Annotated in this window: 53 protein-coding genes and 1 pseudogene (1 of these 54 only partly in view); 33 read left to right on the forward strand and 21 right to left on the reverse strand. The window is 72.0% G+C overall.

Going from position 1 to position 55,926, the window contains the following annotated elements; genetic code table 11:
• From ACWCQ1_RS02425 to ACWCQ1_RS02445, 5 genes are all read left to right on the forward strand, one after another.
• Positions 1-414 (forward strand): alpha-glucosidase C-terminal domain-containing protein (locus tag ACWCQ1_RS02425; RefSeq protein ID WP_133048750.1); only part of this gene is annotated, 414 nt, incomplete at its 5' end.
• A 25-nt stretch (positions 415-439) separates the two neighbouring features.
• Positions 440-2,164, forward strand: coding sequence for a maltose alpha-D-glucosyltransferase (gene treS, locus ACWCQ1_RS02430; protein WP_133048749.1), 1,725 nt, complete (start codon positions 440-442; stop codon positions 2,162-2,164).
• Between the two features lie 35 nt (positions 2,165-2,199).
• Complete coding sequence (locus ACWCQ1_RS02435; RefSeq protein ID WP_358602245.1) at positions 2,200-3,561, forward strand: maltokinase N-terminal cap-like domain-containing protein; 1,362 nt, start codon at positions 2,200-2,202, stop codon at positions 3,559-3,561.
• 4 nt (positions 3,562-3,565) lie between these two features.
• Complete coding sequence (glgB, locus tag ACWCQ1_RS02440) at positions 3,566-5,770, forward strand: 1,4-alpha-glucan branching enzyme (protein ID WP_358602242.1); 2,205 nt, start codon at positions 3,566-3,568, stop codon at positions 5,768-5,770.
• A gap of 62 nt (positions 5,771-5,832) precedes the next feature.
• Positions 5,833-6,921, forward strand: a complete 1,089-nt coding sequence (locus tag ACWCQ1_RS02445) for a glutamate--cysteine ligase 2 (RefSeq protein ID WP_451025677.1) — start codon at positions 5,833-5,835, stop codon at positions 6,919-6,921.
• 11 nt (positions 6,922-6,932) lie between these two features.
• On the opposite strand, the gene ACWCQ1_RS02450 is transcribed toward ACWCQ1_RS02445, so the two are convergent.
• A complete protein-coding gene (locus ACWCQ1_RS02450) occupies positions 6,933-7,166 on the reverse strand; it encodes a DUF6480 family protein (protein WP_451025678.1) in 234 nt (77 codons plus the stop codon).
• Between the two features lie 152 nt (positions 7,167-7,318).
• Here ACWCQ1_RS02450 and ACWCQ1_RS02455 point away from each other — a divergent pair, with 152 nt between their 5' ends.
• Both ACWCQ1_RS02455 and ACWCQ1_RS02460 read left to right on the forward strand, forming a co-directional pair.
• A complete protein-coding gene (locus tag ACWCQ1_RS02455; protein WP_358602233.1) occupies positions 7,319-9,226 on the forward strand; it encodes an AMP-dependent synthetase/ligase in 1,908 nt (635 codons plus the stop codon).
• A gap of 77 nt (positions 9,227-9,303) precedes the next feature.
• Complete coding sequence (locus tag ACWCQ1_RS02460; protein ID WP_133048743.1) at positions 9,304-9,738, forward strand: ATP-binding protein; 435 nt, start codon at positions 9,304-9,306, stop codon at positions 9,736-9,738.
• Between the two features lie 22 nt (positions 9,739-9,760).
• Here ACWCQ1_RS02460 and ACWCQ1_RS02465 read toward each other — a convergent pair whose 3' ends face one another.
• Positions 9,761-10,189 carry an ATP-binding protein gene (locus tag ACWCQ1_RS02465; RefSeq protein WP_451025679.1) on the reverse strand — a complete coding sequence of 143 codons (429 nt, stop codon included), beginning with the start codon at positions 10,187-10,189 and terminating at the stop codon, positions 9,761-9,763.
• Between the two features lie 169 nt (positions 10,190-10,358).
• Positions 10,359-10,691, reverse strand: a complete 333-nt coding sequence (locus ACWCQ1_RS02470; RefSeq protein WP_165955123.1) for an STAS domain-containing protein — start codon at positions 10,689-10,691, stop codon at positions 10,359-10,361.
• Between the two features lie 225 nt (positions 10,692-10,916).
• Here ACWCQ1_RS02470 and ACWCQ1_RS02475 point away from each other — a divergent pair, with 225 nt between their 5' ends.
• Entirely contained in the window at positions 10,917-11,291 is a 375-nt protein-coding gene (locus ACWCQ1_RS02475) for an anti-sigma factor antagonist (RefSeq protein ID WP_133048740.1), read from the forward strand.
• Between the two features lie 79 nt (positions 11,292-11,370).
• On the opposite strand, the gene ACWCQ1_RS02480 is transcribed toward ACWCQ1_RS02475, so the two are convergent.
• On the reverse strand, positions 11,371-11,802 hold the full coding sequence (locus ACWCQ1_RS02480; RefSeq protein WP_356763780.1) for a MarR family transcriptional regulator: 432 nt from the start codon (positions 11,800-11,802) through the stop codon (positions 11,371-11,373).
• Between the two features lie 184 nt (positions 11,803-11,986).
• Here ACWCQ1_RS02480 and ACWCQ1_RS02485 point away from each other — a divergent pair.
• The 8 genes and pseudogenes from ACWCQ1_RS02485 (at position 11,987) to ACWCQ1_RS02520 (ending at position 22,030) form a co-directional block, all read left to right on the forward strand.
• Positions 11,987-13,156, forward strand: a pseudogene (locus ACWCQ1_RS02485) (PP2C family protein-serine/threonine phosphatase).
• A 454-nt stretch (positions 13,157-13,610) separates the two neighbouring features.
• Positions 13,611-14,516, forward strand: coding sequence for an STAS domain-containing protein (locus ACWCQ1_RS02490; protein ID WP_165955122.1), 906 nt, complete (start codon positions 13,611-13,613; stop codon positions 14,514-14,516).
• Positions 14,506-14,916, forward strand: coding sequence for an STAS domain-containing protein (locus ACWCQ1_RS02495; protein ID WP_133048736.1), 411 nt, complete (start codon positions 14,506-14,508; stop codon positions 14,914-14,916). Before ACWCQ1_RS02490 ends, ACWCQ1_RS02495 begins: the two co-directional genes overlap by 11 nt.
• Positions 14,916-15,356, forward strand: a complete 441-nt coding sequence (locus ACWCQ1_RS02500) for an anti-sigma regulatory factor (protein ID WP_133048735.1) — start codon at positions 14,916-14,918, stop codon at positions 15,354-15,356. The genes ACWCQ1_RS02495 and ACWCQ1_RS02500 overlap by 1 nt, the downstream gene beginning before the upstream one ends.
• A complete protein-coding gene (locus tag ACWCQ1_RS02505; RefSeq protein WP_358602219.1) occupies positions 15,356-16,414 on the forward strand; it encodes an ATP-binding SpoIIE family protein phosphatase in 1,059 nt (352 codons plus the stop codon). The genes ACWCQ1_RS02500 and ACWCQ1_RS02505 overlap by 1 nt, the downstream gene beginning before the upstream one ends.
• The gene (locus ACWCQ1_RS02510; protein ID WP_451025680.1) at positions 16,411-18,141 is read left to right on the forward strand and encodes a PP2C family protein-serine/threonine phosphatase; all 1,731 of its coding nucleotides are present in this window, start codon (positions 16,411-16,413) and stop codon (positions 18,139-18,141) included. The genes ACWCQ1_RS02505 and ACWCQ1_RS02510 overlap by 4 nt, the downstream gene beginning before the upstream one ends.
• 188 nt (positions 18,142-18,329) lie before the next feature.
• Entirely contained in the window at positions 18,330-19,706 is a 1,377-nt protein-coding gene (locus tag ACWCQ1_RS02515) for an NAD(P)/FAD-dependent oxidoreductase (RefSeq protein ID WP_358602213.1), read from the forward strand.
• An 80-nt stretch (positions 19,707-19,786) separates the two neighbouring features.
• Positions 19,787-22,030 (forward strand): FUSC family protein, encoded by a 2,244-nt coding sequence (locus ACWCQ1_RS02520; RefSeq protein ID WP_451025681.1) that lies wholly within the window; start codon positions 19,787-19,789, stop codon positions 22,028-22,030.
• Between the two features lie 102 nt (positions 22,031-22,132).
• Here ACWCQ1_RS02520 and ACWCQ1_RS02525 read toward each other — a convergent pair whose 3' ends face one another.
• The 5 genes from ACWCQ1_RS02525 to ACWCQ1_RS02545 form a co-directional block, all read right to left on the reverse strand.
• A complete protein-coding gene (locus tag ACWCQ1_RS02525; protein ID WP_133048730.1) occupies positions 22,133-22,564 on the reverse strand; it encodes a hypothetical protein in 432 nt (143 codons plus the stop codon).
• A 28-nt stretch (positions 22,565-22,592) separates the two neighbouring features.
• Positions 22,593-23,435: a DUF1206 domain-containing protein gene (locus ACWCQ1_RS02530; RefSeq protein WP_358602207.1), complete on the reverse strand. Its 843-nt coding sequence runs from the start codon at positions 23,433-23,435 to the stop codon at positions 22,593-22,595.
• Positions 23,436-23,598: 163 nt separating this feature from the next.
• Positions 23,599-23,847, reverse strand: a complete 249-nt coding sequence (locus ACWCQ1_RS02535) for a DUF5133 domain-containing protein (RefSeq protein WP_133048728.1) — start codon at positions 23,845-23,847, stop codon at positions 23,599-23,601.
• Positions 23,848-23,888: 41 nt separating this feature from the next.
• Positions 23,889-24,749, reverse strand: a complete 861-nt coding sequence (locus tag ACWCQ1_RS02540; RefSeq protein WP_358602204.1) for a SigB/SigF/SigG family RNA polymerase sigma factor — start codon at positions 24,747-24,749, stop codon at positions 23,889-23,891.
• 197 nt (positions 24,750-24,946) lie between these two features.
• Positions 24,947-25,390: an ATP-binding protein gene (locus ACWCQ1_RS02545; protein WP_133048726.1), complete on the reverse strand. Its 444-nt coding sequence runs from the start codon at positions 25,388-25,390 to the stop codon at positions 24,947-24,949.
• A 262-nt stretch (positions 25,391-25,652) separates the two neighbouring features.
• On the opposite strand from ACWCQ1_RS02545, the gene ACWCQ1_RS02550 reads away from it, so the two are divergent.
• From ACWCQ1_RS02550 to ACWCQ1_RS02560, 3 genes are all read left to right on the forward strand, one after another.
• Positions 25,653-25,874 (forward strand): hypothetical protein, encoded by a 222-nt coding sequence (locus ACWCQ1_RS02550; RefSeq protein WP_133048725.1) that lies wholly within the window; start codon positions 25,653-25,655, stop codon positions 25,872-25,874.
• Between the two features lie 46 nt (positions 25,875-25,920).
• Positions 25,921-27,396, forward strand: a complete 1,476-nt coding sequence (locus tag ACWCQ1_RS02555) for an aminotransferase class I/II-fold pyridoxal phosphate-dependent enzyme (RefSeq protein ID WP_451025682.1) — start codon at positions 25,921-25,923, stop codon at positions 27,394-27,396.
• Between the two features lie 266 nt (positions 27,397-27,662).
• The gene (locus ACWCQ1_RS02560) at positions 27,663-28,118 is read left to right on the forward strand and encodes a cyclic nucleotide-binding domain-containing protein (RefSeq protein WP_133048723.1); all 456 of its coding nucleotides are present in this window, start codon (positions 27,663-27,665) and stop codon (positions 28,116-28,118) included.
• A 287-nt stretch (positions 28,119-28,405) separates the two neighbouring features.
• On the opposite strand, the gene ACWCQ1_RS02565 is transcribed toward ACWCQ1_RS02560, so the two are convergent.
• The gene (locus ACWCQ1_RS02565) at positions 28,406-29,737 is read right to left on the reverse strand and encodes an MFS transporter (RefSeq protein ID WP_451025683.1); all 1,332 of its coding nucleotides are present in this window, start codon (positions 29,735-29,737) and stop codon (positions 28,406-28,408) included.
• Between the two features lie 71 nt (positions 29,738-29,808).
• Positions 29,809-30,426: a LysE/ArgO family amino acid transporter gene (locus ACWCQ1_RS02570; protein WP_133048721.1), complete on the reverse strand. Its 618-nt coding sequence runs from the start codon at positions 30,424-30,426 to the stop codon at positions 29,809-29,811.
• Positions 30,427-30,492: 66 nt separating this feature from the next.
• On the opposite strand from ACWCQ1_RS02570, the gene ACWCQ1_RS02575 reads away from it, so the two are divergent.
• Positions 30,493-31,401 carry a LysR family transcriptional regulator ArgP gene (locus tag ACWCQ1_RS02575; RefSeq protein ID WP_133048720.1) on the forward strand — a complete coding sequence of 303 codons (909 nt, stop codon included), beginning with the start codon at positions 30,493-30,495 and terminating at the stop codon, positions 31,399-31,401.
• On the opposite strand, the gene ACWCQ1_RS02580 is transcribed toward ACWCQ1_RS02575, so the two are convergent.
• Positions 31,367-32,098 carry a TetR/AcrR family transcriptional regulator gene (locus ACWCQ1_RS02580; RefSeq protein ID WP_358602193.1) on the reverse strand — a complete coding sequence of 244 codons (732 nt, stop codon included), beginning with the start codon at positions 32,096-32,098 and terminating at the stop codon, positions 31,367-31,369. The two genes, ACWCQ1_RS02575 and ACWCQ1_RS02580, sit on opposite strands and share 35 nt — an antisense overlap.
• Positions 32,099-32,199: 101 nt before the next feature.
• On the opposite strand from ACWCQ1_RS02580, the gene ACWCQ1_RS02585 reads away from it, so the two are divergent.
• Complete coding sequence (locus ACWCQ1_RS02585; protein WP_451025684.1) at positions 32,200-33,414, forward strand: saccharopine dehydrogenase family protein; 1,215 nt, start codon at positions 32,200-32,202, stop codon at positions 33,412-33,414.
• Positions 33,415-33,524: 110 nt separating this feature from the next.
• Positions 33,525-33,782, forward strand: a complete 258-nt coding sequence (locus ACWCQ1_RS02590) for a WhiB family transcriptional regulator (protein ID WP_133048717.1) — start codon at positions 33,525-33,527, stop codon at positions 33,780-33,782.
• Between the two features lie 34 nt (positions 33,783-33,816).
• Here ACWCQ1_RS02590 and ACWCQ1_RS02595 read toward each other — a convergent pair whose 3' ends face one another.
• Positions 33,817-34,632: an AraC family transcriptional regulator gene (locus ACWCQ1_RS02595; protein ID WP_451025685.1), complete on the reverse strand. Its 816-nt coding sequence runs from the start codon at positions 34,630-34,632 to the stop codon at positions 33,817-33,819.
• A gap of 54 nt (positions 34,633-34,686) precedes the next feature.
• Between ACWCQ1_RS02595 and ACWCQ1_RS02600 the strand changes: the two genes are divergently transcribed.
• Positions 34,687-35,682, forward strand: coding sequence for a zinc-binding dehydrogenase (locus ACWCQ1_RS02600; protein ID WP_133048715.1), 996 nt, complete (start codon positions 34,687-34,689; stop codon positions 35,680-35,682).
• A 140-nt stretch (positions 35,683-35,822) separates the two neighbouring features.
• Here the strand turns inward: ACWCQ1_RS02600 and ACWCQ1_RS02605 are convergent, their stop codons facing one another.
• From ACWCQ1_RS02605 to ACWCQ1_RS02620, 4 genes are read right to left on the reverse strand one after another with little or no spacing between them, the layout of a single operon-like run.
• A complete protein-coding gene (locus ACWCQ1_RS02605; protein ID WP_358602184.1) occupies positions 35,823-37,649 on the reverse strand; it encodes a sensor histidine kinase in 1,827 nt (608 codons plus the stop codon).
• The gene (locus ACWCQ1_RS02610) at positions 37,646-38,344 is read right to left on the reverse strand and encodes a response regulator transcription factor (RefSeq protein ID WP_358602181.1); all 699 of its coding nucleotides are present in this window, start codon (positions 38,342-38,344) and stop codon (positions 37,646-37,648) included. Before ACWCQ1_RS02610 ends, ACWCQ1_RS02605 begins: the two co-directional genes overlap by 4 nt.
• 18 nt (positions 38,345-38,362) lie before the next feature.
• Entirely contained in the window at positions 38,363-39,121 is a 759-nt protein-coding gene (locus ACWCQ1_RS02615) for a L,D-transpeptidase family protein (protein WP_133048712.1), read from the reverse strand.
• Positions 39,122-39,168: 47 nt separating this feature from the next.
• A complete protein-coding gene (locus ACWCQ1_RS02620) occupies positions 39,169-40,572 on the reverse strand; it encodes a M1 family metallopeptidase (protein ID WP_358602178.1) in 1,404 nt (467 codons plus the stop codon).
• Between the two features lie 148 nt (positions 40,573-40,720).
• Here ACWCQ1_RS02620 and ACWCQ1_RS02625 point away from each other — a divergent pair, with 148 nt between their 5' ends.
• Positions 40,721-41,071 carry a DUF488 domain-containing protein gene (locus tag ACWCQ1_RS02625; protein WP_133048710.1) on the forward strand — a complete coding sequence of 117 codons (351 nt, stop codon included), beginning with the start codon at positions 40,721-40,723 and terminating at the stop codon, positions 41,069-41,071.
• A 1-nt stretch (position 41,072) separates the two neighbouring features.
• Here the strand turns inward: ACWCQ1_RS02625 and ACWCQ1_RS02630 are convergent, their stop codons facing one another.
• Together ACWCQ1_RS02630 and ACWCQ1_RS02635 are read right to left on the reverse strand one after the other, a co-directional pair.
• Positions 41,073-42,743 (reverse strand): FAD-binding dehydrogenase, encoded by a 1,671-nt coding sequence (locus ACWCQ1_RS02630; RefSeq protein ID WP_358602175.1) that lies wholly within the window; start codon positions 42,741-42,743, stop codon positions 41,073-41,075.
• Positions 42,744-42,760: 17 nt separating this feature from the next.
• On the reverse strand, positions 42,761-43,393 hold the full coding sequence (locus ACWCQ1_RS02635) for a TetR/AcrR family transcriptional regulator (RefSeq protein WP_451025686.1): 633 nt from the start codon (positions 43,391-43,393) through the stop codon (positions 42,761-42,763).
• A gap of 162 nt (positions 43,394-43,555) precedes the next feature.
• Between ACWCQ1_RS02635 and ACWCQ1_RS02640 the strand changes: the two genes are divergently transcribed.
• The 3 genes from ACWCQ1_RS02640 (at position 43,556) to ACWCQ1_RS02650 (ending at position 46,375) form a co-directional block, all read left to right on the forward strand.
• On the forward strand, positions 43,556-44,182 hold the full coding sequence (locus tag ACWCQ1_RS02640) for an alpha-ketoglutarate-dependent dioxygenase AlkB (RefSeq protein WP_358602169.1): 627 nt from the start codon (positions 43,556-43,558) through the stop codon (positions 44,180-44,182).
• Positions 44,183-44,351: 169 nt separating this feature from the next.
• Positions 44,352-45,098 (forward strand): MBL fold metallo-hydrolase, encoded by a 747-nt coding sequence (locus ACWCQ1_RS02645; RefSeq protein WP_358602166.1) that lies wholly within the window; start codon positions 44,352-44,354, stop codon positions 45,096-45,098.
• Between the two features lie 41 nt (positions 45,099-45,139).
• Positions 45,140-46,375: a DUF4032 domain-containing protein gene (locus ACWCQ1_RS02650; protein WP_451025687.1), complete on the forward strand. Its 1,236-nt coding sequence runs from the start codon at positions 45,140-45,142 to the stop codon at positions 46,373-46,375.
• Between the two features lies 1 nt (position 46,376).
• On the opposite strand, the gene ACWCQ1_RS02655 is transcribed toward ACWCQ1_RS02650, so the two are convergent.
• A complete protein-coding gene (locus ACWCQ1_RS02655; protein WP_451025688.1) occupies positions 46,377-47,249 on the reverse strand; it encodes a universal stress protein in 873 nt (290 codons plus the stop codon).
• Positions 47,250-47,310: 61 nt separating this feature from the next.
• Between ACWCQ1_RS02655 and ACWCQ1_RS02660 the strand changes: the two genes are divergently transcribed.
• Positions 47,311-47,667, forward strand: a complete 357-nt coding sequence (locus ACWCQ1_RS02660) for a VOC family protein (protein WP_358602160.1) — start codon at positions 47,311-47,313, stop codon at positions 47,665-47,667.
• A gap of 25 nt (positions 47,668-47,692) precedes the next feature.
• Here the strand turns inward: ACWCQ1_RS02660 and ACWCQ1_RS02665 are convergent, their stop codons facing one another.
• Positions 47,693-48,625, reverse strand: coding sequence for an SDR family oxidoreductase (locus tag ACWCQ1_RS02665; RefSeq protein WP_358602157.1), 933 nt, complete (start codon positions 48,623-48,625; stop codon positions 47,693-47,695).
• Positions 48,626-48,770: 145 nt separating this feature from the next.
• Here ACWCQ1_RS02665 and ACWCQ1_RS02670 point away from each other — a divergent pair, with 145 nt between their 5' ends.
• The 5 genes from ACWCQ1_RS02670 to ACWCQ1_RS02690 all read left to right on the forward strand — a co-directional run.
• A complete protein-coding gene (locus tag ACWCQ1_RS02670) occupies positions 48,771-49,364 on the forward strand; it encodes a TetR/AcrR family transcriptional regulator (protein ID WP_358602154.1) in 594 nt (197 codons plus the stop codon).
• A 136-nt stretch (positions 49,365-49,500) separates the two neighbouring features.
• A complete protein-coding gene (locus tag ACWCQ1_RS02675) occupies positions 49,501-51,177 on the forward strand; it encodes an FAD-dependent oxidoreductase (protein WP_133048700.1) in 1,677 nt (558 codons plus the stop codon).
• The gene (locus ACWCQ1_RS02680; RefSeq protein WP_451025689.1) at positions 51,174-52,631 is read left to right on the forward strand and encodes an ATP-binding protein; all 1,458 of its coding nucleotides are present in this window, start codon (positions 51,174-51,176) and stop codon (positions 52,629-52,631) included. The genes ACWCQ1_RS02675 and ACWCQ1_RS02680 overlap by 4 nt, the downstream gene beginning before the upstream one ends.
• Positions 52,628-52,981: a UBP-type zinc finger domain-containing protein gene (locus tag ACWCQ1_RS02685; RefSeq protein ID WP_358602148.1), complete on the forward strand. Its 354-nt coding sequence runs from the start codon at positions 52,628-52,630 to the stop codon at positions 52,979-52,981. Before ACWCQ1_RS02680 ends, ACWCQ1_RS02685 begins: the two co-directional genes overlap by 4 nt.
• Positions 52,982-53,071: 90 nt before the next feature.
• On the forward strand, positions 53,072-55,926 hold the 5' portion of the coding sequence (locus ACWCQ1_RS02690; protein ID WP_451025690.1) for a helix-turn-helix transcriptional regulator. The gene runs 100 nt beyond the window's last position; only the first 2,855 of its 2,955 coding nucleotides appear in the window; the start codon lies at positions 53,072-53,074; its stop codon lies off the right edge, out of view.

The following is a 55,926-nucleotide window of genomic DNA, read 5'->3' on the forward strand; positions in this document are numbered from 1 at the left end:
CTCGACTCCGAGAAGTACCAGCTGCGCCCCCGCGACTGGGAGACGGCCGAACGCGAGGGCCGCACCATCACCCCCCTCATCACCCGGCTCAACGCCGTCAGGAGGCGCCACCCGGCCCTTCGCCGACTGCGCAACCTCCGCTTCCACCACACCGACAACGACATGGTCCTCGCGTACAGCAAGACCACGGACCGGGACAGCGTCCTCGTCGTCGTCAACCTCGATCCGCACCACACCCAGGAGGCCACGGTCTCGTTGGACATGCCGCAACTCGGCCTGGAGTGGCACGCACTCATGTCCGCGCACGACGAACTGACGGGTGAGACCTATCGCTGGGGCAGGAACAACTATGTGCGCCTGGAACCGGGGCGGTCCCCGGCACACGTGCTCCACATCCAGCGGTCGTCCACGTAGCCATCGATCGGAGGGTCACAGCGTCATGACTGTCAACCAGCCCGTCCCGGACACCTTCGAGGACACTCCCGCCAAGGACCGGGACCCGGAGTGGTTCAAGCGCGCGGTGTTCTACGAGGTCCTCGTCCGTTCCTTCCAGGACAGCAACGGCGACGGCGTCGGCGACCTCAAGGGCCTGACCGCCAAGCTGGACTACCTGCAGTGGCTGGGTGTCGACTGCCTGTGGCTGCCGCCCTTCTTCAAGTCCCCGCTGCGGGACGGCGGTTACGACGTCTCGGACTACACCGCCGTACTGCCGGAGTTCGGCGACCTCGCCGACTTCGTGGAGTTCGTCGACGCCGCCCACCAGCGCGGTATGCGGGTGATCATCGACTTCGTCATGAACCACACCAGCGACCAGCACCCGTGGTTCCAGGAGTCCCGCAAGGACCCCGACGGCCCCTACGGCGACTACTACATGTGGGCCGACGACGACAAGCAGTACCCGGACGCCCGGATCATCTTCGTCGACACCGAGGCCTCCAACTGGACCTTCGACCCGGTGCGGGGTCAGTACTTCTTCCACCGCTTCTTCTCCCACCAGCCGGACCTCAACTACGAGAACCCGGCCGTCCAGGAGGAGATCCTTGCCGCCCTCCGCTTCTGGCTGGACCTCGGCATCGACGGCTTCCGCCTCGACGCCGTCCCCTATCTCTACGCGGCCGAGGGCACCAACTGCGAGAACCTCCCGGCCACGCATGAGTTCCTCAAGCGCGTCCGCCGTGAGATCGACCTCCACTACCCGGACACCGTGCTCCTGGCCGAGGCCAACCAGTGGCCCGAGGACGTCGTCGACTACTTCGGCGACTACGACTCCGGCGGCGACGAGTGCCACATGGCCTTCCACTTCCCGGTCATGCCCCGCATCTTCATGGCCGTGCGACGCGAATCCCGCTATCCCGTCTCCGAGATCCTCGCCAAGACCCCCGCCATCCCCTCCAACTGCCAGTGGGGCATCTTCCTGCGCAACCACGACGAGCTGACCCTGGAGATGGTCACCGACGAGGAACGCGACTACATGTGGGCCGAGTACGCCAAGGACCCGCGGATGCGCGCCAACATCGGCATCCGCAGGCGCCTGGCCCCCCTCCTCGACAACGACCGCCACTCCATCGAGTTGTTCACCGCCCTGCTGCTCGCCCTGCCGGGCTCGCCGATCCTCTACTACGGCGACGAGATCGGCATGGGCGACAACATCTGGCTCGGCGACCGCGACGCCGTCCGCACCCCCATGCAGTGGACACCGGACCGCAACGCCGGCTTCTCCACCTGCGACCCCGGACGGCTCACCCTGCCCACGATCATGGACCCGGTCTACGGCTACCAGGTCACCAACGTCGAGGCCTCGATGGCCTCCCCGTCCTCGCTGCTGCACTGGACCCGCCGCATGATCGAGATCCGTAAGCAGAACCCGGCCTTCGGCCTCGGGTCCTACACGGAGCTGCAGTCCTCCAACCCGGCGGTGCTGGCCTTCCTGCGCGAGTACGAGGACGACCTGGTGCTCTGTGTGAACAACTTCGCGCGGTTCGCGCAGCCCACCGAGCTCGACCTGCGCGAGTTCGCCGGACGCCACCCGGTCGAGCTGTTCGGCGGGGTCCGCTTCCCCGCCATCGGCGAGCTGCCGTACCTGCTGACCCTCGGGGGCCACGGCTTCTACTGGTTCCGGCTCACCCGAGTCGCATCCCGCATCGGCCGACGCCCATCGGCGTGAGCTTCGAGCGTGTGCCGAGGAAAGGACGCGTCACCATGCAGAAGACCGCAACTCCCCGACCAGTCCGTACCGTCGACGCGGGCCCCATGGCCTCGCTCGCCGGACTGCTGCGCGAATGGCTGCCCCGGCAGCGCTGGTTCGCGGGCAAGGACCGGCCCGTCACGGACCTGGCCCTGGTGTCCATGACGGAGCTGTTCCCGGGCTGCCTGCATCTGCTGGTGCACGCCGGTCACGGCGGACTGCCCACGCCCGGTGGCACTGCCCCGGCCGGTGACTGCTACCAACTGCTGCTCGGCGTGCGCCGTCATCTCTCGCCCCGCCTCGGCCGGGCGCTGATCGGACGCGCCGAGGAGGGACCGCTGGCCGGTCTGACGGTCTTCGACGCACTCCAGGATCCCCGCTCGGCCCAGCTGCTCCTGGAGCGGCTGCGCCGGCCCGGGACCGCCGGCCCGCTGCGCTTCGAGACCGCCCCGTCCCTGACCGTCCCGAGCGGGCTCGTGCCGCGGCTGATGGACGCCGAGCAGTCCAACACCTCCCTGGTGTACGGGGACGCGTTCATCCTGAAGCTCTTCCGGCGTGTGCAGCCCGGGATCAACCCGGACCTGGAAGTGCCGGAGGCGCTGGCCGAACAGGACTGCCGGCGCGTGCCGGCGCCGGTGGCCTGGTTCCGTACGACGCATCCGCAGGAGGCCACCCTCGGGGTGCTGCAGCCGTTCCTGCGGGACGCGCACGACGGCTGGGCGCTGGCGTTGCGCGCGCTCGCCACGGGCGACGACTTCACCGCGCAGGCCCGCCAGTTGGGGCAGGCCACGGCCGAGGTGCATCTCGCGCTGGCCGCGGCCTTCCCGACCGGTGCGCACGACGAGAGCGTGCGCACGGCCTCCGCGATGACCGAGCGTCTGGACGCGGCCGCCCACGCCGTGCCCGCCCTGCGCCCGTACGTGCCCGGACTGCGTGCCGCCTTCGGCACGCTGGTCGCCTGCGACCCCGGACCCCCCGCCCAGCGCATCCACGGCGATCTCCACCTGGGCCAGGTCCTGCGAGCCGGCCGGGACTGGTTCGTCATCGACTTCGAGGGGGAGCCGTCCCGTCCCCTCGCCGAACGGCGTGCCGCGCAGTCCCCGGTGCGGGACATCGCGGGCATGCTGCGGTCCTTCGACTACGCGGCCCGGCAGCGCCGCCCCTGGCGTCCCGAATGGGCGCGCCGCTGCCGGGAGGCGTTCTGCGCCGGCTACGCCGACCGGGCCGGCTGGGACCCGCGCAAGAAGCACGGCCTGTTGCGCGCCTACGAGACCGACCGGGCCGTGTACGAAGTGCTCTACGAGGCCAGACACCGTCCGGACTGGCTTCCCGTTCCCATGGCGGCGATCGAGCGTCTCGCCGTAAGAGGAGGCTGAAGCCGTGGCCCTGCGCGACACCTCACTCCCCGAGCCCTCCGGCCCGGCGCGCCCCCAGGCCGCGCCGCCCCTGGACCCCGGCGACCGTGAACGCCTGCTGTCCGGCCGGCACCACGACCCGCACGCGTTGCTGGGCGCCCATCCGGTGCCCGGCGGCATCGCGGTGCGGGCGCTGCGCCCCTACGCCCGCTCGGTCACCGTCGTGACGGGCGCCAGGCGCGAGGAGCTGGTCTCCGAGGGCGACGGCCTCTTCTCCGGCGTGCTGCCGCTCGACGAGATCCCCGCCTACACGCTGGCGGTGCGCTACGACGACGAGGAGCACGAGACGGCCGACCCGTACCGTTTCCTGCCCGCGCTCGGCGAGCTGGATCTGCATCTCATCCGCGAGGGCCGGCACGAGCAGCTGTGGAAGGCGCTGGGTGCCGAGCCGATGACCCACGAGGGCGTGACCGGCACCCGGTTCACCGTGTGGGCGCCCAATGCCCAAGGGGTGCGGGTCGCCGGGGAGTTCACCTGCTGGGACGGGACGGCGCTGCCGATGCGCTCGCTGGGCGCCTCGGGCGTGTGGGAGCTGTTCGTGCCCGGCATCGGCGAGGGCGCCCGCTACAAGTTCGAGATCACCTCGCGGTACGGCAGCCGGTTCCTCAAGGCCGACCCGATGGCCCGCCGCACGGAGGCGCCGCCCGACACGGCGTCCGTGGTGACGGCCGCGCACCACGAGTGGGGCGACGCGGAGTGGATGGCCCGGCGCGGCCGGACACCGGTGCACCAGGCACCGTTCTCCGTCTACGAGGTCCATCTGCCGTCCTGGCGCGCGGGACTGACATACCGTGAGCTGGCGGAGCAGCTGCCCGGGTACGTCAAGGACCTCGGCTTCACCCACGTCGAGCTGATGCCGGTCGCCGAGCACCCCTACGGGCCGTCCTGGGGCTACCAGGTCACCGGCTTCTACGCGCCCACGGCCCGTCTCGGCAGCCCCGACGACTTCCGGTACCTGATCGACGCCCTGCACCGGGCCGGCATCGGGGTGATCATGGACTGGGTGCCGGCGCACTTCCCCAAGGACGACTGGGCGTTGGCCCGCTTCGACGGCGACCCGCTGTACGAACCCGGGGACGAGCGGCGTGCCGAGCATCCGGACTGGGGCACCTACGAGTTCGACCTCGGGCGCACCGAAGTGCGCAACTTCCTGGTCGCCAACGCCGTCTACTGGTGTGAGGAGTTCCACATCGACGGGCTGCGCGTCGACGCCGTCGCCTCCATGCTGTACCTGGACTACTCACGGGACTCCGGACAGTGGTCGCCCAATGTGTTCGGCGGCCGGGAGGACCTGGGCGCGGTGGCGTTCCTGCAGGAGATGAACGCGACCGTGTACCGACGGGCGCCCGGTGTGGTGACCATCGCCGAGGAGTCCACCGCCTGGGACGGCGTGACCCGCCCCACCGACAGCGGCGGGCTCGGGTTCGGGCTGAAGTGGAACATGGGCTGGATGCACGACTCGCTCGGCTACATCGTGCACGAGCCGGTGCACCGCAAGTACCACCACAACGAGATGACGTTCTCCATGGTGTACGCCTACAGCGAGAACTACGTGCTGCCGATCTCCCACGACGAGGTCGTCCACGGCAAGCAGGCGCTGGTGTCGAAGATGCCCGGCGACTGGTGGCAGCGGCGGGCCACGCACCGCGCGTACCTGGGCTTCATGTGGTCCCACCCGGGCAAGCAACTGCTGTTCATGGGGCAGGAGTTCGCGCAGGGCGCCGAGTGGTCCGAGACACACGGACCGGACTGGTGGCTGCTGGATCCCGGCTACAGCGCCGAGCCCGATCACCGTGGGGTGCGGGACCTGGTCCGCGACCTCAACACCGTCTACCTGGACACCCCGGCGCTGTGGCAGCGCGACAGCGATCCGGGCGGCTTCCGCTGGGTGCTGGGCGACGCGGCCGAGGACAACGTCTTCGCCTTCCTGCGCTTCGCCGCCGACGGCAGCCCGCTGCTGGCCGTCTCCAACTTCTCCCCCGTGGTGCGCCACGACTACCGTCTCCACGTCGGCGACGAGGTCCCGGTCTGGCGCGAGCGGCTCAACACCGACGCCGCCCGCTACGGCGGCGGCGACGTCGTCAACGCGGAGGACCTCAAGCCCGAGGACGGGAACATCACCATCACCCTGCCGCCGCTCGCCACGGTCTGGTTCACCCCGTTGCAATGACGATCAGCGGGGTACTCGATGGCGTCGTAACGGTGGCGATGTCATAGAGAGGCGGCCTGAAGGTGCGGACCGTCGGTGTGGAGGAGGAGCTCCTCCTGGTGGACCCGGAGACCGGTGAGCCGAAGGCGTCGTCCGCCGCGGTGCTCGCCCGTGCGGAGCACGACGGCGCCGCCGAGGGGGTGTTCGAGAAGGAGCTGTACGGCCAGATGCTGGAGTTCGCCACGCATCCGCAGGCCGACATGGCGGATCTGAGCGCGGAGATCGTGCGGTGCCGCAAGGAGGCCGGCCGGCACGCCGGGGAGATCGGGTGCACGGTCGCCGCGCTCGCCACCTCCCCGCTGCCGGTCAGCCCGACGGTCGGGATGGGCAGCCGCTACCAGTGGATGGCCAAGCAGTACGGCCTCGCCGCGCAGGAGCCGCTCGTGTGCGGCTGCCACGTCCATGTGGCCGTCGACTCCGACGAGGAGGGCGTCGCGGTCATCGACCGCATCCGTCCCTGGCTGTCGGTACTTGCGGCGCTGAGCTCCAACTCCCCTTTCTGGCAGGGGCAGGACACGCGGTACGCCAGCTATCGCAGCCGGGTGTGGCAGCGCTGGCCGTCGGCCGGGCCGACCGAGGTGTTCGGGTCGGCCGAGCGCTATCACCGGCGGGTGGCGGACATGGTCGCGAGCGGGGTGATCCTCGACGAGGGGATGGTCTACTTCGACGTCAGGCTCTCCCAGCAGTACCCGACGGTGGAGCTCCGGGTCGCCGACGTCTGTCTGCACGCCGACACGGCCGTTCTGATCGCCCTGCTCGCCCGGGGGCTCGTCGAGACCGCGGCGCGGGAGTGGCGGGCCGGACGCGAGCCGGTCGACCACAGCGTCAGCCTGCTGCGGCTGGCCGCCTGGCGGGCCGCCCGCTCCGGGCTCGAGGAGGAGCTGCTGCACCCGGCGACCATGCGCCGGATGCCCGCAGAGTCCGTGGTGGCCGGGCTGCTGGAGCATGTCGGAGAGGCCCTGGAGGAGACCGGCGACCTGGAGCGCGCCCGCACGAGCTGCGCGAGGCTGCTGGAGGGTGACACCGGCGCGGGCGTCCAGCGCCGGGTGCTCGCGGAGACCGACAGCCTGCGCGAGGTCGTCACCGCCTGCGCCCGTCAGACCCAGGCCTGACACGGACGTACTCAGAAGATCATGGCGAGGGCGAACGCGAGGAAGCCCACGGCGATCAGCACGACCACGACGAGGATCAGCGCCAAAGGCGCCTTCGCCCAGCCCTTGGGCGGATTGTGCCCCTCCAGCGGCCCCGCCTCCGGCATGCTGCTCTCCGCGGGCGGGGTCTCGCCGGGCGGCACTCCGCCGCCGGGCTCGAGACCGGTGGTGCGTTCGGGTTCCGGATCGGGATTGACGTAACTCATGCCCCCGAGTCCCCCCGACACGGCGAGATCATCACGGCTCCACAACTTCGCACGTTCCGGTCACCATCCGCACCCACCTGAGCTAGATTCGAGCACCGTCGACAACAGAGATCGTCGGCAGGGTCACCCTCCGTACACCCCAGGAGCAGCGCATGCGCAACGTCGCCCTCGCTCCCCCCTCCGTCGCGCCCCTGACCGGCGGGCTGGCCGACAGCATCTTCGACACGGCGGCAGCCGACCCCACGCGCGCGGTGCTGGCCCGCCGCACGGACCCCGCCTCCCGCGCCTGGGAGGAGGTGACCGCCGTGGAACTGCGCGACGAGGTGGTCGACCTGGCCAAGGGCCTGGTGGCGTCCGGGATCTCCCCCGGCCACCGCGTGGCGATCATGGCGCGCACCCGCTACGAGTGGACGGTCCTCAGCTACGCCCTGTGGGCGCTGGGCGCGGAGGTCGTCCCGATCTACCCGACGTCCTCCCGCGACCAGGTGGAGTGGATGCTGCGGGACGCCGGCTGCGTGGCGGTGGTGGTGGAGGACGAGCAGGCCGTGATGACGGTCGGCTCGGTGTGCGGGGCGCTGCCGCGGCTGCGGCATGTGTGGCAGCTGGACGCGGGGGCGCTGGCCGATCTGGTGAAGCGGGGCGCGCTCATCCCGCTGGCGACCGTCGACTCGCTGCGCCGTATCGTCCTGCCCGACTCCACCGCGGCCGTCACCTACACCTCCGGCACGACAGGTCATCCCCTGGGCTGCGCGCTGAGCCACCGCAATCTGGCCAGCGCCTGCGACACCCTGCTCGCCGGCTGGGGCCACACGGTGGTGCCGCCCGGCGAGCGGCAGGGCTCGGTGCTGGCCTTCCTGCCCTTCTCCCATGTCTACGGCCTGCTGGTGCAGACGCTGTGCCTGCGCGGCGGCCTGGTGATGGGGCATGAGCCCGATCTGAGCGAGGAGGCGCTGTCGGCGGGCCTGCGGTCCTTCCGTCCCACCTACCTCTGCGCCGTGCCCTCCCTGTTCGAGAGGATCTACAAGAACTTCCTGCACGCCTCCCAGGAGGCGGGCCGCGGCGCCCTGTTCGAGCGGGCCGCGGACACGGCACGGGACTTCGCGGCCGCGCTGGAACGGCAGCGGCTGGGCGGCGGTTCCGGCCCCGGCTTCGACCTGCGGCTGCAACACGCCCTGTTCGAGCGGACGGTGTACCGCAAGCTGCGCGCCGCGCTGGGCGGCAGAGTCATCCGCGCGACCTCGGGCGGCTCGCCCCTCAGCCGTGAACTGTCGCTGTTCTACGAGGGCATCGGCATCTACGTCAACGACGGGTACGGCCTGACGGAGGCCGCCGGCGGAATCACCGCGCAACCTCTGGGCCGCGAGATGTCGGGCACCGTCGGAAAGGCGTTGCCGGGCACGGACATCGCCGTCGCCGAGGACGGGGAGATCCTGGTGCGCGGGCCGTCGGTGTTCCAGGGCTACATCAACGACGAGGCCGCGACCCGGGCCGCGCTGCGCGGCGGCTGGCTGGCCACCGGGGACATCGGGCACCTGGACTCCGACGGGTACCTGACGATCACCGGCCGCAAGAAGGACATCATCGTCACCAGCAGCGGCAAGAGCGTCGCCCCGGCCGCCCTGGAACAGCGGCTGCGGATGCACCCGCTGATCCACCAGGCGGTCGTCGTCGGCGACAACCGTCCCTGTGTGGGCGCGCTGATCACGCTGGACCCGCTGTTCCTGGCGTACTGGCGCCGCTCCCTGGCACTGCAGAGCACCACGCCCAGCCGGGAGGCCCGGGAGGAGAACGCGCTGCGGGAGGAGATCGGGCGTGCGGTGGCCGCGGCCAACAGCTCCGTCTCGCGTCCGGAGTCGATCCGGGTCTTCCGGGTGCTGCCCGAGCCGTTCGACGTGACGAACGGAATGCTGACCCCGTCCATGAAGCTGCGGCGGGACGCGATCGTCAAGCACTACGCTTTCGAGATCGACGCGATGTACCAGGCACGCGCGCGTCCGGCCCGGCAGAACATGCCCGACGAGCTGTCCAGCTGGGACGAGGCGGACAATGTGTTCCGATGAGCTCTGCTCGGGAACCTGGGACGGGTAGGACATCCGAGCAAGGACGACAGCCCCGCGGCATCGGGCGGGAAGGCGAGATGGCAACCGAGCGGCGTTGGGAAAGAGGACTTCCTTCGGGTCACCTCCCGGAGCGGACCACGCGTTTCCCCGGCGATGTCCACAATGTGACGGACGCGCGCCTGGACGCGGAGCGGTTCCTGGAGGACCTCAGCGAGGTGACGCCACCGGCGGCCCCCGAGCACTGGGACGACATCCTGCTGGTGGTAACGGAACTCGCCGCGAACGCGATCCAGTACGCGCCGGGCCCTTTCGAACTCCGGCTGCGGCAGACCTACGACGGGGTGCACGTGGTCATGCACGACACGAGCACCACCCCACCCGCCCCCCGTCCGTTCCGTCCCGACGGCGGTGGCGGCGGGGTTGGCTGGCATCTGATCCACACCCTGTGCGACCAGGTCAGTGTCACCACGACCGACAGCGGCAAGGACATCCACGTCTTCCTGCCCTGGTGAGCGGGGCCGGGAAGCGGTTCCCTCAGGCCGGCTGCCCGGCTTCCGGAGCGCTGCGCTCCACGGCCCGCAGCGGAACGAGCACACTGATGGTCTTTCCGCCCCCGGGACGGCGTACGACGGTGACCTCGCGGGCCAGGCGCACGACCAGCGGCCAGCCGTAGCCGCTGCCCCGGTGTCCCACCGGCAGCGCGCCGGACCCGTACATGACCTCGGGCACCACGTCGCTGTTGTCGTGGACGGCGAGCCGGAGTCCGTCCGGCGTGGGGGCGAGCTCCAGTCCCGCCAGTCCCCCGCCGTGCCGGATCGCGTTGGTGACGAGCTCCGACACGACCAGCAGCAGATCGATGACGTCCTCTTCGCAGGCCGTGCGGTCCGCCGTGTCCCACTGCTCGCGCACCACCGAACGCGCGTAGTCACGCGCCGTCGCCGCCGTCGTGACCGGTGGCCTCACCGCTGCGTCAGCCTCGTGGACCCGGTCACCTCGCACAGCCCTTCAACTCTTCTGTGGCCACACTCACGCTGTCTCTTCCTTCCGGACGGGGGCCGGAATCACGGCCGTGTGTTTCCCAGCAGTTACCCGGCTGCTCCGTCCGCATTCTGCACAGCGGGAGCGAGGCCCGTCACGTCAGGGGCGGCGCCAGATACGTCTGCCAGCCTCCCTCGGGCCACAGTTCGGCGGCGTGGACGAGGAGCCTGCGCGGCTGCGGACCCAGGCCGGAAACCCTCAGCAGCCCGCCGTTGCGGGCGACGGACCGGTCCGCGACATGAACGATGTACAGCAGGGACGAGTCGGCGAAGGCGACGCCGGTGAGGTCGAGGGTGAGCCGCCGTACCGATACGGGAAGACCTGCCACAGCGCTTTCGACGGCGGGACGGCTGCGGTTGTCGAGGTCGGTGTCCACGGTGAGCGTGGCGGTTCGGCCGCCGGGGCTCAGTGAGATGTGTGCGCCCATGCTTCGTGTCCCCCTTCCATGGGGGTTGGTGGCCGGGTGACGGCCTGCGGGCTCCCCCCACCGTGTCACGAACCGCCGGGCACGTCGAACCACTCTTGGAAAGTCCGGACGCATGCGGGGCTGGATCAGGGGTAACTGCGGTTGCGGCTGTCCGCTCGCGTGCGTGGGAACCGATCACGCGGGTAACCGGCCTTGCCGTAGCACTCGTTGTTGTCGGAGGTAGACGTGTCCATTGCCCACAATCCCCTGTCCGTCGAGGTCAGCCTGCCCGGTGAGGACGTGGCGCTGGTCACGGTGAAGGGCTACCTGGACGTCGACACGGCGACGGAGTTCCAGCACCATCTGGCCAACCAGCTGCACCACGGCCGCAGGCACTTCCTGCTGGATCTCACGGATGTGCCGTTCATGGACTCCTCCGGCATGAACATCATTCTGCGCGTCTACCAGGAGGCCAGGGAGCTGCCCGGGAGTGTGCACATCATCTCTCCCACGCCCGCCGTGCGCCGGATTCTCGACCTGACCGGAGTGAGCATCACGGTGCCCGTCTCGGAGAGCGTCGAGGAGGCGCTGGCCCGCGTCGACCAGGCACGCGAGCAGTGACGGTTGCCGTTTGACAATTGTGCGGTCCGGACAACAGAGTGAGCGCGCCAGCGCGGAAGGGATCAGGAATGGGCCGGTGTCAGGCGGTACGCGCCGCGGAGGATTCGTCCTCGTGGATCGCCGCCGCCGCGGCCGCGCAGAAGGCCTCCAGGCTGTCGAGCAGTGAGGTCCGCCGGTCGGCCGGCATCCGGTCGAGCACGGACTGCAGGGTCGTCTCCCGGCGCAGTCGCAGGTCCGTCAGAAAGGCCCTGCCGTGTCGGCTCAGATGAAGCTGCAGCTCCCGCCGGTTGGTGAGCGGGGTCCTGCGCTCCACGAACCCCACGGCCTGCAGCCGGTCGCACAGCCGGCTCGTCGAGGGGGGCGTGGAGCCCAGCGCGTCCGCGAGCGTGCGCAGGTTGATGCCCTCGTTGTGCTCCAGGATGAACAGGACACGCAACTGCGAGGCGGAGACCGGTGCCGTCGAGGCCCTGCCCCACAGCACCTCCAGCAGTTCGGCCGCCCGGGCGGTCACACGCGCGGTCTCCTGGGGTCGCGGGCGCGGATGCGGGGTCGTCACCCTGACACTGTCGCAGCCTTCCCGACCCCTGTCAGCTCACCTCCGGCGCACGCGGCGCTCGGCGCGAGCAGCGGACGGCGGCGTCCGCGGGCCTCGTCCCCGACGGCGCTCCCCCGCACGAAATGGTGTGACGAAGAGCATGAACAGACTCATGGCCGCCGAGCGCGCCCTGCGCTCGGCGGCTCCGCACCGGTTGGCGACGACCGTCCGCGAGGTGCTCTGCGGCCTGTACGAAGCGGAGCACGCCGAGTTCCGCGTGGCCGACTACGGGCTGACGGTGTTGCGGCCCGTGTCCCCGCTGACCGGGCCCCCGGAGGCGGTGCCCCTGCACGGCAGTGCGGCCGGGCGCGCCTTCGGCGCGCAGCAGCCGATCGAGGAGGACGACGCCGGACGGGTCCGCGTCCATCTGCCGGTCACCGTGCGCGGCGACCGGCTGGGAGTGCTGTCCGTCACCCTGCCGTCCGCGGTGCGGGTGCGTACCGATCCCGGCGAACTGGCGGAGCTGGCCCGGTTCTTGGGGCACGAGGTGGTCGTCGCCGAGCGCCATACGGACGTGTACGCGCAGGCGCGGCGCACGGATCGGCTCACGCTCGCCGCGGAGATGCAGTGGCAGTTGCTGCCTGCCCGCTCCAGCTCCCGTGCCGAATACGCCCTCGGCGCCCAACTGGAGCCCGCCTACGCGGTCTTCGGCGACAACTTCGACTGGTCGGAGTCGCCCGACCGGCTGCTGCTGTACATCACCAACGGCATGGGCGAGGGCATCGACGCCTCCCTGCTCACCAGCCTCGGCATCAACGCGCTGCGCAACGCCCGGTGAGCGGGCATCCCGATCTGCGACCAGGCCGCCCTGGCCGACCAGGCGATCTACGCCCAGTACCGGGGAGCGGTCCATCTGTCCGTGCTGCTGCTGGACCTGGAACTGGCCACCGGGCGGCTGCAGGTGGTCGACGCGGGATCGCCGAGGATGCTGCGGCTGCGCGAGGGGACGGTGTCGTTGGTCGACCTGGAGGCGCAGCTGCCGCTGGGCATGTTCGAGGAGACCGACTACACCGCCCAGGAGTTGCTGCTGCGGCCCGGCGACCGGCTGCTGTTCGTCAGCGACGGCGTCCACACCGTGGCCGGGCCGAACGGCGAGAGCTACGGGGAGCGGGCGCTGGCGCGGGCCATCACGGCGACGCGGCTGCTGCCGGCCGCCGATGTGCCGGCCGCGGTCCTGCGGGAACTGGGCGCCCACCGCGGCAGATCCGAACCGGACGACGACGCGCTGGTGGCGTGTGTCGACTGGTTCGGCAAACAGCCCGCCGACTAGGGCCTGTTGCGAAAGTCCCGCCGTCCGCCCGGAGGGCGGGCCCTGCGGCGTCATGGGGGTCCCCCCGCGCGAGGTGGTTCGAGCGTGGGGGAGCGTGCTCTCGGCGTGCCGGGTGCAGGCCCTCGTACCGGACGTACCTGGGTTTGTGCCCGGTGCGGCGAGTGGGGGTGCCCCCTCTGGGGGAGCGTGCCGGGCGTCGCGGGGCAGGCGGGACTTTCGCAACAGGCCCTAGGGCTGGGGCCATCGGATATCGAACGATGCGGCCCCGGTCGCACGCGTGTCGCGCCGGTGCGGACCGGCGGACCACCCGACGGGATCACCCGGCGGGGGCGAGGGCCGGGGCGACCTCGCACCATGACTACAGTTGTCGCCCGGCAAGAGTCGCGCTTTCCGTACCCGGCCGGCGGCGGGTACGGCCGACGCGACGCGGACGACGCGGATGAGGAGTGAGCAGGTGCCGGAGCACGAAACGGCAGAACAGCACGGATCGCCGATACGGGAGGTCGGCGGGTTCCTGCGCCGCCGCCGCGAGCAGATCGCCCAGCGCTGGGCCGACGAGGCCCTCTTCCGGGCCGTCTTCACCATCTCCCGGGACGAGGCCGTGGAGGCGGCCCGCACCGTGATCGACGCGCTGGCCCAGGTGGCCGACGCGGAGCGGGCGCACGACACCGACGCCGCTGGGTTCATCGTGGTGCGCGAGCAGCTGGCCCGGATGGGCGCCTCCCGCTCCCGCGCCGGTTTCTCCACGGCACAGGTGTCGAACGAGGTGGACGCCCTGCGCCCGCCGGCGGTGAACCTGCTGATCGCCGATCTCCCGGACGCGTCGCCCGACCACGTCCTCGAGTGCGCGACCGCCCTCACGGTGCTCATGGGCACCCTGCGGCTGGTCGTCCTCGACACGGCGCTGAACGAGAACCAGGCGCTCATCGAGCGGCAGCAGCTGCAGTTGCTGGAGGTGGCCACCCCGGTCATCAAGCTGTGGGACGGCATCGTCGCCGTACCCCTGATCGGAACCCTCGACAGTGCGCGCAGCCAGGTCGTGATGGAGACGCTGCTGCAGGCCATCGTCGAACAGCACGCCCGTTTCGCGATCCTCGACATCACCGGTGTGCCCACGGTCGACTCGCTGGTGGCGCAGCACCTGATGAAGACCGTCGCAGCCGCCCGCCTGATGGGCGCCGAGTGCGTCGTCTCCGGCATCCGCCCGGCCATCGCGCAGACCATCGTCCACCTCGGCCTGGACCTGGGCACGGTCCTCACCCGGGCCAGCCTCGCCGACGCACTTGCGTACGCCCTGCACGAACTGGGCTCCGGCATCATCGCCCCGACGAACGGCGGGGCGGTACGCGGTGACCGATGACTTCTACCGTGTCCCCCCGCCCCATGTGCCGGTGCTCCGCCTCGGCGACGTCCTGCTGGTCACCCTGCAGGGGGACCTGCACGACAGCACCGCGCAGCAGCTGCAGGAAGAGATCGGCGAGACCATCGCGAGCAGCGGGGTGACCGGGGTCGTCATCGACATCTCCGGGGTCGAGATCGTCGACTCCTTCCTGGCCCGGACGCTGGCGGAGATCGCGGCGAACTCCTCGCTGCTGGCCGCCCGGACCGTGGTCGCCGGCATGCGGCCCGCGGTCGCGATCACACTGGTGGAGCTCGGGTTGACGCTGCCCGGACTGCGGACCGCGCTCAACACCGAGGCGGCCATGGACCTGCTCGCCTCCGACACGCACCGGCCCGGCGGGCCACGGGAGCATCGGTGATGCCGATGTCCGCAGGCGTGGACGCCTGCCTGCCGATCCGCTCCGACATGGACCTGGCGTGGGTACGGCAGCACGTACGACAGTCCGCCGCCCGACTCGGCTTCGGGCTGGTGGAACAGACGAAACTGGTGACCGCCGCGAGCGAACTGGCCCGCAACACCCTGGTGCACGGCGGCGGCGGCCGCATGGAGTCGGCCCGGGTGACCCGCGGCCGGGCTGTCGGGCTGCGGCTGACCTTCGCCGACGAGGGCGCCGGCATCGCCGACCTGGAGCAGGCGCTGCGCGACGGCTACACCTCCGGCGACGGCCTGGGCCTGGGGCTGGGCGGCGCCCGCCGGCTGGTCCACGAGTTCTCCCTGGAGAGCACCCCCGGCGTGGGCACCACGGTCACGGTGACCTCCTGGGCGTCGACGCCGCCGCCCCCGCGCGAGGAACCGTGATGCCGCGCGTGTGGGACGTCCCAGTGCACGACTCGACCCGGGTGCGCGACGCCCGGGTCGCCGCCGAGCGTGCCGCCGCCCTCGCCGGGCTGGACGCCAAGCGCACGGCGGCCCTGTCGCTGGTGGCGACCGAGCTGGCGACGAACCTGGTCAAGCACGCCGGGGGAGGACAGCTGCTGGTGGAGCTCGTGCCGCCCGCCCTGCCCGCCGACGCCGCCGTCCCCGCGCGGCTCGTGCAGATCGCGGCGATCGACCACGGCCCCGGTATCGCCGACGTCACCGCCGCCCTGAGCGACGGTTTCTCCACCGCGCGCTCCCTGGGCGCGGGCCTGGGCACGTGCCGGAGGGTCGCGCACGACTTCGCCCTGCACAGCGTCCCCGGGCGGGGCACGGTGGCGCTCGCCCGCATCGGCGCCGCCCCGGGGACCACCCCGGCCGAGGACCCCGCCGCGGTGCGGGCCGGCGGCATCAACGTGCCCTTCGCCAGGGCCGAGTACTCCGGTGACGCCTGGACCTGGGTGCGCGCCGGGGCCCGGGCCACCCTGATGCTGGCCGACGGACTGGGACACGGGCCGGAGGCGGCGCGGGCCTCGTCCGCGGCCGTCGAGGAGCTGCACCGCTCGGCGCACCTCTCCCCCGCCGACTGTCTCGGGCGTCTCGACAGCGCGCTGCGCGGCACCCGCGGGGCGGCCGTCGCCGTCGCCCAGGTCGACACCACGGCGGGCCTGCTCCGCTTCGCCGGCGTCGGCAACATCGGGGCCAGGCTGCGTACCGGGGACACCTGGCGCTCCCTGCTGTCCCGGCCCGGCATCATCGGTGTGCACCGGCCCAGGACGCTGCACGAGGAACGGATGCCGTGGGCGGCCGACGGGACACTGATCCTGCACAGCGACGGTCTGCCGAGCCGCTGGACGCCACCGGCCGAAGCGGCCATGCTGACGGCGGATCCGGCCGTCGTCGCGGCGGGGGTGATCCGCGACGCGGGCAGCGCCGCCCGCCCGGCCCGCGACGACACCGCCGTGGCCGTACTGGCCCCGACCCTGCCGGAGCGCCCATGAAGCGAACATGGCAGATCAGCACCGTCGGCGACGCCGCGCGCGCCCGTATCGCCGCCGCGCGTCTCGCCGCCGCGCACGGGGTGACGGCGCTGGACCGGACCCGGCTGGCCACCGCCCTCAGCACCCATCTGCGCCAGTGCCTGACCAAGGGCGGCTCCTGGCGGCTCACCCTCGAGGTCACCCCGGCCCCGGCCCCGGCAGCGCAGAGCGTCCTGCACGCCGTCGTCACCCCCCTGGAAACCGCGGAGTCCACCGCGCACACCCCGTGGCGCACCTCCCTCCTCTGCCCCGAGGCACCGGCCGCGGCGGACGCCTCCATGCCGGCCGACACCCCCTCGGTACTGGCCGAGTCCCTGCTCGGCGCCGACGAGGACGCCGCCCTGGTGCTGGACAAGCTCGCCGAGCAGGAGGAGCTGGTCGCCTTCCTCCGGGACGAGCTGCACCAGACCAACCAGGGCGTGCTCGCCCTGCACGCGGAGCTCGACGCGGCGGGGCGTGCCCAGCGCGAGGCCTTCGCCGCCGAGCGCAGCGCCCGCCAGGAGGCGGAGAGCGCCCGCCGCCGGCTGACGTTCCTCGCCGACGCCAGTGCCGTCCTGACCTCCTCGCTCAACCACGACGAGATCGTGCGCCTGCTGCCCGAACTGCTCGTGCCGGAGTACGCCCGCAGCGTCGACGTCTGGCTGTTCGACGGCGACGACGACCGGCGCCCGCCCGCACCGCACCCGGCCGCCGCCGTGCTCGCCGCCCGCACCGGCCGTCCCCAGTACGCCGCCGGCCGCCCCGGCGAACTGCCCGGGGTCGACGACCGTCCGCCGTCGGCGCTCGATCCCGAACACCCCCTGCTGTGCCTGCCGTTGCCCACCCGCCGGGCGCCGCTGGGCGTCATCACCCTCGCCCCGCCCGGGGACCGATGGGACCCGGACGACGCCGTCATGCTCATCGAGTTCGCCCGGCGCGCCAGCATCGCGATCGACAACGCCCGGCGCTTCGAGCACAACCGCGACATCGCCGAGACGCTGCAGCGGGCCCTGCTGACGGACCTGCCCAGCGCACCCGGCCTGCGACTGGCCGCCCGCTACCTGCCCGCCACGCACGGCCTGAACATCGGCGGTGACTGGTACGACGCCTTCCCGCAGCCCGACGGCGGGCTGATCGCCGTCGTCGGCGACGTGACCGGCCACGGGCTGCACGCGGCGGTGATGATGAGCCAGCTGCGCACCGCGCTGCGCGCCTACGCCGTGGACGGCGCGGGCCCGGGCACCCTGCTGACCCGGCTGCACACCTTCCTGCACCATCTGCAGCCTGACCTGTACGCCACCGCCGTCATCGCCCGTCTCCACCCCGACGAGCCCACCCTGACCTGGGCCGCAGCCGGTCATCCGCCGCCGGTCCTGCGTACCCCCGACGGCCGGGTGCACACGCTGGACGCCAAGCCCGGCGCGATGCTGGGCATCCCGCTCAGCCAGGAGATCCCGGACCACACGGTGCCCCTGCCGCCCGGCTCGACACTGGCCCTCTACACCGACGGTCTGGTCGAACGCCGTGCCCAGGGCATAGATCCGGGCATCGCCCGCCTCGCGACCGCCCTGGGCGGCTTCGAGCCGGCCGAGCTGGAACGGAACCTGGAGGGCTCGGCCGACCTCATCCTGGACCCGCTGCTGAGCGACTCCGAGCGCGACGACGACGTCTGCCTGCTGCTGTGCCACCTCGCGGAGCAGCGCGGCTAGCCGTTTCCTTCCTTCTTTGCGGTGCGTTTCCGCAGCCGGGCGGGCATGGTTGTGCTCGACGCGTTCGTCTGTCCGCCGTGGCCCGCTGGCGGAACGGTTGGGCAAGCGGTGGGATCGATGTGGTGCTGGCGGAGATCCAGGGCAGGCGAAGGGCGTCGGTTGCAGACCGCCTGGAGCCGCAGAAAGGGATGAACGACGTGACACGACCCAGGATCCTGGTGGTGGGCGCGGGCTTCGCCGGCGTGGAGTGCGTACGCAGGCTGGAGCGGAAACTCGCGCCGGCCGAGGCGGACGTCACTCTGGTGACCCCGTTCGCCTACCAGCTCTATCTGCCCCTGCTGCCCCAGGTCGCCTCCGGTGTGCTGACGCCCCAGTCGATCGCCGTTTCGCTGCGCCGCAGCAAGAAGTACCGCACCCGCATCATTCCCGGCGGAGCCATCGGCGTCGACCTGAAGGCAAAGGTCTGCGTCATCCGCACCATCACCGACCAGATCGTCAACGAGCCCTACGACTACATCGTGCTGGCCCCCGGCAGCATCACCCGCACCTTCGACATCCCGGGACTGACCGAGCACGCCTTCGGGATGAAGACACTCGCCGAGGCCGCCTACATCCGCGACCACGTGATCTCCCAGCTCGACCTGGCCGACGCCAGCGACGATCCGGCCGAGCGCGCCGCGCGGCTGCAGTTCGTGGTGGTCGGCGCCGGCTACGCCGGCACGGAGACGGCCGCCTGTCTGCAGAAGCTCACCCATGGCGCGGTCAAGCGCTACCCGCGCATCGACCCGGCCCTGATCAAGTGGCATCTGATCGACATCGCCCCCAAGTTGATGCCCGAGCTCGGCGACAAGCTCGGCCGCAGCGCGCAGGAGATCCTCAAGCGGCGCGGCATCGAGGTCTCACTGGGCGTGTCCATCGAGAAGGCGGGGCCCGAGGAGGTCACCTTCACCGACGGACGGGTGGTACCCACCCGCACCCTCATCTGGACCGCCGGGGTCGCCGCGAGCCCGCTCATCGCCACGCTCGGCGCGGAGACGGTCCGCGGGCGTCTCGTGGTCACCCCCGAGATGAACCTGCCCGGTCACGACGGGGTGTTCGCGCTCGGTGACTCCGCCGCGGTGCCGGACCTGGCGAAGGGTCAGGAGGACGCGGTCTGCCCGCCCACCGCGCAGCACGCCATGCGGCAGGGCCCGCAGGTCGCCGACAACATCATCGCGAGCCTGCGCAACCATCCCATGACGCCGTACCACCACAAGGACCTCGGTCTCGTGGTCGACCTCGGCGGCACCGACGCCGTCTCCAAGCCGCTGGGCATCGAACTGCACGGCCTGCCCGCCCAGTTCGCCGCACGGGGCTACCACTGGTGGGCGCTGCGCACCAATGTCGCCAAGGTCCGTGTGGCGACCAACTGGACGCTCAACGCGATCGCCGGTGACGATTTCGTCCGCACCGGCTTCCAGGCCCGCAAGCCGGCCAGGCTCAAGGACTTCGAGTACACCGACGCCTATCTGAGTGCGGAGCAGGTGCGGGAGCAGGTCGAGGGGGCCGGGCGCAAACAGCTGTGAGGCGGGTGCGAGCGGTCCGCGCCCGTCATGTCATGCTGGGTCGCGGATCATGACGTGAAGCGGGGAGTGAGTACGGCGGCGTGAGGGCAGCGCGAGGGTCGGTCAGGGTACGGCTGCGGGATCTCGTGGCGGCCTCCGACCCCGGGCTGCTGCGCCTGACCGCCGGGCTGCGGACGATGGGCGCGATCGCCCTGACGCTGGCCGTGCTCACCCTGCTGCACGCCGATGTGCCCCATCTGGTCGGCGGGGCCATCGCGGCGATGGTGGCCACCTTCGCCATCCGCGAGAAACAGCCCGGCCCGCAGGCCGTCACCCTCGCCCTCGGGCTTCCGGTGGCCCTGGTCTCCGTGTCCCTGGGCGCGTTGCTGCACTCCCGGGTGATCGCCGGTGACGTCTTCTTCGTCGCGCTCATCTTCTGCGCCGTGTACGCCCGCAGGTTCGGCGACCGGGGCACCGCGCTGGGCCTGGTCGGCTTCCAGGTCTACTTCATGTCCCTGTTCGTCGGCGCCACCGTCTCCGCGCTGCCGCAGCTGTACGGCGTCGTCGTGGTCGCCTTCGCGGCCAGTGCGGTCATGCGCTTCGGCCTGGTGCGCGAGACGCCCGCCGGGATCCTGGAGCGGCTGCGGGACGCCTTCCGGGCCCGGCTGGCCCAGCTGGTGTCCGCGCAGCTGGAGCTGCTGGACGCCGGCCCCGACGACATCGACAAAGCCCTGCAGGCCACCCGCGAGGGCACCGCCCGGCTGCACGACACGGCCATGATGATCCAGGGACGGCTGGAGGACGGCACCTCGGACGAGGCCGTGGCCCGGCTGGTGCAGCGGCGCATCGCCGACGCCGAGATCGCCGCCGAGCGCCTCGGTCTGCTGCTGCTCACCGCGCGCAGCGCCGAGCGGGCGGACACCCTGACCCTGCACCTGCCGGGCGCGCCCCTCCCCGAGAGCGGCCGGCTGCCCGTACGGGACGAGGCGACCGAGACCCTGCGCCGCGATCTGCAGGCGCTGCGTGCGCTGGTGCTGCGGCCGGTCTCCGCGCACCCCGGCGCCGGACTGGTCCAGCTGCGCAACCGGCTGCTCGGCTACCGGGACGAGGAGAACCTGCCCAAGGCCTCCCCCGCCGTGCAGGACGTCTTCCGCGGCATCGGCGAGTGCGCCCGCGCCGTGCTGGGCCTCAGGATCGCGCTGGACGGGCCGCAGGACGAGTCGGACGACAGCCCGTCCGCCGCGCGCTCCCGTGAGGAACTGGACGCCGAGGACGCCGCGATCGACGGAGGCGAGGAGAGCGCCGAGGACGCGTCGACGGGGCTGCGGCGGCCGACCACCCGGGCCGCGGTGCAGGTCGCGGTGGGCTCGTCCCTGGCCATCGTGGGCGGCGAGTTCCTCTCCAGTCAGCGCTGGTACTGGGCGGTGCTTACCTGCTGGATCGTGTTCATCAACACCGCGTCCACGGGCGAGATCCTGGTCAAGGGCTACCGGCGGCTGGTGGGCACCGTGCTCGGCGTGATCGCGGGACTGCTGCTCGCCGCGCTGGTCGGCCACCACACCTGGACGGCGTTCGCGCTGGTGCTGCTGTGCGTGTTCGCGATGTTCTACACGGCGCCGCTGTCGTACACGCTGATGTCGTTCTTCGTGACGGCGGCGCTGGGACTGCTCTACACGCTGCTGCACACCTACAGCCTGTCGGTGCTGGTGCTGCGGGTGGAGGAGACGGCGCTGGGCGCGGCCTGCGGGATCATCGCGGCGGCGTTCGTGCTGCCGGTGCACACCGACCGCCGTACCAACGACCTGCTGGAGACGGTGCTGGAGCGGCTCGGAGAGGTCACCGAGGCGGCCGTGGAGCAGCTCAGCGGCGGGCCGCCGGACGAACTGCTGGACAAGGCGCGGGACCTGGACCAGGCGCTGGCGGACCTGAGGGCCGCCACGCAGCCGCTGACCCACCCGGTGACCCCGATGCGGGCCCGGCGCGACACCGCCCGGTACGTGGTCGCGCTGCTGGAGACCTGCGCGTATCACGCGCGGTCGCTGGCCGCGATGGCCGAACTGCTGCCCACCCATCCGTCCATCGCCGCCGATCCCCGGCTGCGCCGGGCGGGGCGGCGCCTGCTGCGCAACATCGACGCGATCGCCGCGCGGGTCGCGGACGAGCGGGCGGACGTCGAGGTCGAGACGGGCGCGAGCATCGCCGCGCTGCTGGAGTCGGAGCTGGCCGACGGGTCGCGCTACGGCCGGATCACCGACCGGGTGCTGCGGCATCTGCAGCGGCTGGACGAGGCGGTGGTGGGCCTGGCCCGACCGCTGCAGGTGCCGGTGGCGGAGCCGAAGCGATGACGGTGACGGCCTGGAGCGCCCAGTGCTATGTCACATACCACCGGCCTCAGTGCTACGTCACATACCACCGGCCTCAGTGCTATGTCACATACCACCGGTCCGTCAGAAGTCCGTGGGCAGGCCGCTGACCTCGGCGATGCCGCGCAGCTCCTCGTTCTGGCGGTGCCGCTCCCGGATGTAGTCGGCGATCTCGCCGAGGCGGGTGGGGTCGGAGGCGGTGTCCGCGTCGGTGATCACGCGGACCGGGCCGGTCTCGTCCAGGTTGATCTCGACGACCTCGTTGTCCAGTCTGCCGGTGACCGCGGCGGCGATGACCAGGGCCGCCTCGTCGCGGACCTCCTGGGACAGACCGTCGGTGCGTTCACCGTCGAGCGCGAAGTCGAGTTCGGGCAGACGCTGCTCCTCGATCGCCCGCAGGATCGGCTGGACCACGTCAAGCAGCTGAAGGTAGTCCTCCGTGTCCATCCGGGTGCGCAGGAGGCCGAGATACATGTCGACGGGCCGGTGCTCGGGTGGAAACTCGGGTTCGTTCATCCCCATCGTGTTCCCCCTTCCTCCCGCGTCAGACCCGGCGCCAGCGCGCCAGCGCGAACGAGAACAGACCGAACAGGACCAGGCCGGTCGCCACGCAGACCAGCAGCCACGGGCCGAGCGGCGTGGCGGCGAACGAGCGCAGGGTGTCGTCCAGTCCCTTGGCCCGGTCGGGCTTGTAGTCGACGGCGGCACGCACCGCGAAGACGCCCGCCGCGGCGAAGACCAGGCCGCGCGCCGCTCCGCCGCCCACGCCGGTCACGTCCACCAGCCGGCGCGCCCAGGGAGCCATCTGCGTGAGCTTGAGCTGACGGCGGTAGTCCCGCCGTACGGCCCGGGCCCCGACCCAGACGCCCGCCACGATGACGCCGGCACCCGCGATGCCCACCAGCCACTGCCCGGCGGGCAGTTGCAGGACCCGCGCGGTGATGTCACGGGACTGCTCGTCGCTGGAACCTCCGCCGCTGCCGCCGTGCGGGCCGGCCGCGAACCGGAGCACCGAGTAGGCGACGAACGCGTAGAAGACGCACCGGGCCGCCGCGATCAGCCGCTTGCGCGCGCTGCGGCCGTCCTTGCCGACCGAGCCGAAGACGGCCTCCGACAGCCGCCACAGCGCCATGCCGACCAGGCCCAGGCCCAGTGCCCAGAGCAGGACGGCTCCGAAGGGCTGTCGGGCCAGCTCGCCGACCGCGCCGCCGCGGTCCGCCTGTTGGTCCGTGTCGCCGAAGGCGATCTGCAGCGCGATGACGCCGACCAGCAGATAGATCACCCCCCGGGCGGTGAGCCCGGCACGGGCGGCGCCCTCGGTCACCGAGCCGCGGGCCGCACGTTCGGCCTGCATGCGGGTGGTATGTGACATAGCACTCGCGTTCATGTGAACCTCCCGTCGTGCGAATGCCCCGGCTTCGGGCCCCGACACCGGCCGCAACCCGTGCGATCGCGCCAGTCGGGACCCGGCGCCGGCACCGGACACGGCTGTGCCCGGAAGCGGGCTCGATGCGCTTCCGGGCACAGCCGTCGCGGACTGGTGCGTGAGGTCAGTCGGCCAGGGGGGCGGCGGTCTTCGTCTTCGACGGCGAGTGCGCCGGGTCCGCCGCCGCCAGCAGCCGGTGGGCCGTCTCCAGGGCGTGTCTGACGTCACGGGTACCGGTCGACACGCACAGCGTGTACGCCACGTCCTGGGCGCGCGGGCTGACCCGGCCCGTGCCGGTCTCGGCCTCCTCGGCCCGCAGCGACTCGTACTCCTCGACGAGTTTGCGCAGAAAGGCCGGATGAGGGATCAGCATGGTTTCCGTTCCTCCTCGAATCGGTAATCGCTCGGCTCGGCTCAGACCGCGGTCGACCGCCCGTCGGTGCCCCGTCGGCCGCGCTGGCCCATCGCCTCGGCGCGCACCTGGGCGCAGCTGCGGCTGATGAGGCGGGAGACGTGCATCTGGGAGATGCCCAACTGGTCGGCGATCCGGCTTTGCGTCATGTCCTCGAAGAAGCGCATGTAGAGAATGGCCCGTTCGCGTTCGGGCAGGCGGCGCAGTCCTTCCTTGGCGGACTCGCGGTCGATCACGGTGTCGAAGGAGGACTCCGTCGCCCCGAGCGTGTCGGCGAGGCTGTAGCCGTCGTCGTCACCGGAGAGCTCGGCGTCCAGCGACAGGGTGCTGAAGCTCTCCAGGGCCTCCAGGCCGCAGCTCACTTCCTCTTCGGTGAGCCCGGTGTGGGCGGCGAGGGCGGCGACCGACGGCTCGGGGGTACCGGGGGTCTGGGTCAGCTCACGGCGCGCGATCCGCACCTTGTTGCGCAGTTCCTGCACCCTGCGGGGCACGCGCAGCGCCCACATACGGTCCCGGAAGTGCCGCTTGACCTCGCCGGTGATGGTGGGGACGGCGTAGCTTTCGAAGGCGCCCCGCTCGGGGGCGAAACGGTCGATGGCCTTGACCAGTCCGAGGGCCGCGACCTGCCTCAGGTCCTCCACCGACTCGCCCCGGTCGCGGAAGCGGCCGGCGATGCGGTGGGCCATGGGCAGCCAGGCCTTGACGAGCTGGTCGCGGATCGCGTCGCGTTCCGGTCCGTCCTCCAGATTCGCCAGCCGGGCGAAGAGGTCGGCCGTGTCGGGGGCGTCGTCGTGCCGCCGCCTGCTGGACGGGGCCTGGGTGGTCTGCGTGCCGGGACGGCTGGTCGAGGTGTCGATGAGCATGCGGATTCGCTCCCGAACTGGGGGTTTCAGGGACATACCGCGGGAAAGGTCGCCACCCGGACCGACTGAAGGTCCGGCCAGCCATACCGCTCCCGCTGGCGCGCCTCCGGTCCGAAGCACGAAACTCCGTCTGCCCCTAGGTGGTGGGTACAAACTCCGCTTCCCCGAAACTCTTCGCTCCGCTTCGTCCGCGGTCCTCAGGGAAGCGCCACCAACGCGGTGATGCACTTGCCTCCGGCGGGCAGCTCGGACACCCGCACATCGCGGGCCAGCCGGCACACGATGGGCCAGCCCAGGCCACCGGGCCGGCGCCGTCCCCGGGCGTCCACGGGAGGCCTGGCCACCGGCAGCTCGGCACTGCGGTCGCTCACCGAGACGCACAGACAGGGCCCGGAGACGTCGACGCGGAAGTCGGTGACGCCGCCGCCGTGCAGCATGGCGTTGGTGGCGAGTTCCGAGGCGACGAGCAGCGCGTCCCCCAGGGCGTCGGGATCCCAGTGCGTATGGGTGACCCGGCAGCGTTCGGCAACCACCCTCTCCACGGCCCTGCGGGCGTCGGCCGGGCGGCACAGACGCGTCGGGCCGGTGCCCCGCGCGCCCGACGGCTCGATGACGGTATCGGTCGCGTGCTTCTCGCACATCGCCATGACTCCCTGTCGGAAGAACGAACTGGCTGGTGATCGACGAGGCAGCGGCTGGGTCCTGGCCGCCCCACGGCGCCGCACGGGCGCAGGCTGCTTCTGGGCCACGGCGAGGTCCCGGCCGACGGCGGCGGCGTCCCGTCGCAAAGCGTGAGCACCGCAGGTCTCTCCTATCGGCTCACCGCCGCAAGCCCGGCCAAACCTCTCGTGTCGGGCCGGTGCGCACCGGTCTTCTCCCGGAGATCGCGGGTACCCGGCCGTCATGAGCGATGTCGTGGACTCAGACGAACTGCTGCGCCGCCTCCAGCGCGCCCGGGCCTGCGCACAGGAGGAGGCGCAGTCCTGGCGGGAGCGCGCCGACGGCCTCGGGGCGGGCGAACCGGACCCCGCGAGCGAGGCCGTCGTACGGACGCTGGCGTACGAGACGGTGATCAGGGTGCTGGACGAGATCGTCACCCCCGGCACCCACTCCGAGCAGGGCTGATCCCTGCGGCTCGATTGACGTCCACCCCCCGGGGCACCCGGCGCGCATGTCAGCCGATCACAACCGCGCACCCGTCCTGGAAGCCCTGGCCGACTTCCATCGCCAGGGGCAGTTGGCCTTCTCCCCGCCCGGACACAAACAGGCCCGTGGCGCCGACCCCGCCGTGCGCGAGCTGCTGGGCGACGCCGTGTTCCTCGGTGACGTCCTGGCCTCGGGCGGGCTGGACGACCGGCTCACCCGGGGGCGGGTGCTGGAGCGGGCCGAGGAGCTGATGGCGGACGCGGTGGACGCCGAGCACACGTTCTTCACCACCTGCGGCAGCTCGCTGTCGGTCAAGGCCGCCATGCTGGCCGTCGCCGGCCCGCACGAGAAGCTGCTGATCGGCCGGGACGCCCACAAGTCGGTGGTGTCCGGGCTGGTCCTGTCCGGCATCGAGCCGGTGTGGGTGGAGCCCCGCTGGGACGCCGAGCGGCATCTGGCGCACGCCCCGTCCGCCGAACGCTTCGAGCAGGCCTTCGAGGAGCATCCCGACGCCAAGGGCGCCCTGGTCGTCAGTCCCACGCCGTACGGAGCCTGTGCGGACCTGCGGGCGATCGCCGAGGTCTGTCACCGCCGTTCACTGCCGCTGATCGTGGACGAGGCCTGGGGCGCCCATCTGCCCTTCCATCCCGGTCTGCCGTCCTGGGCGATGGACGCGGGCGCCGACATCTGCGTGACCAGCATCCACAAGATGGGCAGCGGCCTCGAACAGGGCTCGGTGTTCCATCTGCGCGGGGACCTGGTGCCGCCGCAGTTGCTGAAGACGCGTGCCGACCTGCTGGGCACCACCAGCCCGTCGGTGCTGCTGTACGCCGGGATGGACGGCTGGCGGCGCCAGATGGTGCTGCAGATGGGCGGGGCGCTGGACCTGGCCGCCGAGGTGCGGGCGGCGATCGAGGAGATCGACGGCCTGCACGTCAACGACCGGGACGACTTCTGCGGTGAGGGCCTGGCCGACGACTTCGACCCGCTGCCGTGCGTCATCGATGTCACGGGTCTCGGGATCACCGGCTACCAGGCCGCCGACTGGCTGCGCGAGCACCGGCGGCTGGACATGCACCTCAACGACCACCGCCGTATCGGCGCCCAGATCACCCACGCCGACGACCGGGAGACGACCGGCGCGCTGCTGACCGGGCTCAAGGATCTCGCGCAGGCGGCACCGGAACTTCCGCGCGCGCCACGGGTGGACGTACCCTCGCCCGCCGAACTGCGCATGGTGCAGGCGCAGTTGCCGCGGGACGCCTTCTTCGGTCCCGCCGAGGACGTGCCGGCCGGCCGGGCGGCGGGCCGGATCGCGGCGGAGATGATCACGCCGTATCCGCCCGGGATTCCGGCCGTTCTGCCCGGCGAACGGCTCACCGAGCCGGTGCTGCGGTATCTGCGCACGGGTCTGGAGGCGGGCATGAACCTGCCCGATCCCAGCGATCCGGAACTCAGGACGATCAGGGTCGTGGCGGCCGGAAACGAGCCCGCGGAGTGAAACCGGTCACGCAACCCGCTTTTCGCTACGCGTAGCGCCCCTTGATGGTTTACCGTTCATTCATACGTGGTGGCGGGGTCGACCGTATCCGTCCTCCGGCATCACCGCGAACGGCCCTGGCTGGCCTCCCCCGTCCAGCCAGGGCTTTTTCATGCGCGGGACTTCTTCACCGGAACTGCCGTCCGCCGAGGTGCTCAGCGGACCGGGAGCGGCTGAAATGGGCTTAGGGAAACACCTCAACCCACGCCGGCGAGGAGCCCCGTGCCATGACCAAAGCGATCAAGCTGCTGACCGCCCTCCCTCCGCCCCAGCGCCAGCGTCTGATGGCGCTGGCGAAGGAGGTCTCCTTCGCGGAGGACACCCGGATCTTCGAGGCGGGCGGCCGGGCCGACCGCTTCTGGGTGATCCGCTCGGGGGCGGTCACCCTGGACCAGCGGGTCAACTCGCTGCAGCGGGTCACCGTGGCCAGTCTGGGCGCGGGCGATCTGCTCGGCTGGTCGTGGCTGTTCCCGCCGCACGAGTGGGACTTCGGCGCCGAGGCCTTCAGCCCGGTGCGGGCCTACGAGTTCGACGCGGCGCAGGTGCTGCGGCTGTGCGAGGAGGATCCGCCGCTGGGCATCGTGCTGGTGCGCAGCGTCGCCGAGATCCTCGCCCACCGTCTGGAGATGACCCGGGGCAGGCTGATGGAGCAGTACGCGACACACCGGCGCGGCGGTCTGTAGTTTCACGACGGCACCGCCGGTTGGCTCAGCTCCTCAGGCCCCGGCACGCGTGGGGAGAGATGCCTCGCCGCACCGCAGCCGCCGACACCCGCGCGCCGACGGTCCGCTCGGATCGGCCGGCCGGCGCCACGCTCCGGGCCCCGCGCGTCGAGGAGCGGCCCTCGGCGGCCGAGGCCCGTCATGGATCATCCCGGTGGCTGGGGATCCGGCGCGCACATCCATGACCGCACCGGCCTCTCCGCAAGGCGCCGCCCTCCTCGCCGCAAACCTGATCCGAACGGCGGGTCCTAGATCCGGTAGCGGCGCAGGGCCGGTACCGCCGCGGTGAGGGCCAGCATCACGGCGACGACCAACAAGCCGCCGCCCGTGACCGCGGCACGCGGGCCGAAAGCGGAGCCCGCGGTGCCGTGCAGGACGTCGGCCAGTCGGGGGCCGCCCGCGACGACGACGGTGAAGACGCCCTGCATCCGGCCGCGCATCTCGTCGGTGGCGGCGGACAGCAGGATCGCCCCGCGGAAGACCATGGAGACCATGTCGGCGAGTCCGGCCACGGCCAGGAAGCCCGCCGCGATCCACAGGTTCCCGCTGAGCCCGAACCCGGCGATCGCCAGCCCCCAGGCGACGACCGCGCCGATGACCATCCAACCGTGCCGGCGGGCCCGGGAAAAGGTGCCGGAGAACAGTCCGCCGAGCACGGCGCCGATGGGGATGGCCGCGAAGAGCAGGCCGAGGGCGAGACCCTCGCCGTAGGAGTCGTAGGTCTGCGCGGCCAGTTGCGGGAACAGGGCGCGGGGCATGCCGAAGACCATCGCGATGATGTCGGCGAGGAAGGACAGCAGCAGCACCTTGTGCCGGGAGATGTAGCGGAAGCCCTCCGCGATCTGCCGTACGCCCGCCCGGCGCACCGCGGTGCCGGCCAGGGGCGGCAGTGCGGGCAGCCGGTAGACCGCCCAGACGGTGACGCACAGGGCGAGGGCGTCGATCAGATACAGCTCGGGCAGGCCGATGACGGGTATCAGGACGCCGGCCAGCAGCGGACCCACGACCTGGCCGGTCTGCATGACGGTGGAGCCGAGCGCGTTGGCCGCGGGCAGCTGCTCCTCGGGCACCAGCCGGGCGATGGAGGCGTTGCGGGCCGGGGCGTTCAGGCCCCAGAACGCCTGCTGCATCGCGAGCAGCACCATCAGCACCCACACCGACTCGAGACTTCCGACGGCCTGCAGCCAGAACAGCAGGGAGGTCACCGCGATGCCGATGTTGGTGATCAGCAGCAGCTTGCGGCGGTCCATGGTGTCGGCGACCGCGCCGCCCCACAGCGCGAACACGATCAGCGGCAGCAGTCCGGCGAGGCTGGCGGCGCCGACCCAGGCCGAGGAGCCGGTGATGTCGTAGATCTGCTTGGGCACGGCGACCGCGGTGAGCTGGCTGCCGACCGCGGTGACGATCGTCGAGGACCACAGGCGCCGGTAGGCCGGGACGCGCAGCGGGCGGGTGTCCATCGCCCAGCGGCGCCAGCCACGTCCGGGAGGGGCCCCCGCCTCTTCTGTGGCGGGGGCCTGTGGCTGAGGTTCGGTGCTGCTCTCGCTCGTGTCCACGGGTGTCCTGGTTGCTCGATACATCTTTCGGGGCCGGGCCCCACTATCGCAGCAACGCCGGGAAGTTGGGGACGCGCGATCTCAGCCCTCGGACATCAGGCACGGGCCACGAGCATGCCGCCGAGTGTGATCATCGTCGCGGCGACCAGCCCGTCCAGCACCCGCCAGGCGGACGGCCTGGCCAGGAAGCGGCCGAGCAGACGACCGCCGAAGCCGAGGGCGGCGAACCAGCACAGGCTGGCGAGGGCCGCTCCGAGGCCGAAGGTCCAGCGCAGTTCGCCGCGGTGCGCGGCGACCGAGCCGAGCAGGAACACGGTGTCCAGGTAGACGTGCGGGTTGAGCCAGGTCAGCGCCAGACAGGTCACCACCGCCCGCCGACGCGAGCGGGTCGCCTCGCCCTCGGCGCGCAGCGAGTCCCCGGCCGGCCGCAGCACCCTGCGGCCGGCGAGGGCGCCGTAGCACAGCAGGAAGCCGCCGCCGATCCAGCCGACCGCCGTCAGCGCCCGCGGATACGCCACCACCACCGCGCCGACCCCGCCGACGCCGAGGGCGATGAGCAGGGCGTCGGACAGGGCGCAGATGCCGACCACGGCGAGCACCGCGTCACGGCGGATCCCCTGGCGCAGGACGAAGGCGTTCTGGGCGCCGATGGCGACGATGAGCGAGAGGCCGGTGCCGAATCCGGCGGCCGCGGCGGTCAGGGCGTTGGTCATGACATCGACGCTACGGAGACGATCACTCCACGTACAGCTAAAGATTCTTACGTATCATTAGCCGATGTGAAGACCGAGCTGACCGAACTCCCCCTCGACCAGGTCCGCACCCTCCTCGCCGTGGTCGACGAGGGCACCTTCGACGCGGCGGCCGCCGCGCTGCATGTGACGCCGTCGGCGGTCAGCCAGCGGGTGAAGGCACTGGAACAGCGCACCGGCCGGGTGCTGCTGATGCGTACCAAGCCGGTACGGCCGACCGAGTCGGGCGAGGTCGTGGTGCGCTTCGCCCGCCAGCTGGCCCGGCTGGAGCGCGACGCCCGCGCCGAGCTCGGCATGAGCGGGGCCGGCGAGCCGACCCGGGTGTCGATCGCGGTGAACGCCGACTCCCTCGCCACCTGGCTCCTCCCCGCCCTCACCGCGGTACGGCACGAGCCCCTGCTCTGCTTCGAGCTGCGCCGCGAGGACGAGACCCGCACCGCCTCGCTGCTGCGCGAGGGCGCCGTGATGGCCGCGGTGACGTCCTCGTCCGAGCCCGTGACGGGCTGCTCGGTGCGCGCGCTGGGCCGGATGCGCTACGTTCCCGCGGCCAACCCGGACTTCGCCCGCGAGCATCTCGACGGCCCGCTGCGCGAGGTGCTCGCCACGGCTCCCACCGTCGCCTTCGACCGCAGCGACGACCTGCAGGACGCCTTCGTCCGCCGGCTGCGCCGTGGCGGCGGCGCCGCGAGTCCGGTACGGCACTTCGTGCCCACGTCGGAGGGTTTCGCCGAGTCCGTCGCGGCGGGCCTCGGCTGGGGACTCGTACCCGAGGTGCAGGCCGAACCCCTGCTGCGGGCCGGGCGCCTGGTCCGCCTCGACCCGGAGCTCGCCCTCGACGTCCCCCTCTACTGGCAGCAGTGGAAGCTCGACTCCCCCGCCCTCGCCGCGGTCGCCGACGCGGTCACGCGGGCGGCTCAGCAGGCGCTGCGCGGCTGAGCGAGGCCAGTCGTGCGGCCGCGCTGTCCAGCAGCATCTCCAGCGCCGTCGGGTACGCGCTGTGGACCATGCGGGTCGCGAGCAGGGGTGCGGCCTCGGCGATGCGCGGGTGCGTGGTGCGCGGCAGGCGGGCGTAGGTCGAGCGCCACATCTCCTCGTCGGCGCGCAGGGCCGCGCTGGGCAGGGTGAGAGAGGCCGCGTCCAGGGCGGCGAAGGCCAGCGTCTGGTCGATGAAGGCGTGGTAGACGCGCACGGTGTCGGCGAGCGGGAACCCGGCCGTGCGCAGCACGTCCAGGACGGCCTCGTCGGCGGCGAGTTCGTTCGCCCGGCCGGTGACCCGGTTCGTGGTCAGCAGCGCGGCCTGGGGATGGGCGATGTACGCGGCGTGGATGCGCAGTCCGACCGCGCGCAGGTCCGCCCGCCACTCCCCCGTCGGCCGCCAGCCGTCGAGGGCCTGGCCGATCAGCGCGTCGCCGATGGCGAGCGTCAGGTCGTCCATGCCGCGGAAGTAGCGGTACAGCGTGCTCGGGTCGGCGTCCAGCGCCAGACCGAGACGGCGGGCGGTCAGACCCGCGCTGCCGTGCTCGCGCAGCATCCGCAGCGCCGTCTCGACGATCAGCCGCTCCGACAGCACCGTACCGCTCTTGGTGGGCCGGCGCCTGCGCCGCCGCTCCTCGGGCACCACCGGTTTGGGCACCGCGACCTCCTTATGCCAACGCCATTGACCTTACGGGAGCGCAGGGCGTTCCATCTCCAGCGGGGCCCCATGTCACCCACCCCCGCACAGGGAGTTCTGCCATGCGTGTACTGCTCGTGGGCGCCGGCGGTGTCGGCACCGCCGTCACCCGGATCGCGGCCCGGCGTTCCTTCTTCGACGCGATGGTCGTCGCCGACTACGACCCAGCACGGGCCGAGGCGGCGGTCGCGGCCCTCGATGACGACCGCTTCACCGCCGAGCGCGTGGACGCGGGCGACGAGCCGGCGGTCGTGGACCTGCTGCGCCGGCACCGCTGCGACGTGCTCCTCAACGCCACCGACCCGCGCTTCGTGATGCCCCTGTTCCAGGCGGCCCGCACGGCCGGCGCCACCTACCTCGACATGGCCATGTCCCTCTCCCACCCGCACCCCGAGCAGCCGTACGCACGGTGCGGGGTCAAGCTGGGCGACGACCAGTTCGCACGCGCCGAGGAATGGGAGAAGGCGGGCGCGCTGGCGCTGGTCGGCATGGGCGTGGAGCCGGGCCTGTCGGACGTCTTCGCCCGGTACGCCGCGGACGAACTCTTCGACGAGATCGAGGAGATCGGCATCCGGGACGGCGCCAACCTCACCGTCGACGGCTACGACTTCGCCCCCTCCTTCAGCATCTGGACCACCATCGAGGAGTGCCTCAACCCGCCCGTCGTCTACGAGGCCGACCGCGGCTGGTTCACCACCGAGCCGTTCAGCGAGCCCGAGGTGTTCGACTTCCCCGAGGGCATCGGCCCCGTGGAGTGCGTGAACGTGGAGCACGAGGAGGTGCTGCTCGTGCCGCGCTGGGTGGACGCCCGCCGGGTGACCTTCAAGTACGGGCTCGGCAGCGAGTTCATCGACACCCTCAGGACGCTGCACCTGCTCGGCCTGGACAGTACCGCCCCGGTGACCGTGCCCAGCGCGTCCGGACCGGTGGCGGTCTCGCCCCGGGACGTGGTCGCCGCGTGTCTGCCCGACCCGGCCACCCTCGGCGAGCGGATGCACGGCAAGACCTGCGCCGGCACCTGGGTGCGCGGCACCAAGGACGGCGCGCCGCGCGAGGTGTACCTCTACCACGTCGTCGACAACCAGTGGTCCATGAAGGAGTACGGCAGCCAGGCGGTGGCGTGGCAGACCGCCGTCAATCCGCTCGTCGCCCTCGAACTCCTCGCCACCGGCGCCTGGTCGGGCTCCGGCGTCCTCGGTCCGGAGGCCTTCCCGGCCGGCCCGTTCCTCGACCTGCTCACCGCCTACGGCACCCCTTGGGGCGTGCGCGAGCAATGAACACCGTTTCTCCGCGATTCCCCTTGTTTTACTCCCGCATCGACAGGTCACCCGAAAACGAGTAAGCCATTCGCGAGGGCACGTACGACTTCGATCGCAGGTGACTATTGATGGACTACTGGCGAGACCAGGCCGCGTGCCGCAACGAGGATCCCGAGCTCTTCTTCCCGATCGGCACCTCAGGCCCCGCGTTGTTGCAGACCGAACAGGCGAAGGCGGTGTGCGCCCGCTGCCCGGTGAGGGACGAGTGCCTGGAATGGGCACTGGACCATGGAGAGATCCTGGGCGTGTGGGGCGGCACCGGAGAGATGGAACGGCGGGCCCTGCAACGCCGCCGCCGCGCCGCGGCCCGCCGGGGTGGCGCGTAGGAGCGGCCGGTACCCGCAGGGACGGTGGACGCGCTCAAGGCGGAAACGATCTTGAGCGCGTCCCCGACGTGTGTCCGGGCCCCGACGCGGCCGCGTGGCGGCCGGGTGTGGTGCCGACGACGGCGGTGAAGGCCGCGATGAAGCCGCTGGGGTTGGACCATCCGCAGGCGTGGGAGACGTGGGTGACGCCGTGGCCGTCGGCGAGCAGGACGAGCGCGTGATGGACGCGCAGCTGGGTGCGCCACTCGTAGAAGGTCATGCCGAGCTCGTCGTGGAAGAGCCGGCTGAGCGTACGGGCACTGGCTCCGGTCGCGCGCCCCAGTTCGGCCAGCGGGGTGGTGTCCCCGGGGTTGTCGTACAGGATCCGGGCGACGGCCCGCAGCCGGTCGTCGCGCGGCTGCGGCAACTGCAGGGGCTGCTCATGGGCCTCATGGAGTTCGTCGACGAGGACGCGGCGCAGGCGGGCCTGTGCCGCGCGGTCGTACTCCCGCGTGCCCGTGAGCGCGAGCAGGAGTTCGCGGGCCAGGTCCGAGGCCAGGAACACGGCCGGACGGTCGGGGACGAGCCGGGACAGGGAGGCGGGCAGGAAGACGATCCGCATGTCCGTGTCGCCGTGCGCGCGGTGGTGGTGGGTGAACCCCGCGGGCGTCCAGGCGACGCGGTTGGCGGGAACGACCGCCGTGCCCCGCTCGGTGTGCACCGACAGGACGCCGCGGGCCGCGTAGACCAGATGGCCACGGTGGTGGGCGTGCGCCGAGCTGGTACCGCCCGACGGCCACTGGTGCGCCCCTCCCGACGGCCAGAGGCGTGATGTCGGGCCGGTCCCGGGAACGTGGCGGCCGATGGGCATGGGTTGGCATTCTACCGGTGGCCGGTCAGAGGGCCCGGTGGCGACAGTGGACCCATGCTGAGTACGACGATGCGAGCGGCCGTGTGTGTCCGGGCAGGCGGCCCCGAGGTGCTGGAGATCCGTGAGCTGCCGGTACCGGCGGTCCGGGAGGGCTGGAGTCTGGTGCGCGTGCTGGGCGCGGGTCTGAACCGGTCCGAGCTCAGGACCCGTCAGGGGCATTCGCCGAGCGTGCGGTTTCCCCGGGTGCTGGGAATCGAGTGCGTGGGAGTCGTGGCGGCCTCGACCGATCCCGCGCTGCCGGAAGGCACGACCGTCGCCGCGGTCATGGGCGAGATGGGCCGCGACTTCGACGGCGGCTACGCCGAGTACGCGCTGCTGCCCAACTCCCTGCTCATGCCCCTCACCACCACACTGCCCAGGGAGGTCCTGGCCGCCCTGCCCGAGACGTATCTGACCGCCCAGGGCTCACTGGACGCACTGGGGATCGCGCCGGGCGACCGGGGACGCTTGCTGATCCGGGGCGGCACGTCGTCGGTCGGGATGGCGGCCGCGTCGATCGCCTCCGGGTACGGTCTCGAGACCGCGGCCACGACCCGGCGGCAGAGCAAGGTCGAGGCACTGACCGCGGCCGGTGTGGACCACGTGCTCGTCGACGAGGGCGGTCCGCTGGGGCCACAGGTGCACGCGATCTGGCCCGAGGGTCCCGACCACGTTCTCGACCTCGTCGGAACGAGCACGGCGGTGGACTCGCTGCGCCTGGTCCGGCGGGGCGGCACGGTGTGCATGACGGGCACGCTCAGCGGATGGCTGATCCCGGACTTCGAACCGGTGGCGATGATCCCGTCCGGCACCAGGCTCACCGCCTTCCACAGCGACAACTACAAGGGAGGCGCGGGCGTGGACGTCCTGCGACGGATCGTCCGCGAGGTGGAGGCCGGCGTCTACCGGCCCAACGTCGACCGCGTCTTCGCTCTCGACGACATCGTCGCCGCCCACCGGTACATGGAGAACGACGAGGCGACGGGGAAGGTGATCGTCGTGCCCCGGTGAATCGGCGGCGCAGGGTGCCCCGGCCGCGGCCTGACGGCCGAGTCGACGGGGCCGTTGCTGGGCGCGCTGCGCGAGGCCGGCACGGAACGCGGCTGCTGGACGTGCTGGACATTCATGGGCGCGATGGAGCACCGGGCCCCTTACTCCTGCGGCGCCCCGCTGCCCGGCAGTCGGATCGTGAACACCGCCCCGGTGCCCGGTTCGCTCGCCGCGGTGATCGTGCCGCCGTGGGCGGTGACCAGGTGGCGGACGATCGGCAGGCCCAGGCCGCTGCCGCCGGTGCGGCGGCTGCGGGACTTCTCGGCGCGCCAGAAGCGCTCGAAGACGTGCGGCAGGTCCTGCGGGGCGATGCCCGTGCCGGTGTCGCCGACCGTGAAGACGACCTCGTCGCCGTCCCGGCGCGCCGCCAGGGTGACCGTGCCGTCGGCCGGGGTGTGCCGCAGGGCGTTGGAGACCAGGTTGCCCAGCGCCTGCCGCATCCGCACCGGATCGGCGTCCAGCCATGGGGAGCCGTCGGTCTCGGTGCGCAGGGTGACTCCGGCCCCGGTCGCGGCGACGCGGTGCGCGGCCGCGACCTGGTCGAGCAGGTCGTCGGCGCGGACCGGCTCGGGATGCAGACGCAGGGTGCCCGCGTCGGCGGCCGCGAGGTCCTGCAGGTCGTCGATGACGCGTTGCAGCACCATCGCCTCCTCGTGCAGGGAGCCGAGCAGTGCCGGGTCGGGGTCGACCACACCGTCGCGGGTGACCTCCAGCCAGCCGCGGATGTTGGTGAGCGGGCTGCGCAGTTCGTGCGCGATGTCGCTGACCATCGCCTTGCGCTGTGCCTCGATGCGTTCCCGCCGCTCGGTCAGGTCGTTGAAGGCCTCCGCCAGGATGCCGGTCTCGTCCCGGGTGGTGACCGGCACCCTGACGTGCAGGTCCGGTGGCTGCTGGGCCGCCTCGGTCAGCGCGCGCAGCGGCCGTACGAGCCGGGTGGCGACGACCGCCGTCACCGCGACCGTCACGGCGAGCACCAGGCCCACGACCCCGATGATCTTCGCCTTGTTGGCCGGGGACATGTCGAAGCGGGGTGGAGTGGTGTCGTCGCCGCCGAGATACAGGTCGGCCACGGGGGCGACGTACGGGTCGAGTTGGGCGCGCAGGGCGGAGTCGGCACAGGTCTGTGCGGTCTTTGCGGCCTGTTCGGTGCCCGCCTCGGGGGACTTGTCGGCGATGACGTACCGGCTCAGCGGGTTCCTGGCGGACGGGTTGAGGTAGAGGTGCAGCGGTTCGCGCAGGCTCTGGTCGTTGTTCCGCAGGCAGGTGCGCGCGGCTTGGGTCAGCTCCTTCATCGCCGCCTTCTCCGTGGGCACGGGCTCGTTCATCCAGTAGCCGCAGTCCTGGGCCAGCGTGTCCGTCCCGTCGCTGCCGTCCGAGTTCAACAGGACGGGACGGCCGCTCGGGGTGTGCTCGATCCTGATGTCGACGCCGAACCGGGAGGAGCAGGTGCGCAGTTTCTCGGCGAGCGCGTCCAGCCGGGACCGTTCGTTCGCCGTGATCCGGTAGGGGCCCACGGCGCGCGGATCGACGCCGCTGAGCTGCGCGCCGGGCTGGGTGTAGGTGTCGGTGTGCAGCGGATCGACGGTGGCGGCGGCGCCGAGGGGCAGCGCGGTGCCCTTGCGGGCGGAGTCGGCGATGAGGTCGCGGGCGGTGGTGGTCAGGGCGATGCGCCGCCCGGTCCGCTCGGCGAGCTCGGTGACGAGGGGCTGCACGCCCTTCCAGTCGGGATGGGTGGCCGCGTACCCGCTGAGCCTGGCCAGGATGCGCAGGTCGTCGGCGAGGTCCTGGCCCTGTTCCTCGCGCAGCGCGCGGGTGGTGGTCTCCACCGCCAGCCACGTGGTCGCGGCCACCGAGCACACCGCGATGAGCGCCGACGCGAACAGCAGCCGGACCAGGAGCCGTTTGCGCAGCGGTATGCGTCGCTTCACGGGCGGCCGCCGCTGAGCTTGTAGCCCACGCCGAACACGGTCAGCAGACGCACCGGGCGCTTCGGGTCGGCCTCGATCTTCTTGCGCAGGTTCATGATGTGGACGTCGACGGCTCGTTCGGTGGAGGCCCGGTCGAAGCCGCGGGTGCACTGCAGCAACTGCCGTCGGCTGAAGACCCGTTCGGGCTCCGCCGCCATGGCGAGCAGGATCTGGAACTCGGCGGGCGTGCACTCCACCGGTTCGCCGTCGCAGCGCACCTCGTACCGCTCCGGATCGACCGACAGCCCGGCCGCGCGGACCACGGGATCCTCCCGTACGCCGACTGCCCGGCCGCTGCGCCGCAGCACCGTGCGGATGCGGGCCATCAGCTCGCGCGGGCTGTAGGGCTTGGTCATGTAGTCGTCGGCGCCCAGTTCGAGGCCGAGCAGCACGTCGTCCTCCGCGGACCGCGCGGTCAGCATGACGACCGGCACGTCCTGGTCCCCGCCGCGCAGCACCCGGCACACCCCGAAGCCGTCGATGACCGGCAGCATCAGATCGAGGACGACCAGGTCGGGAGCGAGTCTCTTCGCGGCCTCCAGCGCGGCCGCACCGTCGTGGACCACGGTGGCCGTGTGGCCCTCGGCCAGCAGGGAGCGGCGTATGAGTTCGGCCTGCATCTCGTCGTCCTCGGCGACCAGTACATGTGCGCACACGCGGCGGATCCTAAGCGGTCAGCGGGCCAGGGACGCCGCGTCGCCCATGACGACGACGGGGTGGAGGGCGGGGTCGAGCGCGCGCAGCAGATCCTTCATGTGCTCGGCGGAGATGCTGACGCAGCCGTGGGTGGGGCCTGAGTGGTCGACGTGGAACCATATGCCGCCACCCCGGCCGGAGCCGAGCGGGCGGGTCCAGTCCAGGGGCGAGGTGCCGGGCTCGCGGTTGTAGTTGATCGCGACAACGTAGTCGAAGGACCCCTCGAGGGGTTCTCCCTCGAAGCCCGTGCCGGGTGCGACGAACCCCCTGGAGCGGTGGTACGGCAGTTTGCTGCCGGGGTTCTTCAGGAGTCCGCCGGCGTCGGTGAGGCCGAACACGCCGACGGGTGAGCGCAGATCGCCGCTCATGTGGTGGCCGGACCAGCCCTTGAGGGCGTTGTGCGCGGGCCAGCTCGCGCCGGCCTGCCAGCCGGTCGCCGTCCGCTCGTACAACACCACCGTGGAGTCCGCGGAGTTCTCGCCCTTGCCGGTCACGACGACGGCCTGGCGGGTGTCGCCGGGTATCCGGGCGAGCATCCTCGGGCCGAGGCCGGGCAGTTGCAGCGGGGCGGCCTCGACGGACAGCTGGGGCGAGGGCGAGGTCAAGGGGCTGATGTCGGGCGCGCTCGGCCCGGCCGCCGCCGGACCCGAGGGATGGCCCGGCGACGCCACGGCCCCGCCGCCGCATCCCGTCAGGAGCAGGGAGGCGGCGAGCAGGGCGACACGGGGTTTATTCATGATCACGGAACGACTGTGACTCACACATGTGAGGAACTCGTCAGCTTTCAGGCGCTGTTCGGCTTCCCGGGAGTGTAGAGCCAGGAGGTGAACAGGGGGTGGAGGATCTTGCCGGACTCCCGTTCGGCCAGCCGCACGAACTGCGCGGTCGTGCCGTGGCCGCCCCGGTGGTCACCGGCCCAGGCGCGCAGGATGCGGAAGAAGACCGGATCGCCGACGGCCTTGCGCAGTACGTGCAGGGTCATGGCGCCGCGGGCGTAGACGGGGGTGCCGAAGATGTTCTTGCCGCTGCCGGGGTTGCCGGGCGGGAAGGCCCACAGGCCGTCGCTCGCGGGGCGGGCGTAGAGGGAGTCGAAGGTCTTCTGTGCGCTGTCGCCGCCGTGCTGCTCGCTGTAGAGCCACTCGGCGTAGGTCGCGAAGCCCTCGTTGAGCCAGATGTCCTTCCAGGAGGTGAGGGAGACGGAGTCACCGAACCACTGGTGGGCGTTCTCGTGGACGAGGGTGCTCAGGTCGGGCGCCGAGTCGTACAGGGGCCGCGACTGGGTCTCCAGCGCGTAGCCGACGTCGGCCTTGTCGACGATGGAACCGGCGTTGCGGAACGGGTAGGGCCCGAAGAGCTTGCTCTCCCACTCCAGCACGGAGGGCAGCTTCTTCAGCACGGGCGCGGCGGCGGAGGCCTCCCGCGGGTCGACGGCGTTGTAGACGCGGACGCCGTCCCGGGTGGTGTACTGCTCCACCTTGAACTTGCCGACGGTCGCCGTGGCGAGGTAGGCGGCCATGGGCTCGCTCTGGCGCCAGTGGAACGTGGTCCGTCCGTGCGCGGTGCGCCGGGAGAGCAGGCGGCCGTTGGAGACGGCGGTACGGCCCTGGGGGACGGTGATCGTGATGTCGTACGACGACTTGTCCTTGGGGTGGCTGTTCGCCGGGAACCAGGTCATGGCGCCCTGCGGCTCGCCGGCCACGAAGGCGCCGTCGTCGGTGGGGATCCAGCCGTCGGCCGAGCCGTCGGGGTCGGTGACGGGCTTGGGCGTGCCCTGGTAGGTGACGGTGACGCGGAACTGCTCGCCCTTGTGCAGGGCCCGGCGCGGGGTGACGACGAGTTCCTGTCCGTCGCGGCGGAAGCCGGCCCTGGTGTGGCCGACGCTGACGCCGGTGACCTTCAGGCCCTTGAGGTCGAGGTCGAAGCGGGTCAGGTGCTGGGTGGCGCGGGCGGTGAGGACGGCGGTGGCGTCGAGGTGGCGGGTGGAAGTGTCGTAACGGAGCGTCAGACCGTAGTGCTCGACGTGGTAGCCGCCGTTGCCGGCGAGCGGGAAGTAGGGGTCGCCGGCGCCGGGCGCTCCGCCGGTGGCGGCGACGGCGGTTCCGCTGCCGGCGAGCAGGGCCGCGAGGGCGACGGGGATCGTCAGAGGCACGGCGGTGCGGGCGACGGTCTGTCGGCGGGACGGTCTCACATGAGCTCCTTGAGGGGGGTGGCCGATGATCAAGCGCCCAGGCTAGGGGGCCGGGCCACCGGTGCACCTCCTCCTTTTGGCCAAGTCACGCAGCGTCACCCGAGAGCCGCGCATTACGCTCGAATCCCCGCACGGAGAGAGGCCCGAAGTGAGCGTTCGCCTACGTCGTGTCTACGAACCGCCCGAGCCGGACGACGGCGTCCGGGTGCTGGTCGACCGGCTGTGGCCGCGCGGCCTGTCCAAGGACGCGGCGCATGTGGACGAGTGGCCCAAGGGCCTCACACCCTCGACCGAGCTGCGGCGCTGGTATCACGCGGGCGAGGGCTCGTACGAGGAGTTCAGCGACCGTTACGAGGCGGAGCTGGACGCTCCGGAGGCCGCCGAACTCCTCGATCATGTACGGCAGTTGGCCCGCAAGGGGGCCGTCACCCTGCTGACCGCGTCGAAGGACCCCGAGCACAGCCACGCCTCGGTGCTGGTGCGGCTCCTCGGCGCCTGAGTCAGGCGGTCTGCTTCGCCGCCGCCCGCCCGGCGGCCCGCCCGGAGAAGAGGCAGCCGCCGAGGAAGGTGCCCTCCAGGGCGTTGTAGCCGTGGACGCCGCCGCCGCCGAAGCCGGCGACCTCACCGGCCGCGTACAGGCCCTCGATCGGGGTGCCGTCCATGCCGAGGGCGCGCGAGTCGAGGTCGGTCTGGATGCCGCCGAGGGTCTTGCGGGTGAGGATGTTGAGCTTGACGCCGATGAGGGGGCCCGCGGCCGGGTCCAGGATGCGGTGCGGGGTGGCGACGCGGCCGAGCCGGTCGCCGATGTAGCGGCGCGCGTTGCGGATGCCCTGGATCTGGGCGTCCTTGCTGTAGGGGTTGGCGATCTGCAGGTCTCGGGCCTCGATCTGGCGGCGCAGGTCGGCCGAGTCGAGCAGCGGCTTGTCCGTCAACCCGTTCATCTTCGTCACCAATTGCTCCAGCGTGGGGGCGGTCACGAAGTCGGCGCCCTTGCGCAGGAACGCGTCCACCGGGCCCGGGGCGCCCTTGCCGAGACGATTCTTCAGGACCGCGGCCTTGTCCTTGGCGGTGATGTCGGGGTTCTGCTCGGAGCCCGACAGGGCGAACTCCTTCTCGATGATCTTCTGGGTGAGGATGAACCAGGAGTGGTCGTGGCCCGCGATGTCCTCGGTGGTGCGCAGGTACTTGAGCGTGTTGAGGGTGTCGTAGCCCGGCAGACAGGGGTCGGGCAGACGGCGGCCGAGGGCGTCGAACCACATCGAGGACGGGCCGGGCAGGATGCGGATGCCGTGGCCGGGCCAGATCGGGTCCCAGTTGCGCAGGCCCTCGGTGTAGTGCCACATGCGGTCGCGGTTGACCAGGCGCACACCCGCCTCGGCGCTGATGTCGAGCATGCGGCCGTCGACGTAGGCGGGCACGCCGGTGACCATCTCGGCGGGAGGGGTGCCCAGGCGCGCGGGCCAGTAGCGGCGGACGATCTCGTGGTTGGCGCCGATACCGCCGGTGGTGACCACCACGGCCCGGGCGGTGAGCTCGAAGTCGCCGACGCGGTCGCGGTTGGAGGCGACACCGCGGGCGGCGTCGTCCGGGGCGAGGACCGTGCCGCGCACCCCGCGCGCCGTGCCGTCCTCGATGACCAGTTCGTCGACCTGGTGGCGGTGGTGGAAGGTCAGCAGCCCGTCGCGTGCGGCCTGCTTGGCGTAGGTGACGAAGGGTTCGACGACCCCGGTGCCGGTGCCCCAGGTGACGTGGAAGCGGGGCACGGAGTTGCCGTGTCCGTCGGCGCGCAGGTCACCGCGCTCGGCCCACCCGACCGTCGGCAGGAACTTGATGCCGTGCCCCTCCAGCCAGGCCCGCTTCTCCCCCGCCGCCCACTCGACGTAGGCGCGGGCCCAGCGCACCGCCCAGGAGTCCTCGTCGTCCGTGCGGTCGAACCGTGCGCTGCCCTGCCAGTCGTTCCAGGCCAGCTCCAGGGAGTCCTTGACGCCGAGGCGGCGCTGCTCCGGGGTGTCGACGAGGAAGAGCCCGCCGAAGGACCAGAAGGCCTGGCCGCCGAGGTTGGCGGCGTTCTCCTGGTCCACCAGGGCGACCCTGCGGCCCCGGCTGGTGAGTTCGTGCGCGGCGACCAGGCCCGCGAGGCCCGCTCCGACGACGATGACGTCCGCGTCCATGGCGTCCGTTCCCTTTCTCAGTGGGCTCGTTGGGGGTTGCTGCCGTCGGTCAGCAGCGCGGTGAGCAGTTGCTTCAGCCAGATCCGGGCGCCCTCGACGTCCTTGTCCAGCAGCAGTTGGGTGGTGACGCCGTCGTAGGCGGCGACCACGGCGTGCGCGGCGCCGTCGAGGTCCCCGAGCACGGCGGGCAGTTCGGTCAGGCCGCGGGCCCGTGAAAGCCGGTCGGCGATCGCGCCGCGCAGTCGCGCCCGGTGCTCCAGCAGGCTCTGGGCCACACCGGGGTCGCGGGCGGCGTGCACCAGGAAGTCCGTCTTCACCAGCAGCCAGTCCAGGTCGAGCAGCAGCACCTCGGTGACGCGGTCCACGGCGGCCGGCACGTCGAGGTCGGGGCCGTCCAGGGCGAGGGCGCCGGCGACCTGTTCGGCGATCAGGTCGGCGCGCTGCCGGTAGAGGGCGAAGAACAGCTCGTCCAGGCTGTCGAAGTTGGAGTAGAAGGCCCCCCGGCTGTAGCCGGCCGCCTCGCAGACCTCCTCGATGGAGACCCTTCCGAAGCCCTTGGCGGCGAACACGGCGAACGCGGCGTTCAGCAGGTTCGCCCGCGTCCGTACCCGGCGCCTGGTCACGCGGGGTGTCGCCTGCTCGGTCACCATGCCGCTCCTCCCCGTTCGATACACGAATGTATCCGATACACCGATGTATCGAAAGCGCCCGTACGACAGGGACCGGCGCCCATACGGCGGCGATCGCAACCGGCCGGCGATCGGCCGGCAATTCGTTGGAACATGTTTTCGAATCAGTAGTACGCTGGTGCCATGGCCACGCACCTCCAGGGCTCGCTCTTCGACCAGACCGACCAGCTCCGTCTCGGCCCCCTAGACGGGATCGACCGGACGCGGCTCGGCCTCGGCGCCTGGATCGACGTGCTGCCCGGATGGCTGGCCGGCGCCGACGAGCTGTTCGAACAGCTGGCCAGGGAGGTGCCGTGGCGGGCGGAGCGCCGCAAGATGTACGACCACGTGGTGGACGTACCGCGGTTGCTGGCCTTCTACGGCGCGGACGACACGCTGCCCCACCCGGTGCTGGACGAGGCGCGTGACGCGCTCAGCGTGCACTACGGCGACGAACTCGGTGAGCCGTTCACCACCGCCGGGCTGTGCTACTACCGCGACGGCCGGGACAGCGTGGCCTGGCACGGCGACCGGACAGGGCGCGGCGCGCAGCAGGACACGATGGTCGCCATCCTCTCGGTCGGCGAGCCCCGGGACCTGCTGCTGCGTCCGATGCACGGCGGCGAGTCGGTGCGCCGGCCGCTCGGGCACGGCGACCTCATTGTGATGGGCGGCTCCTGCCAGCGCACCTGGGAGCACTGCGTACCGAAGACCACACGGGCCACGGGACCCCGGATCAGCATCCAGTTCCGTCCGCACGGCGTGCGCTGAGGCGGAGAGGCGGCCGTTTCCGGCGCACGCGGGGGCGGCCTCCGGCGGACGGTGCCGGAGGCCGCCTTTCCCCTTCGTACCGTACTTTGGCGCGGACCCGACGGTTCCGGTCGGGCCGGGGTCTGCTTTGCTGAGGGCGTCGGGCACGGACTTCGGACACGGGGCGGTCATGCGGGCGGACGTACGGCAGGTCACCGACGGCATTCACCTGGTGCACGGCAGCGACACCAACTGGGTGATCCTCAGCGAGGGCGACGAGGTCACCCTCGTCGACACCGGCTACCTCGGAGACCGGGAGCAGCTCCTCGCCTCGCTCACCGCGGTGGGCAGCGCCCCGGAGGCGGTCGCGGCCGTACTGATCACCCACGCCCACAACGACCACCTGGGCTCCGCGGAGTTCCTGCGCGACGCCTACGACACGCCTGTCTATCTGCACGAGGCCGAAGTGCCGCACGCCCGCCGGGAGTTCCTGCACCAGGTCACCGTCGGACAGATCGCGCGCAACGGCTGGCGCCCCGGCGTTCTGCCCTGGGCGCTGCACGCCCTGCGCTCCGGCGGCACCGCCGACGTGCCGGTCTCCGCTCCCGAGCCGTTTCCCACGACGGGCCCGCTGGATCTGCCGGGCCGTCCCGTGCCGGTGCACACCCCCGGGCACACCGACGGACACACGGCCTTCCATCTCCCGCATCTCGGCGTGGTCGTCTCCGGGGACGCCCTGGCCACCGGCCACCCCACGTCCCGCGTCCAGGGCCCCCAGCTGCTGCCCGACATGTTCCAGCACGAGCGGGCACGGGCCGTCGCCTCGCTGGACGTCCTCGCCGCCCTCGACGGCGATCTGCTGCTGCCCGGGCACGGCCCGGCACTGCGCGGTCCAGTCCGTGAAGCGGCCCTGCAGGCCAAGGAGCGCGCCCTTTAAGGTGAGGTCAGGATCACCCGCGAGGCAAGGACACGCACCTCATGGCACTGCAGATCAGCGCGACGAACCCGGAGCACCCCGCGCTCCTGCTGGAACTGCCGTGGCAGCTGCCCCTGGAGGAGTGGCCGGAGGAGTATCTGGTCCCGCTGCCGCGCGGCATCTCCCGGCACGTGGTGCGCTACGCCCGCGCCGGCGACGAGGTGATCGCCGTCAAGGAGCTCGCCGAACGCCCCGCCCTGCGCGAGTACGAGCTGCTGCGCGACCTGGACCGGCTCGGCATCCCCGCGGTGGACGCGCTGGCGGTGGTCACCGGGCGCACCGACGACGCGGGAGACCCTCTGGAGCCCGTGCTCATCACCCGGCATCTGCGCGGCTCGCAGCCGTACCGCTCGATGTTCGAGACGACGATGCGCCCGGCCACCATGCACCGCCTCATGGACGCCCTGGCCGTGCTGCTGGTCCGCCTCCACCTGGCCGGCTTCGCCTGGGGCGACTGCTCCCTGTCCAACACCCTCTTCCGGCGGGACGCCGGCGCCTACGCCGCCTACCTCGTCGACGCCGAGACCGGCGACCTGCACCCCCAGCTCAGCACCGGGCAGCGGGAGTACGACCTCGACCTCGCCCGGGTGAACATCAGCGGCGAGCTGCTGGACCTGGAGGCGTCCGGGGCGCTGCACCCGTCTGTGGACCCGATCGAGTTCGGCATGGAGATCTGCGCCCGCTACCGCGGCCTGTGGGACGAGCTGACCCGCACCTCCGTCTACCCGGCGGGCAAGTACCACTTCATAGAGCGCCGGATACGCCGTCTCAACGACCTCGGTTTCGACGTGGCCGAGATGCAGATCGAGCACTCCTCCAACGGCGACACCGTCACCTTCGTCCCCAAAGTCGTCGACGCCGGCCACCACCAGCGCCAACTGCTGCGCCTGACAGGCCTGGACACCGAGGAGAACCAGGCCCGGCGGCTGTTGAACGACCTGGAGAGCTGGATGGCCACCCAGGACGACTACGCCCCGGGCGACCCGCTCGCCGCGCGCCCGGAGGTGCTGGCCCACCGCTGGGTGCGCGACGTCTTCCGGCCGACGGTCCGGGCCGTTCCGCCCGAGCTGCGCGGCACGATGGACGCGGCCGAGATCTACCACCAGCTGCTCGAACACCGCTGGTACCTGTCCGAGCGGGCGCAGCAGGACATCGGGCTGGACACGGCGGTCCAGGACTACATCGAGAACATCCTTCCCAAGGCCCGCGAGACGCTGCAGCACGCCACCGCCGAGTGACTCAGGCGTGCGGGACCACGGCCACCGGGCAGCCCGCGTGGTGCAGCACCCCGTGCGCCACCGAGCCGATGCGCGCCCCTACGGCCGTACGGTGCGCACGGCGCCCGACGACCATCAGCTGGGCCCGCGCGGCCACCGACAGCAGCACCTGCGCGGCACTGCCCATCTCGACGTGCTCGACCACGGGCACGTCCGGGAAGCGCTCCCGCCACGGCGCGACCGCCGCCGCCAGCGCCTTCTTCTCGAACGGCTCCAGTCCGCCCGCCTCGTCGAGGAGGTGCATCGAGCCGGGGCTGTAGGCGAACACCGGGGGCAGCGTCCAGGCCCGTACCACCCGTACGCCGGCCCCGCGGGCGGCCGCCGTCCCGAAGGCGAATCGCAGCGCCTCGGCGCTGTCCTCCGCCTCGCCCTGCTGGCCGACGACGATCTCCCGTCCCGCCGCCTCGGCGGTGGGCTGGTCGTCGGCCCGCACCAGCACCACCGGCCGGGCGGTCTCGGCGATGACCTGCTGTCCCACGGACCCGAGCAGGAAGCCGACCACCGGCCCGTAGCCGCGTGAGCCCAGCACCAGCATCTCGGCGTCCGCCGCCGCGGCGACGAGCGTGTCGACCGTCTCCCCCTCCAGCACCTCGGTGCTGGCCTCGAGGCCGGTGTGGCGGGCGGTGACGGCCTTGGCCGCCTCGTCCACCGCGCCCCGCACCCACCCCTCCTGCGTCTGCCGGTCCGCCGCGTCGATCGCGTCGTACGGCTGGAACCGCCAGGCCTGCACCACCCGCAGCGCCAGCCCCCGGCGGACCGCCTCCCTGGCCGCCCAGTCCAGCGCGGCCAGGCTCTCCTCGGTTCCGTCGACCCCTGCGGTGATCGGGCGCGTCATGGGGGATGCCTCCCAGTGTCGTGGTCATGTCGTCGGTGACAGTCTTCTCTACTCTTGCCCCATGACCTTGGAATGGGAGCAAGTGATCGTGGACGCCGCCGATCCCGTCACCCTCGGACGGTGGTGGACCGAGGCGCTCGGGTGGGTCGTGGTCAACGACGCGGCCGACGAGTTCGAGATCCGCCCCGAGAAGGATCGTCTGCCGGGGCTGCTGTTCGTACCGGTGCCGGAGGCCAAGACGGTCAAGAACCGGCTGCACCTGGACTTCCGCCCCGACGACCGCGACGCCGAGGTGACCCGGCTGCTGGCCCTCGGCGCACGGCACGCGGACGTCGGACAGTCCGGCGACGAGTCGTGGGTGGTTCTGGTGGACCCGGAGGGCAACGAGTTCTGCGTGCTCGGTCCACGGCGGAGCTGAACCGACCCGTCCGGCGGGTTCGCGGTCAGTCGCCTTCGGTGAAGTAGGTGCCCGCCGCGAACTCGTCGAGCAGTCCCGGCCCGGTCGGCTCCCAGCCGAGGACGCTGCGGGTCGTGCGCGTGGACGCCGGCAGGTCACGGGCGATCACCGTGGACAGGAACGGACCGAAGTGGGACCGCACGTCGTCGAGCGGCACGCTCTTGACGGGCAGTCCGAGGCCGTCGCCGATGCCCTGCGCGATCTCCCGCAGCGGTATCCCCTCACCCTCCACCGCGTGCCACCGGGTACCGGCCGGCGCCTTCTCCAGCACCAGCCGGAAGAGACGGGCCACGTCCAGCGTGTGCACGGCCGGCCACCGGTTCGTCCCGTCCCCGGGGTAACCGGCGAAGCCCTTCTGCCGGGCGATGGCGACCAGCATGGTGGTCAGGCCGTGACGGTCCCGGCTGCTGTGCGTGATGGGCGGGATCCGTACGACCGCTGAGCGTACGCCCCGCTCGGCGAAACCGACGACGGCGTTCTCGGAGTCGGCCCGGGCGCGCGGTGTACCCGCTTCCTCCGGTGTGCTGGGCGGCGCGGCGTCCTCCTCCGTGAACGGCCGGCCAAGGCCCTCCGGCACCCCCATGCCGGACGCGGTGACCAGCGGTTTTCCGGTGCCGGTCAGCACGTCGCCGAGCGCGTGGACGACGGCGAGTTCCGTGCGGACGGCGGCGGCGAAGTCGGTCGACATCAGGTCGTGCTTGAAAGCGACATGGATGACGCCCTCGGACTGAGCGGCGGCTTCCCGCAGACCATCGAGGTCGTCGAGATCGCCGCGGCGCACGGTCGCGCCGAGGGCGGCGACGGCCGCCGCGGAGGTGTCCGAGCGGGCGAGGCCGACGACCTCGTGCCCGGCCGCGAGGAGGTCGGCGACGACCGCCGAACCGATGTGTCCGGACGCGCCGGTGACGAAAACACGCATGGAGGCTCCTGGAAGGGAATGGAATGCGAGGAGGCCAGGCCCCGTGATGGGACTCGGTCTCATCACCGTAGCAAGGTGATGAGACTTGGTGCCATGACTTCGGGCAAAGTCATGGGACTTGGTCCTGTCACCTAGGATGGGCCCCATGGCCCGATGGGAACCGAACGCACGCGAACGCCTGGAGCGCGCCGCACTGGCCCTGTTCGTCGAGCGCGGTTACGACGCCACCACCGTCGCCGAGATCGCGGACCGCGCCGGACTGACCAAGAGCACCTTCTTCCGGCACTTCGCCGACAAGCGCGAGGTGGTGTTCGGCAACCGGGACCAGCTGGCGGAGCGTTTCGCCGAGGTGATCCGGGGCGCGTCGCCTCAGACCACCGTCGCCGGATGCCTGACCGCGGCACTGGAGTCCGTCGCCCCTGTGTTCACGCCGGAACGTCAGGATCTGGCCCGGCAGCGGCGGGCGGTGACCACGGCCCACACCGAGCTGCGGGAACGCGAACTGCTCAAGCTCGCCCGGCTCTCCGAGGCCATCGGTGCAGCGCTGCGCGACCGGGGCATCGACGACACGACCTCACGCCTGGCCGCCGAGATGGGCGTCCTCGCCTTCACCACGGCCTTCGCGCGCTGGACCGAGCCCGGCAACGAACAGCCGTACACCGAGATCGCGCACACCGCCCTGCGCGACCTGCAGGACCGCGCCGCCGCCCTCGGTACCGAGGCCGCAGCGAGCGCCTGAATCCGGGAGCGGCAGTCGATCTTCACACCGGCTTCTTTATCCCGGAGCGAACCAGGGCGATCGAACATACGATGGGCGGGAGCCGGCGCGGTACGGGGACGCCGTGCCGTCAGTCCGACCTCGGGGTGGGAGACGTATGGCACAGGCGTCCGACGCAGCGCGGACCGTCATCATGACCGTGGACGACGACCCGGGAGTGTCCCGGGCCGTCGCCCGGGACCTGCGGCGCCGCTACGGCGCGTCGTACCGGATCGTCCGCGCGGAGTCCGGAGAGTCCGCACTGGACGCGCTGCGGGAGCTGAAGCTGCGCGGTGATCTCGTGGCGGTGATCCTGGCGGACTACCGCATGCCGCAGATGAACGGCATCGAGTTCCTGGAGCAGGCGCTCGACGTGTACCCGGGAGCGCGGCGGGTGCTGCTGACCGCGTACGCGGACACGAACGCGGCGATCGACGCGATCAACGTCGTCGATCTCGACCACTATCTGCTCAAACCGTGGGACCCGCCGGAGGAGAAGCTCTACCCGGTGCTGGACGACCTGCTCGAGGCGTGGCGGTGCAGTGACTTCCGCTCGGTGCCCAGCACCAAGGTCGTCGGCCACCGCTGGTCGGCGCGCTCCTCCGACGTACGGGAGTTCCTGGCCCGCAACCAGGTGCCCTACCGCTGGTACTCGGCCGAGGAGCCCGAGGGGCAGCGGCTGTTGGCGGCGGCCGGGCAGGACGGGCAGCGGCTCCCGCTGGTGATCACGGCGGAGGGGGCGACCCTGGTCGAGCCGGAGGCGCCCGAACTCGCCGCCCAGGTGGGGCTCGCGACGACACCGGCCGCGGACTTCTACGACCTCGTCGTCATCGGCGGCGGACCCGCCGGACTGGGGGCCGCCGTGTACGGGGCCTCGGAAGGCCTGCGGACCGTGCTCGTGGAGCGGTCGGCGACCGGCGGACAGGCGGGGCAGAGTTCCCGGATCGAGAACTACCTCGGCTTCCCCGACGGCGTGTCGGGGGCGCAGCTCACCGACCGGGCCCGCAGGCAGGCCGCGAAGTTCGGCGCCGAGATCCTCACCGCGCGCGAGGTGACGGGACTCGAGGTCAACGGCGGTGCGCGGACCGTACGGTTCTCCGACGGGTCGGCGGTCGCCGCGCACAGCGTGATCCTGGCGACCGGAGTGTCCTACCGGCAGTTGGAGGCACCGGGGTGCACCGACCTGACCGGCTGCGGGGTGTTCTACGGCTCGGCGCTGACCGAGGCCGCCTCCTGCCAGGGGCAGGACGTGTACATCGTCGGCGGCGCCAACTCCGCCGGGCAGGCGGCGATGTACCTCTCGCGCGGCGCCAAGTCGGTGACCCTCCTGGTGCGCGGCGCGGACCTGTCCGCGTCGATGTCCTACTACCTGATCCAGCAGATCAACGAGGCACCCAACATCTCGGTGCGGGCGCGGACCGTCGTCGAGTCGGCGCACGGCTCGGACCACCTCGAACAGCTCACCCTGCGCGACATGGACACCGGGGAGACCGAACTGGTCGACGCGCAGTGGATGTTCGTGTTCATCGGCGCCGCCCCGCTCACCAACTGGCTGGACGGCACCGTGCTGCGCGACGAGCACGGGTTCATCCTGGCCGGGCCCGACCTGACCGCCGACGGACGGCCGCCGGCGGACTGGGAGCTGGACCGGCCGCCGTACCACCTGGAGACCAACATTCCCGGCGTGTTCGTGGCGGGCGACGCGCGCGCCGAGTCCGCCAAGCGCGTCGCGTCCGCCGTCGGAGAGGGAGCCATGGCCGTGATGCTCGTCCACCGTTATCTGGAGCAGTCGTGAGCGGGCGGCTGCTGCCGTGCAGCCCGCAGGAGATCGGGTCGCTGTTCCTGTTCGAGAATCTCTCCGCGGAGCAGTTGGGGCAGCTGTGCAGCAAGGGCCGGGTCGAGGGCTTCGACCCCGGGCCCGTCTACACCGAGGGTGAGCCCGCCACCTGCTTCTACGTGATGATCGAGGGCGCGGTCGTGCTGTCCCGGCGGGTCGGCGACGACGACGTGGAGGTCTCACGGACCTCCCAGCCCGGGGTGTACGCGGGAGCCATGCAGGCCTACCTCGGGGACCGCGTGCGCCAGGTCTACGCCAACTCCATGCGGGTGACGGAGCCTTCGCGGTTCTTCGTGCTGCCCGCGGAGCAGTTCGCGGACTTCATGGCGGCGGAGTTCCCGATGGCGGTCCATCTGCTGGAGGGGCTGTTCTGGGGTTCGAAGAACACCCAGCGGGCCGTCGGGCAGCGTGAACGGCTGCTGGCGCTCGGCTCGTTGTCGGCCGGTCTGACCCACGAGCTCAACAACCCGGCCGCGGCGGCCGTGCGGGCCACCGCGACGCTGCGCGAGCGGGTCGGCAAGATGCGGCACAAACTGGCCATCATCTCCCAGGGCAACTACTCGCCCGAGGTCATGGCCAACCTCATCGACATCCAGGAGCGCACCGCCGAACGCGTCGCCAAGGCACCGACGTTGAGCCCGCTGGAGGCCTCGGACCGGGAGGACGCCCTCAGCGACTGGCTGGACGACCACGACATCCAGGAGGGCTGGCGGATCGCGCCGACCTTCGTGCAGGCGGGCCTGGACGTGGACTGGCTGGACCAGGTCGCCACGGCCCTGGACGAGGACCTCCTGCCGAACGCGATCGGCTGGCTCAACTACACCGTCGAGACCGAGCTGTTGATGGACGAGATCACCGACTCCACGGCCCGCATCTCGCACCTCGTCGACGCCGCCAAGCAGTACTCCCAGCTCGACCGCGCCCCCTACCAGGTCGTCGACGTGCACGAACTCCTCGACAGCACCCTGCTGATGCTCTCGGGCAAGATCGGGGAGCGGATCAAGGTCGTCAAGGACTACGACCGTACGCTCCCGAAGATCCCGGCCTACCCGGCGGAGCTCAACCAGGTGTGGACCAACCTGATCGACAACGCGGTCGCCGCCATCAACAGCGCGGGCGGAGAGGGCGCGTTGACGGTACGGACAGCGCTGGAGCACGACCAGCTGCTGGTCGAGTTCCGCGACACCGGGCCCGGGGTGTCCCCGGAGATCCGCGACCGCATCTTCGACCCCTTCTTCACCACCAAGCCGGTCGGCGAGGGCACCGGGCTGGGCCTCGACATCTCCTGGCGGATCGTCGTCAACAAGCACCACGGGACCCTGCAGGTGGAGTCGGAGCCCGGCGACACCCGCTTCCAGGTCCTGCTTCCGCTGACGGCCACGGCCGACGAGACACCCGAGGAGCCCGCATGACCAGCGGCAACGGAATCGACCCCAGCGTCCCGCCGAGCGGCAGCGGGTGCGTCGAGTGCGACGCGGCGGGCGGCTGGTGGTTCCATCTGCGGCGCTGCGCGCAGTGCGGGCACGTGGGCTGTTGCGACGACTCCCCGGCGAAGCACGCGACCGCGCACTACCGGGAGACCGGGCACCCGGTGATCCGCAGCTTCGAGCCGGGTGAGGAGTGGTTCTGGGACTTCGACAGCTCTCAGTTGTACGAGTCGGGCCCCGACCTCGCACCGCCCGTCGCCCACCCCGAGGACCAGCCCGCACCGGGGCCGGCGGGACGGGTCCCGGCGGACTGGGCGCGGGTGTTGCGGTCCTGACCCCTCCGACGGCCTCACGCGCCCTCGCACGTCCGGTCCGGCACCCCCTGTCCCAGCCGCGCTGTCAGTGCCGCGTGCCAGGATGGATGCGTGTCTGAGAACGCCTTCACCACGCCGCTGATCGGCCGCGACGAAGACCTCGCCCGACTCGGCGAGGTGCTGGAGCGCGCCCGCCGGGGCGAGGCGGGGGCGGTGCTGGTGGCGGGGGACGCCGGGGTCGGCAAGACGCGGCTGCTGGACGAGGTCGCCGGCCGGGCGTCGGCGGCCGGCATGGCCGTGCTCACCGGCCACTGCGTGGACCTCGGAGACGTGGGTCTGCCGTATCTGCCGTTCACGGAGATCCTCGGGCTGCTGGCGAACGACGAGCGGTGCGCCGAGGTGCTGGCCGCGCATCCCGTGGTGGACCGGCTGCTCGGCGCGGGGACGGACGCCTCGGGGGACGCGGGCGGCCGGCTGCGGCTCTTCGAGGGCATGGCCGCACTGCTGGCCGACCTCTCCGACCGCGTGCCCCTGCTGCTGGTCCTGGAGGACCTGCACTGGGCGGACCAGTCCTCCCGCGACCTGCTGCGGTTCCTGCTCAGCCGCGGCATCCTCCAGCGCCCGGCGGGTGGCGCCCCGACCCACCGTCTCGCCGTCCTCGCGTCCTACCGCGCGGACGACCTGCACCGCCGTCACCCGCTGCGGCCGCTGCTGGCCGAGCTGGTTCGTCTGCCGGCCGTGGAGCGGCTCGAACTGCGGCCCCTGGGCGACGCGGACGTCACCCGCCTGGTGCGGGCCCTCCAGGACCGCCCGCTGCCGGAGGACACGGTCCGCGGGATCGTCGAGCGGGCGGAGGGCAACGCCTTCTACGCGGAGGAACTGCTCGCGGCGACCGACACCGGGGCGGGCGGAGTGCCCAGCGGGCTGGCCGACGTCCTGCTCATCCGGATCGAGCAGCTGTCGGAGACGGCCCAGCGGGTGCTGCGCACGGCCGCCGTCGCCGGGCGGCGGGTGGAGCACGACCTGCTGCGGGAGGCGGTCGGCCTGCCCGAGGACGAGCTGGAGTCGGCGTTGCGCGAGGCGATCGGCCGGCAGCTCCTCGTCCCCGGGACCGGCGACACCTACGCCTTCCGGCACGCGCTGGCCCGCGAGGCGGTGTACGCGGACCTGCTGCCGGGCGAACGGGCCCGGCTGCACGGCGCGTTCGCCCGGCTGCTGTCCGTGTGCGGCCACCGGGCCGAGAGCGCGGCCGAGCGCGCCCACCACTACCGGGAGAGCCACGACCTGGCCGAGGCCCTCGCCGCCTCCCTGGAGGCCGCCGACCACGCCCAGCGCGTGGGCGCGCCCGCCGAGGAACTACGGCACCTGGAAACCGCCCTCGACCTGTGGGACGCCGTCGACGCGGCGGACCGCCCGGCGGGCGACGGCCTGGACCGGGTGCCGCTGACACTGCGCGCCTCGGCGGCGGCCCGACATGCCGGCGAGTCGCACCGGGCCGTGTCCCTCACCCGCTCCGCGCTCGCCCACATCGGCCAGGACGCCGACTCCGAACTCGCCGCCCGCGTCCGCTACACCCTCGCCGGCAACCTGCTGGACGTGGACAGCCTGACCGCCGCGTTCGCCTACAGCAGCGAGGCGCTGGCGCTGATCCCCGCCGAGCCGCCGACCCGGACCTGGGTGTGGGCGGCGGCCACCCATGTCCTGGCGGCCCGCCAGGTCGGGGAGAACGGGACGGCGCTGCGGGTGGCCCGCCAGGCGTTGCACGTGGCGGAGGAACTGGGCGTGCGGGACGCGCAGGCCGACCTGCTGGTCTCCCTGGCGATCCTGGAGAGCGGCGGCCGCCGCACCCCCGAGGGACGCGAGCGGCTCAAGGCGGCCCGGGAGCTGGCCCGGCGCTCGGGGAACGCGCCGGTGGAGATGCGCGCCCTGTTCAACCTCGCCGTCGGCTGCTTCGAGGCCGGTGACCTCCAGGGGTGCCTGCCCTGGGTGACCGAGGGCCTGGAGCGCGCCCGTCGCACCGGGCTGCTGTCGTCGCCGTACCCGCTGGAGCTGCGCTATCTGCACCTGCTGGTGCTGTACACGCTGGGCCACTGGGACGCGTGTCTGCGGGCCGCGGCGACGGATGCCGCGGTGCTGCCGGCGGCGGGCGGGTACGCGTCCGGGCCCGCGCTGTACGTGTCCCTGGCCCGGGGTGACCTGTCGGCCGCCGAGCGGGCCCGGACGCTGCTGGAGGGGCCCTTCGACTGGATGGGCACGCTGGTCGCCGGCATCGCGCTGACGGAGGCGGCCGTCCTGCGGGGCGACCCGGAGGAGGCGGTGCGGCGGACGCGGGAGACGGCGGACGCCCTCGGCGACGGCTCGGGCAGCCGCCCCGATGTGACGGTGCGACTGGCGGCGCTGGCGCTGGGCGCGGTCGCGGACGCGGCGGTCGAGTCGCGGCCGGCCGGTGACGCGCCCGGGCGGTGGAAGGACACCGCGGACGAACTGGTCGAGCTGGCGCGGGGTGTGGCCGGGCACGGGGAGGACGGGCTGCCGCAGGGCCCGGAGGGCGTGGCGTGGCTGGCGCGGGCCGAGGCGGAGTGGACGCGGGCCGTCTCCGGTCCGGACGCGGCGGCCTGGGAGAAGGCGGTGGCCGCGTTCTCCTACGGGGACGTGTACGAGCGGGTGCGCTGCCAGGTCCGGCTCGTGGAGGCCCTGTTGGCGGCGGATCGGCGCGCGGAGGCGGCCGACCATGCCCGCGAGGCGCGGGCGACGGCCGAACACCTCGGCGCGGCGCCGCTGCTTCAGCGGCTCGACGCCCTGATACGCCGCGGCCGTCTCGCCGACGCACCGGCGGACGGCGAGCGGACCTCGCCGCTCACCGCCCGCGAGCAGGACGTGCTGCGGCTGCTCGCGCTCGGCCGCAGCAACCGGCAGATCGGCGAGGAGTTGTTCATCAGCGGCAAGACGGCGAGCGTGCACGTCTC

The sequence above is a fragment of the Streptomyces sp. NPDC002144 genome (assembly GCF_053593695.1).

Bases quoted from the DNA above. Each gene is read 5' to 3' on its own strand.
- ACWCQ1_RS02500 (WP_133048735.1), top strand. From the start codon at position 14,916: ATGCCGATGTCCGCAGGCGTGGACGCCTGCCTGCCGATCCGCTCCGAC.
- ACWCQ1_RS02600 (WP_133048715.1), top strand. From the start codon at position 34,687: ATGCTGAGTACGACGATGCGAGCGGCCGTGTGTGTCCGGGCAGGCGGC.
- treS (WP_133048749.1), top strand. From the start codon at position 440: ATGACTGTCAACCAGCCCGTCCCGGACACCTTCGAGGACACTCCCGCC.
- ACWCQ1_RS02435 (WP_358602245.1), top strand. From the start codon at position 2,200: ATGCAGAAGACCGCAACTCCCCGACCAGTCCGTACCGTCGACGCGGGC.
- ACWCQ1_RS02590 (WP_133048717.1), top strand. From the start codon at position 33,525: ATGGACTACTGGCGAGACCAGGCCGCGTGCCGCAACGAGGATCCCGAG.
- ACWCQ1_RS02515 (WP_358602213.1), top strand. From the start codon at position 18,330: ATGAACGACGTGACACGACCCAGGATCCTGGTGGTGGGCGCGGGCTTC.
- ACWCQ1_RS02505 (WP_358602219.1), top strand. From the start codon at position 15,356: ATGCCGCGCGTGTGGGACGTCCCAGTGCACGACTCGACCCGGGTGCGC.
- ACWCQ1_RS02525 (WP_133048730.1), bottom strand. From the start codon at position 22,564: ATGAACGAACCCGAGTTTCCACCCGAGCACCGGCCCGTCGACATGTAT.
- ACWCQ1_RS02665 (WP_358602157.1), bottom strand. From the start codon at position 48,625: ATGCGTGTTTTCGTCACCGGCGCGTCCGGACACATCGGTTCGGCGGTC.
- ACWCQ1_RS02540 (WP_358602204.1), bottom strand. From the start codon at position 24,749: ATGCTCATCGACACCTCGACCAGCCGTCCCGGCACGCAGACCACCCAG.
- ACWCQ1_RS02535 (WP_133048728.1), bottom strand. From the start codon at position 23,847: ATGCTGATCCCTCATCCGGCCTTTCTGCGCAAACTCGTCGAGGAGTAC.
- ACWCQ1_RS02645 (WP_358602166.1), top strand. From the start codon at position 44,352: ATGCGGGCGGACGTACGGCAGGTCACCGACGGCATTCACCTGGTGCAC.
- ACWCQ1_RS02630 (WP_358602175.1), bottom strand. From the start codon at position 42,743: ATGGACGCGGACGTCATCGTCGTCGGAGCGGGCCTCGCGGGCCTGGTC.
- ACWCQ1_RS02550 (WP_133048725.1), top strand. From the start codon at position 25,653: ATGAGCGATGTCGTGGACTCAGACGAACTGCTGCGCCGCCTCCAGCGC.
- ACWCQ1_RS02450 (WP_451025678.1), bottom strand. From the start codon at position 7,166: ATGAGTTACGTCAATCCCGATCCGGAACCCGAACGCACCACCGGTCTC.
- ACWCQ1_RS02635 (WP_451025686.1), bottom strand. From the start codon at position 43,393: ATGGTGACCGAGCAGGCGACACCCCGCGTGACCAGGCGCCGGGTACGG.
- ACWCQ1_RS02685 (WP_358602148.1), top strand. From the start codon at position 52,628: ATGACCAGCGGCAACGGAATCGACCCCAGCGTCCCGCCGAGCGGCAGC.
- ACWCQ1_RS02565 (WP_451025683.1), bottom strand. From the start codon at position 29,737: ATGTATCGAGCAACCAGGACACCCGTGGACACGAGCGAGAGCAGCACC.
- ACWCQ1_RS02530 (WP_358602207.1), bottom strand. From the start codon at position 23,435: ATGAACGCGAGTGCTATGTCACATACCACCCGCATGCAGGCCGAACGT.
- ACWCQ1_RS02595 (WP_451025685.1), bottom strand. From the start codon at position 34,632: ATGCCCATCGGCCGCCACGTTCCCGGGACCGGCCCGACATCACGCCTC.
- ACWCQ1_RS02470 (WP_165955123.1), bottom strand. From the start codon at position 10,691: ATGGGCGCACACATCTCACTGAGCCCCGGCGGCCGAACCGCCACGCTC.
- ACWCQ1_RS02455 (WP_358602233.1), top strand. From the start codon at position 7,319: ATGCGCAACGTCGCCCTCGCTCCCCCCTCCGTCGCGCCCCTGACCGGC.
- ACWCQ1_RS02560 (WP_133048723.1), top strand. From the start codon at position 27,663: ATGACCAAAGCGATCAAGCTGCTGACCGCCCTCCCTCCGCCCCAGCGC.
- ACWCQ1_RS02670 (WP_358602154.1), top strand. From the start codon at position 48,771: ATGGCCCGATGGGAACCGAACGCACGCGAACGCCTGGAGCGCGCCGCA.
- ACWCQ1_RS02545 (WP_133048726.1), bottom strand. From the start codon at position 25,390: ATGTGCGAGAAGCACGCGACCGATACCGTCATCGAGCCGTCGGGCGCG.
- ACWCQ1_RS02660 (WP_358602160.1), top strand. From the start codon at position 47,311: ATGACCTTGGAATGGGAGCAAGTGATCGTGGACGCCGCCGATCCCGTC.
- ACWCQ1_RS02570 (WP_133048721.1), bottom strand. From the start codon at position 30,426: ATGACCAACGCCCTGACCGCCGCGGCCGCCGGATTCGGCACCGGCCTC.
- ACWCQ1_RS02655 (WP_451025688.1), bottom strand. From the start codon at position 47,249: ATGACGCGCCCGATCACCGCAGGGGTCGACGGAACCGAGGAGAGCCTG.
- ACWCQ1_RS02510 (WP_451025680.1), top strand. From the start codon at position 16,411: ATGAAGCGAACATGGCAGATCAGCACCGTCGGCGACGCCGCGCGCGCC.
- ACWCQ1_RS02675 (WP_133048700.1), top strand. From the start codon at position 49,501: ATGGCACAGGCGTCCGACGCAGCGCGGACCGTCATCATGACCGTGGAC.
- ACWCQ1_RS02585 (WP_451025684.1), top strand. From the start codon at position 32,200: ATGCGTGTACTGCTCGTGGGCGCCGGCGGTGTCGGCACCGCCGTCACC.
- ACWCQ1_RS02555 (WP_451025682.1), top strand. From the start codon at position 25,921: ATGTCAGCCGATCACAACCGCGCACCCGTCCTGGAAGCCCTGGCCGAC.
- ACWCQ1_RS02460 (WP_133048743.1), top strand. From the start codon at position 9,304: ATGGCAACCGAGCGGCGTTGGGAAAGAGGACTTCCTTCGGGTCACCTC.
- ACWCQ1_RS02615 (WP_133048712.1), bottom strand. From the start codon at position 39,121: ATGAATAAACCCCGTGTCGCCCTGCTCGCCGCCTCCCTGCTCCTGACG.
- ACWCQ1_RS02650 (WP_451025687.1), top strand. From the start codon at position 45,140: ATGGCACTGCAGATCAGCGCGACGAACCCGGAGCACCCCGCGCTCCTG.
- ACWCQ1_RS02640 (WP_358602169.1), top strand. From the start codon at position 43,556: ATGGCCACGCACCTCCAGGGCTCGCTCTTCGACCAGACCGACCAGCTC.